Source organism: Pseudomonas sp. 4CAES_32.4 (assembly GCF_058136335.1).
The window spans coordinates 1,934,671-1,988,184 of the sequence record NZ_CM176882.1; the positions used below are offsets into that span (position 1 = coordinate 1,934,671).

At 53.0% G+C, this 53,514-nt stretch carries 63 protein-coding genes, 1 tRNA gene and 1 pseudogene (2 of these 65 cut by a window edge); 21 read left to right on the forward strand and 44 right to left on the reverse strand.

Going from position 1 to position 53,514, the window contains the following annotated elements; all coding sequences use genetic code 11:
* Window positions 1-345: the 3' portion of an amidotransferase gene (locus tag AC3Y64_RS08810; protein WP_489987132.1), read on the forward strand. It extends 378 nt beyond the left edge of the window; 345 of the gene's 723 nt are visible here — the last part of the coding sequence; the start codon falls outside the window, past its left edge; its stop codon occupies window positions 343-345.
* Between the two features lie 84 nt (window positions 346-429).
* Here the strand turns inward: AC3Y64_RS08810 and AC3Y64_RS08815 are convergent, their stop codons facing one another.
* From AC3Y64_RS08815 to AC3Y64_RS08825, 3 genes are all read right to left on the reverse strand, one after another.
* Window positions 430-1,401: a magnesium and cobalt transport protein CorA gene (locus tag AC3Y64_RS08815; protein ID WP_038366894.1), complete on the reverse strand. Its 972-nt coding sequence runs from the start codon at window positions 1,399-1,401 to the stop codon at window positions 430-432.
* Window positions 1,402-1,535: 134 nt separating this feature from the next.
* The gene (locus AC3Y64_RS08820; RefSeq protein ID WP_489987133.1) at window positions 1,536-2,258 is read right to left on the reverse strand and encodes a lysophospholipid acyltransferase family protein; all 723 of its coding nucleotides are present in this window, start codon (window positions 2,256-2,258) and stop codon (window positions 1,536-1,538) included.
* A 216-nt stretch (window positions 2,259-2,474) separates the two neighbouring features.
* Window positions 2,475-3,164: a crotonase/enoyl-CoA hydratase family protein gene (locus tag AC3Y64_RS08825; protein WP_489987134.1), complete on the reverse strand. Its 690-nt coding sequence runs from the start codon at window positions 3,162-3,164 to the stop codon at window positions 2,475-2,477.
* A 64-nt stretch (window positions 3,165-3,228) separates the two neighbouring features.
* Here AC3Y64_RS08825 and AC3Y64_RS08830 point away from each other — a divergent pair, with 64 nt between their 5' ends.
* The 5 genes from AC3Y64_RS08830 to AC3Y64_RS08850 all read left to right on the forward strand — a co-directional run bounded on the left by AC3Y64_RS08830 (window position 3,229) and on the right by AC3Y64_RS08850 (window position 7,488).
* Window positions 3,229-3,465 carry a hypothetical protein gene (locus AC3Y64_RS08830; RefSeq protein ID WP_489987135.1) on the forward strand — a complete coding sequence of 79 codons (237 nt, stop codon included), beginning with the start codon at window positions 3,229-3,231 and terminating at the stop codon, window positions 3,463-3,465.
* Window positions 3,461-3,550 (forward strand) — tRNA-Ser (locus AC3Y64_RS08835). The genes AC3Y64_RS08830 and AC3Y64_RS08835 overlap by 5 nt, the downstream gene beginning before the upstream one ends.
* 373 nt (window positions 3,551-3,923) lie before the next feature.
* Complete coding sequence (locus AC3Y64_RS08840; RefSeq protein WP_489987136.1) at window positions 3,924-5,033, forward strand: nucleoid-associated protein; 1,110 nt, start codon at window positions 3,924-3,926, stop codon at window positions 5,031-5,033.
* A complete protein-coding gene (locus AC3Y64_RS08845; RefSeq protein WP_489987137.1) occupies window positions 5,020-6,495 on the forward strand; it encodes a hypothetical protein in 1,476 nt (491 codons plus the stop codon). The genes AC3Y64_RS08840 and AC3Y64_RS08845 overlap by 14 nt, the downstream gene beginning before the upstream one ends.
* A gap of 348 nt (window positions 6,496-6,843) precedes the next feature.
* On the forward strand, window positions 6,844-7,488 hold the full coding sequence (locus AC3Y64_RS08850; protein ID WP_489987138.1) for a YagK/YfjJ domain-containing protein: 645 nt from the start codon (window positions 6,844-6,846) through the stop codon (window positions 7,486-7,488).
* Window positions 7,489-7,661: 173 nt separating this feature from the next.
* On the opposite strand, the gene AC3Y64_RS08855 is transcribed toward AC3Y64_RS08850, so the two are convergent.
* Both AC3Y64_RS08855 and AC3Y64_RS08860 read right to left on the reverse strand, forming a co-directional pair.
* Window positions 7,662-8,516 (reverse strand): TonB family protein, encoded by an 855-nt coding sequence (locus AC3Y64_RS08855; RefSeq protein ID WP_489987139.1) that lies wholly within the window; start codon window positions 8,514-8,516, stop codon window positions 7,662-7,664.
* Window positions 8,517-8,518: 2 nt separating this feature from the next.
* A complete protein-coding gene (locus tag AC3Y64_RS08860) occupies window positions 8,519-8,755 on the reverse strand; it encodes a hypothetical protein (protein WP_197889978.1) in 237 nt (78 codons plus the stop codon).
* A gap of 126 nt (window positions 8,756-8,881) precedes the next feature.
* On the opposite strand from AC3Y64_RS08860, the gene AC3Y64_RS08865 reads away from it, so the two are divergent.
* The 3 genes from AC3Y64_RS08865 (at window position 8,882) to AC3Y64_RS08875 (ending at window position 10,380) form a co-directional block, all read left to right on the forward strand.
* On the forward strand, window positions 8,882-9,133 hold the full coding sequence (locus AC3Y64_RS08865; protein WP_258711273.1) for a helix-turn-helix domain-containing protein: 252 nt from the start codon (window positions 8,882-8,884) through the stop codon (window positions 9,131-9,133).
* Window positions 9,134-9,161: 28 nt separating this feature from the next.
* On the forward strand, window positions 9,162-9,371 hold the full coding sequence (locus AC3Y64_RS08870) for a hypothetical protein (RefSeq protein WP_258711274.1): 210 nt from the start codon (window positions 9,162-9,164) through the stop codon (window positions 9,369-9,371).
* A 391-nt stretch (window positions 9,372-9,762) separates the two neighbouring features.
* Window positions 9,763-10,380: a recombinase family protein gene (locus AC3Y64_RS08875; RefSeq protein WP_258711275.1), complete on the forward strand. Its 618-nt coding sequence runs from the start codon at window positions 9,763-9,765 to the stop codon at window positions 10,378-10,380.
* A 134-nt stretch (window positions 10,381-10,514) separates the two neighbouring features.
* On the opposite strand, the gene AC3Y64_RS08880 is transcribed toward AC3Y64_RS08875, so the two are convergent.
* Entirely contained in the window at window positions 10,515-12,653 is a 2,139-nt protein-coding gene (locus AC3Y64_RS08880) for an SEC-C metal-binding domain-containing protein (protein WP_489987140.1), read from the reverse strand.
* A gap of 108 nt (window positions 12,654-12,761) precedes the next feature.
* Window positions 12,762-14,222 (reverse strand): tyrosine-type recombinase/integrase, encoded by a 1,461-nt coding sequence (locus AC3Y64_RS08885; RefSeq protein ID WP_489987141.1) that lies wholly within the window; start codon window positions 14,220-14,222, stop codon window positions 12,762-12,764.
* A 380-nt stretch (window positions 14,223-14,602) separates the two neighbouring features.
* Here AC3Y64_RS08885 and AC3Y64_RS08890 point away from each other — a divergent pair, with 380 nt between their 5' ends.
* Window positions 14,603-15,898, forward strand: a complete 1,296-nt coding sequence (locus tag AC3Y64_RS08890) for a hypothetical protein (protein ID WP_489987142.1) — start codon at window positions 14,603-14,605, stop codon at window positions 15,896-15,898.
* A gap of 101 nt (window positions 15,899-15,999) precedes the next feature.
* Here the strand turns inward: AC3Y64_RS08890 and AC3Y64_RS08895 are convergent, their stop codons facing one another.
* The 6 genes from AC3Y64_RS08895 to AC3Y64_RS08920 form a co-directional block, all read right to left on the reverse strand.
* Entirely contained in the window at window positions 16,000-17,166 is a 1,167-nt protein-coding gene (locus tag AC3Y64_RS08895) for an Arm DNA-binding domain-containing protein (RefSeq protein ID WP_489987143.1), read from the reverse strand.
* A gap of 398 nt (window positions 17,167-17,564) precedes the next feature.
* On the reverse strand, window positions 17,565-20,255 hold the full coding sequence (locus tag AC3Y64_RS08900; protein ID WP_489987144.1) for a toprim domain-containing protein: 2,691 nt from the start codon (window positions 20,253-20,255) through the stop codon (window positions 17,565-17,567).
* A gap of 29 nt (window positions 20,256-20,284) precedes the next feature.
* The gene (locus AC3Y64_RS08905) at window positions 20,285-20,524 is read right to left on the reverse strand and encodes a hypothetical protein (RefSeq protein WP_489987145.1); all 240 of its coding nucleotides are present in this window, start codon (window positions 20,522-20,524) and stop codon (window positions 20,285-20,287) included.
* A 76-nt stretch (window positions 20,525-20,600) separates the two neighbouring features.
* A complete protein-coding gene (locus AC3Y64_RS08910; RefSeq protein ID WP_489987146.1) occupies window positions 20,601-20,849 on the reverse strand; it encodes a hypothetical protein in 249 nt (82 codons plus the stop codon).
* A complete protein-coding gene (locus AC3Y64_RS08915) occupies window positions 20,846-21,136 on the reverse strand; it encodes an Ogr/Delta-like zinc finger protein (RefSeq protein WP_489987147.1) in 291 nt (96 codons plus the stop codon). The genes AC3Y64_RS08910 and AC3Y64_RS08915 overlap by 4 nt, the downstream gene beginning before the upstream one ends.
* A 36-nt stretch (window positions 21,137-21,172) precedes the next feature.
* Window positions 21,173-21,379, reverse strand: a complete 207-nt coding sequence (locus tag AC3Y64_RS08920; protein WP_024012248.1) for a DNA-binding protein — start codon at window positions 21,377-21,379, stop codon at window positions 21,173-21,175.
* A gap of 114 nt (window positions 21,380-21,493) precedes the next feature.
* Here AC3Y64_RS08920 and AC3Y64_RS08925 point away from each other — a divergent pair, with 114 nt between their 5' ends.
* Window positions 21,494-21,829 (forward strand): helix-turn-helix domain-containing protein, encoded by a 336-nt coding sequence (locus AC3Y64_RS08925; protein WP_489987148.1) that lies wholly within the window; start codon window positions 21,494-21,496, stop codon window positions 21,827-21,829.
* Window positions 21,830-22,269: 440 nt separating this feature from the next.
* Here the strand turns inward: AC3Y64_RS08925 and AC3Y64_RS08930 are convergent, their stop codons facing one another.
* Entirely contained in the window at window positions 22,270-22,560 is a 291-nt protein-coding gene (locus AC3Y64_RS08930) for a DUF3077 domain-containing protein (RefSeq protein ID WP_489987149.1), read from the reverse strand.
* Window positions 22,561-23,090: 530 nt separating this feature from the next.
* Here AC3Y64_RS08930 and AC3Y64_RS08935 point away from each other — a divergent pair.
* Window positions 23,091-23,294 (forward strand): annotated as a pseudogene (locus AC3Y64_RS08935) (type II toxin-antitoxin system HicB family antitoxin); the annotation flags it as partial.
* A gap of 403 nt (window positions 23,295-23,697) precedes the next feature.
* Here AC3Y64_RS08935 and AC3Y64_RS08940 read toward each other — a convergent pair.
* Complete coding sequence (locus AC3Y64_RS08940; RefSeq protein ID WP_489987150.1) at window positions 23,698-23,988, reverse strand: hypothetical protein; 291 nt, start codon at window positions 23,986-23,988, stop codon at window positions 23,698-23,700.
* 113 nt (window positions 23,989-24,101) lie between these two features.
* Between AC3Y64_RS08940 and AC3Y64_RS08945 the strand changes: the two genes are divergently transcribed.
* Genes AC3Y64_RS08945 through AC3Y64_RS08955 form a run of 3 tightly spaced genes read left to right on the forward strand, consistent with a single transcriptional unit; the run spans window position 24,102 to window position 26,105 of the window.
* Window positions 24,102-24,353: a hypothetical protein gene (locus AC3Y64_RS08945; protein ID WP_489987151.1), complete on the forward strand. Its 252-nt coding sequence runs from the start codon at window positions 24,102-24,104 to the stop codon at window positions 24,351-24,353.
* A 53-nt stretch (window positions 24,354-24,406) separates the two neighbouring features.
* Window positions 24,407-24,838 carry a LexA family protein gene (locus tag AC3Y64_RS08950; RefSeq protein WP_225138110.1) on the forward strand — a complete coding sequence of 144 codons (432 nt, stop codon included), beginning with the start codon at window positions 24,407-24,409 and terminating at the stop codon, window positions 24,836-24,838.
* Entirely contained in the window at window positions 24,825-26,105 is a 1,281-nt protein-coding gene (locus AC3Y64_RS08955; RefSeq protein ID WP_489987152.1) for a Y-family DNA polymerase, read from the forward strand. The genes AC3Y64_RS08950 and AC3Y64_RS08955 overlap by 14 nt, the downstream gene beginning before the upstream one ends.
* Window positions 26,106-26,108: 3 nt before the next feature.
* Here the strand turns inward: AC3Y64_RS08955 and AC3Y64_RS08960 are convergent, their stop codons facing one another.
* Together AC3Y64_RS08960 and AC3Y64_RS08965 are read right to left on the reverse strand one after the other, a co-directional pair.
* Window positions 26,109-26,528 carry a hypothetical protein gene (locus tag AC3Y64_RS08960; RefSeq protein ID WP_489987153.1) on the reverse strand — a complete coding sequence of 140 codons (420 nt, stop codon included), beginning with the start codon at window positions 26,526-26,528 and terminating at the stop codon, window positions 26,109-26,111.
* Window positions 26,515-27,684, reverse strand: coding sequence for a polymorphic toxin type 44 domain-containing protein (locus AC3Y64_RS08965; protein ID WP_489987154.1), 1,170 nt, complete (start codon window positions 27,682-27,684; stop codon window positions 26,515-26,517). The genes AC3Y64_RS08960 and AC3Y64_RS08965 overlap by 14 nt, the downstream gene beginning before the upstream one ends.
* 358 nt (window positions 27,685-28,042) lie before the next feature.
* Here AC3Y64_RS08965 and AC3Y64_RS08970 point away from each other — a divergent pair, with 358 nt between their 5' ends.
* Both AC3Y64_RS08970 and AC3Y64_RS08975 read left to right on the forward strand, forming a co-directional pair.
* Window positions 28,043-28,372, forward strand: coding sequence for a type II toxin-antitoxin system RelE/ParE family toxin (locus tag AC3Y64_RS08970; protein WP_310048940.1), 330 nt, complete (start codon window positions 28,043-28,045; stop codon window positions 28,370-28,372).
* Between the two features lie 139 nt (window positions 28,373-28,511).
* On the forward strand, window positions 28,512-28,796 hold the full coding sequence (locus AC3Y64_RS08975) for a helix-turn-helix domain-containing protein (RefSeq protein ID WP_160768108.1): 285 nt from the start codon (window positions 28,512-28,514) through the stop codon (window positions 28,794-28,796).
* Window positions 28,797-28,888: 92 nt separating this feature from the next.
* On the opposite strand, the gene AC3Y64_RS08980 is transcribed toward AC3Y64_RS08975, so the two are convergent.
* The 26 genes from AC3Y64_RS08980 to AC3Y64_RS09105 all read right to left on the reverse strand — a co-directional run bounded on the left by AC3Y64_RS08980 (window position 28,889) and on the right by AC3Y64_RS09105 (window position 48,181).
* The gene (locus tag AC3Y64_RS08980; protein ID WP_489987155.1) at window positions 28,889-29,239 is read right to left on the reverse strand and encodes a hypothetical protein; all 351 of its coding nucleotides are present in this window, start codon (window positions 29,237-29,239) and stop codon (window positions 28,889-28,891) included.
* A 102-nt stretch (window positions 29,240-29,341) separates the two neighbouring features.
* Window positions 29,342-30,193: a DNA cytosine methyltransferase gene (locus AC3Y64_RS08985; RefSeq protein ID WP_489987156.1), complete on the reverse strand. Its 852-nt coding sequence runs from the start codon at window positions 30,191-30,193 to the stop codon at window positions 29,342-29,344.
* The gene (locus AC3Y64_RS08990; protein ID WP_489987157.1) at window positions 30,154-30,354 is read right to left on the reverse strand and encodes a Com family DNA-binding transcriptional regulator; all 201 of its coding nucleotides are present in this window, start codon (window positions 30,352-30,354) and stop codon (window positions 30,154-30,156) included. Before AC3Y64_RS08990 ends, AC3Y64_RS08985 begins: the two co-directional genes overlap by 40 nt.
* Window positions 30,355-30,372: 18 nt before the next feature.
* Window positions 30,373-31,641 (reverse strand): phage late control D family protein, encoded by a 1,269-nt coding sequence (locus AC3Y64_RS08995; RefSeq protein ID WP_489987158.1) that lies wholly within the window; start codon window positions 31,639-31,641, stop codon window positions 30,373-30,375.
* Window positions 31,638-32,078 carry a phage tail protein gene (locus AC3Y64_RS09000; RefSeq protein WP_489987159.1) on the reverse strand — a complete coding sequence of 147 codons (441 nt, stop codon included), beginning with the start codon at window positions 32,076-32,078 and terminating at the stop codon, window positions 31,638-31,640. The genes AC3Y64_RS08995 and AC3Y64_RS09000 overlap by 4 nt, the downstream gene beginning before the upstream one ends.
* A gap of 5 nt (window positions 32,079-32,083) precedes the next feature.
* Complete coding sequence (locus tag AC3Y64_RS09005; RefSeq protein ID WP_489987160.1) at window positions 32,084-34,642, reverse strand: phage tail tape measure protein; 2,559 nt, start codon at window positions 34,640-34,642, stop codon at window positions 32,084-32,086.
* Window positions 34,632-34,751 (reverse strand): GpE family phage tail protein, encoded by a 120-nt coding sequence (locus tag AC3Y64_RS09010; protein ID WP_489987161.1) that lies wholly within the window; start codon window positions 34,749-34,751, stop codon window positions 34,632-34,634. Before AC3Y64_RS09010 ends, AC3Y64_RS09005 begins: the two co-directional genes overlap by 11 nt.
* An 8-nt stretch (window positions 34,752-34,759) precedes the next feature.
* A complete protein-coding gene (locus tag AC3Y64_RS09015; RefSeq protein WP_489987162.1) occupies window positions 34,760-35,089 on the reverse strand; it encodes a phage tail assembly protein in 330 nt (109 codons plus the stop codon).
* A gap of 27 nt (window positions 35,090-35,116) precedes the next feature.
* Entirely contained in the window at window positions 35,117-35,632 is a 516-nt protein-coding gene (locus tag AC3Y64_RS09020) for a phage major tail tube protein (protein ID WP_489987163.1), read from the reverse strand.
* Window positions 35,633-35,647: 15 nt separating this feature from the next.
* Window positions 35,648-36,817 carry a phage tail sheath protein gene (locus AC3Y64_RS09025; RefSeq protein ID WP_489987164.1) on the reverse strand — a complete coding sequence of 390 codons (1,170 nt, stop codon included), beginning with the start codon at window positions 36,815-36,817 and terminating at the stop codon, window positions 35,648-35,650.
* A 106-nt stretch (window positions 36,818-36,923) separates the two neighbouring features.
* Window positions 36,924-37,490, reverse strand: coding sequence for a tail fiber assembly protein (locus AC3Y64_RS09030; protein ID WP_489987165.1), 567 nt, complete (start codon window positions 37,488-37,490; stop codon window positions 36,924-36,926).
* A gap of 7 nt (window positions 37,491-37,497) precedes the next feature.
* Complete coding sequence (locus AC3Y64_RS09035; RefSeq protein ID WP_489987166.1) at window positions 37,498-39,000, reverse strand: phage tail protein; 1,503 nt, start codon at window positions 38,998-39,000, stop codon at window positions 37,498-37,500.
* Window positions 38,993-39,616, reverse strand: coding sequence for a phage tail protein I (locus tag AC3Y64_RS09040; protein ID WP_489987167.1), 624 nt, complete (start codon window positions 39,614-39,616; stop codon window positions 38,993-38,995). The genes AC3Y64_RS09035 and AC3Y64_RS09040 overlap by 8 nt, the downstream gene beginning before the upstream one ends.
* Window positions 39,616-40,527 carry a baseplate J/gp47 family protein gene (locus AC3Y64_RS09045; RefSeq protein ID WP_489987168.1) on the reverse strand — a complete coding sequence of 304 codons (912 nt, stop codon included), beginning with the start codon at window positions 40,525-40,527 and terminating at the stop codon, window positions 39,616-39,618. Before AC3Y64_RS09045 ends, AC3Y64_RS09040 begins: the two co-directional genes overlap by 1 nt.
* Window positions 40,524-40,868, reverse strand: a complete 345-nt coding sequence (locus AC3Y64_RS09050) for a GPW/gp25 family protein (protein ID WP_115989328.1) — start codon at window positions 40,866-40,868, stop codon at window positions 40,524-40,526. Before AC3Y64_RS09050 ends, AC3Y64_RS09045 begins: the two co-directional genes overlap by 4 nt.
* Entirely contained in the window at window positions 40,865-41,437 is a 573-nt protein-coding gene (locus AC3Y64_RS09055; protein ID WP_489987169.1) for a phage baseplate assembly protein V, read from the reverse strand. The genes AC3Y64_RS09050 and AC3Y64_RS09055 overlap by 4 nt, the downstream gene beginning before the upstream one ends.
* A gap of 77 nt (window positions 41,438-41,514) precedes the next feature.
* Entirely contained in the window at window positions 41,515-42,060 is a 546-nt protein-coding gene (locus AC3Y64_RS09060) for a hypothetical protein (RefSeq protein WP_489987170.1), read from the reverse strand.
* 480 nt (window positions 42,061-42,540) lie between these two features.
* Complete coding sequence (locus AC3Y64_RS09065) at window positions 42,541-43,416, reverse strand: hypothetical protein (protein WP_489987171.1); 876 nt, start codon at window positions 43,414-43,416, stop codon at window positions 42,541-42,543.
* Window positions 43,417-43,486: 70 nt separating this feature from the next.
* Complete coding sequence (locus AC3Y64_RS09070; RefSeq protein WP_489987938.1) at window positions 43,487-43,948, reverse strand: phage virion morphogenesis protein; 462 nt, start codon at window positions 43,946-43,948, stop codon at window positions 43,487-43,489.
* Complete coding sequence (locus tag AC3Y64_RS09075; RefSeq protein ID WP_489987172.1) at window positions 43,945-44,421, reverse strand: phage tail protein; 477 nt, start codon at window positions 44,419-44,421, stop codon at window positions 43,945-43,947. The genes AC3Y64_RS09070 and AC3Y64_RS09075 overlap by 4 nt, the downstream gene beginning before the upstream one ends.
* Before the next feature lie 25 nt (window positions 44,422-44,446).
* Window positions 44,447-44,770 carry a phage holin, lambda family gene (locus AC3Y64_RS09080; RefSeq protein WP_489987173.1) on the reverse strand — a complete coding sequence of 108 codons (324 nt, stop codon included), beginning with the start codon at window positions 44,768-44,770 and terminating at the stop codon, window positions 44,447-44,449.
* A gap of 45 nt (window positions 44,771-44,815) precedes the next feature.
* Window positions 44,816-45,028 (reverse strand): tail protein X, encoded by a 213-nt coding sequence (locus tag AC3Y64_RS09085; protein WP_489987174.1) that lies wholly within the window; start codon window positions 45,026-45,028, stop codon window positions 44,816-44,818.
* Window positions 45,028-45,498, reverse strand: coding sequence for a head completion/stabilization protein (locus AC3Y64_RS09090; RefSeq protein WP_489987175.1), 471 nt, complete (start codon window positions 45,496-45,498; stop codon window positions 45,028-45,030). The genes AC3Y64_RS09085 and AC3Y64_RS09090 overlap by 1 nt, the downstream gene beginning before the upstream one ends.
* Window positions 45,499-45,601: 103 nt before the next feature.
* Complete coding sequence (locus AC3Y64_RS09095; protein WP_489987176.1) at window positions 45,602-46,300, reverse strand: phage terminase small subunit; 699 nt, start codon at window positions 46,298-46,300, stop codon at window positions 45,602-45,604.
* Between the two features lie 10 nt (window positions 46,301-46,310).
* On the reverse strand, window positions 46,311-47,318 hold the full coding sequence (locus AC3Y64_RS09100) for a phage major capsid protein, P2 family (protein WP_489987177.1): 1,008 nt from the start codon (window positions 47,316-47,318) through the stop codon (window positions 46,311-46,313).
* Between the two features lie 32 nt (window positions 47,319-47,350).
* Window positions 47,351-48,181, reverse strand: coding sequence for a GPO family capsid scaffolding protein (locus AC3Y64_RS09105; RefSeq protein WP_489987178.1), 831 nt, complete (start codon window positions 48,179-48,181; stop codon window positions 47,351-47,353).
* A 154-nt stretch (window positions 48,182-48,335) separates the two neighbouring features.
* Here AC3Y64_RS09105 and AC3Y64_RS09110 point away from each other — a divergent pair, with 154 nt between their 5' ends.
* Together AC3Y64_RS09110 and AC3Y64_RS09115 are read left to right on the forward strand one after the other, a co-directional pair.
* Window positions 48,336-50,093, forward strand: a complete 1,758-nt coding sequence (locus AC3Y64_RS09110) for a terminase ATPase subunit family protein (protein WP_489987939.1) — start codon at window positions 48,336-48,338, stop codon at window positions 50,091-50,093.
* An 11-nt stretch (window positions 50,094-50,104) separates the two neighbouring features.
* The gene (locus AC3Y64_RS09115) at window positions 50,105-51,115 is read left to right on the forward strand and encodes a phage portal protein (protein WP_489987940.1); all 1,011 of its coding nucleotides are present in this window, start codon (window positions 50,105-50,107) and stop codon (window positions 51,113-51,115) included.
* 96 nt (window positions 51,116-51,211) lie between these two features.
* Here the strand turns inward: AC3Y64_RS09115 and AC3Y64_RS09120 are convergent, their stop codons facing one another.
* Window positions 51,212-51,577 (reverse strand): hypothetical protein, encoded by a 366-nt coding sequence (locus AC3Y64_RS09120; protein ID WP_489987179.1) that lies wholly within the window; start codon window positions 51,575-51,577, stop codon window positions 51,212-51,214.
* A 513-nt stretch (window positions 51,578-52,090) separates the two neighbouring features.
* Between AC3Y64_RS09120 and AC3Y64_RS09125 the strand changes: the two genes are divergently transcribed.
* Both AC3Y64_RS09125 and AC3Y64_RS09130 read left to right on the forward strand, forming a co-directional pair.
* Window positions 52,091-53,182 (forward strand): DUF262 domain-containing protein, encoded by a 1,092-nt coding sequence (locus AC3Y64_RS09125; protein WP_489987180.1) that lies wholly within the window; start codon window positions 52,091-52,093, stop codon window positions 53,180-53,182.
* 14 nt (window positions 53,183-53,196) lie between these two features.
* Window positions 53,197-53,514: the 5' portion of an MAE_28990/MAE_18760 family HEPN-like nuclease gene (locus AC3Y64_RS09130; protein WP_489987941.1), read on the forward strand. It continues 288 nt past the right edge of the window; the window shows 318 of its 606 coding nt (coding positions 1-318); the start codon lies at window positions 53,197-53,199; its stop codon lies beyond the right edge, outside the window.

Below are 53,514 nucleotides of genomic sequence, written 5' to 3' on the forward strand. Positions count from 1 at the left end.
AAACTGGCTGCGAAGGCGCCGTGGATGAGCCCGGTGCGTGAAGAACTGACGCTGTTGATCAGCCATCAGGATCAGGTCACCGCGCTGCCGGAAAACGCGACGGTCATCGCGTCCAGTGATTTCTGCCCATTTGCCGCGTACCACATCAACGATCAGGTGCTGTGCTTCCAGGGGCACCCGGAATTCATCCACGATTACTCGCGGGCCTTGCTGGATTTGCGTCAGGAAGCGTTGGGGACGCAGATCTACAGCACAGGCGTGGCCAGCCTCGAGCAGGAACATCATGGCGCCACGGTTGCGGAGTGGATGATGCGTTTTGTGGCGCATAAGCCAGAAACCGCTTAATAGCAGATCAAAAGATCGCAGCCTTCGGCAGCTCCTACACTGAAACCCTGTAGGAGCTGCCGAAGGCTGCGATCTTTTGCTTTTCTACAACCACCCCGACTTCTTGAAGCTGGCCCACAAACTCACACACCCCACCGTAATAAACCCCAGCACGCCAAAATAGCCGTAATGCCAGCTCAACTCCGGCATGTTCTGGAAGTTCATCCCGTAAATTCCTGCCACCGCTGTCGGAAACGCCAGAATCGCCGCCCAGGCAGCAAACTTGCGCTGCACCACGCTCTGCCGTGACGCCTCAAGCAACACACCAATCTCGATGGTCTGGCTGGCAATATCAGCCAGGGTGCTGAGGTCTTCCATCTGCCGTGTCACATGGATCTGCACATCGCGAAAGTACGGGCGCATGTTCTTGTCGATAAACGGGAAGCTCAGCTTCTGCAATTCCTCGCCAATCTCCACCATCGGTGCCGCGTACCGGCGCAGGCGCACGACGTCGCGACGCAAGCCGTGCAGCTTCTGAATATCACGCTCGTTCAACGCGCTACACAGCACGTTGCGCTCGAGTTCATCGATCTCGGCATGGATCGCTTCACCGACCGGTTGATAGTTCTCGATGACGAAATCGAGCAGGGCATAGAGGACGAAATCTTCCCCGTGCTCCAGCAGCAGCGGGCGTGCCTCACAGCGTTGGCGGACATGGGCGTAGGACGCGGAGTGACCATTGCGCGCGGTAATGATGTAGCCCTTGCCGGCGAAGATGTGCGTTTCAATGAACTGCAGGACGCCGTTTTCGCGGATGGGCGAGTAGGTGACGATAAACAAAGCATCACCAAAGGTTTCCAGCTTTGGCCGACTGTGTTTTTCCAGCGCATCTTCGATGGCCAGTTCGTGCAGGTTGAACTGACGTTGCAGGTTGGACAGCTCTTGCGCGTCGGGCTCTTCCAGGCCGATCCAGACAAAGTGGCCGGTTTTCGCGGCCCAGGCCGCGCCTTCATCAAGGGAAATATTGGTGACTTTCTTACCTGCGCTGTACACCGCAGCAGCAACAACTCGACCCATGGTGGTGATTCACTTTTTCTTGGCAGATGGCAGGGAATGCAAGGTTTCAGCTTAGCCGTGTCGCTGCTTGAGAGTCAGTGAAATCTGCACAGTTCAGCGGGCAAAAGAAAACCCGCGCAGGGCGGGTTTCATTTTCAGGCGGCTTGCAGCTGCCTATCCATCGATTCGATGCACTCACGCATCTGCTCGCGGCACTGATCGATGAGCATGGGCATGTCGTCCATGGTCAATCCGGCGGTAGGAATGGCCGGCAGCGAGCGTATGAGAATTTTCCCACTGCGCCAGCGATTCAGGCGCATGTGTTTGATGTAGCTGCTGACACACACTGGAACGATCGGCACGCCGGCAGCAATCGCCATCTGGAACGCGCCCTTCTTGAATGGCAGCAGTTCTTCACCGAGATTGCGCGTGCCTTCCGGGAACACCCAGATCGACGTGTCCTCATTTTGCAAAGTATGGGTGGTGGTGAGCATCGACTGACGCGCCTTGTGCGCATTACCTCGGTCGATCAACACATTGCCCGCCAGCCAGAACAGTTGGCCGAACAGTGGCACCCATTTCAGGCTTTTCTTGCCGATGCATACGGTGCGGCGTGGCACGACGTTGCCGAATACGAACAGATCGTAGTTGGATTGGTGGTTGGCGATGATCACGCAGCTGTCGGGCTTGTTCATCAAGCCGCTGACGTCGGAATTCACGCGCAAACGCAAAATACACATCGCCGGCAAAGCGTAGAGGCGGGCGCATAAACGGCTGTTGTCCGGATTGAACGGACGGCAGATCCCGAGGATCACCCCCAGCACGCCTGCCAGAATAAAGTGCAGGCCCATCAATAACATACGAAACACGAACAGCATTTGCAGGCCCCACCGGGACAAAAGGTGGCGCAGTGTACGGATGTGCACTGTTTTCGGCAATTGCCGCTATAGAGTGCGGAGATAGGCGATGTTTAAGCGCATGTTTCAGGGTTGCTTGTCAGACCCGTCCTAGAGCCGCCACGGGTTTTTCAACCGAACGCGCAAGAAAAAGCCCGACTCGATGGTCGGGCTGTTCTTCGCCGCAGAGTTTGCGGATTAACCCAGATGTTCCTGATCCTGAACGATCGCATTGTCCAGGGTTTCCAGCAGCGCTTTGCGCACCTTCAGCTTGGTGTTCTTGTGCGCGAGCATGTTGATCTTCTTCAACTGACGTGCGGCCGCCAGAGCGGCGCCTTGCAGCTCCTCGGCAGATACCACTTTGTCGAGGAAGCCAGCGTCTACAGCGCTTTTCGGGTCGAACATCTCGCCATTGATCACCGAGCGGTGAAACGCCGAGCGACGCAGACGATCACGGGCCAACTCGATACCGGCGTGGTGCATGGTCATGCCGATCTGTACTTCGTTCAGACCGATGCTAAACGGGCCGTCGACGCCGATGCGATAGTCGGCGGACAACAGAAGAAAGGCACCCTTGGCCACGGCATGGCCCGGGCAAGCGACAATTACCGGGAACGGGTGAGAGAGCAGGCGACGCGCCAGAGTTGAACCGGCGGTAACCAGAGCCACGGCTTCTTTAGGGCCGGCCGTCATCACTTTCAGGTCATAGCCGCCGGACAGAATCCCTGGCTGACCAGTAATGATCACGATGGCACGATCAGTCACCGCCTGATCCAGCGCCGCGTTAAACGCCGCAATCACATCAGGAGAAATGGCATTGACCTTGCCATTGCTCAGGGTCAGGGTCGCGATACCGTCTTCGAGGTGGTAGGAAATCAACTCACTCATGACGCCATTCCTTGTAAGAAAGATGAGCAGACGTTACCCACCGCCGCAGGCCAGGTAAAGCGCCGTGACTGACTCGCCGGTCACCGTTTCCCCGCGTATCCGGCATGGCGCGCCGTTCTCCTTCTATATAGAAGGGCGGGCGTCCACCGAAGATTGGCCGGTTTGCCATGTCCCGTCAGCGGGCCAAACCACTTTTTCTCTTAACCGCATGAAAATTCTGAAAAAAAGTTTGCCATCGGAAAAGCTTTCGACTACATTAGCGCGCCTCGACAGACAGAACATGTTTGAAGAGATACGGTGAAGTGTCCGAGTGGCTTAAGGAGCACGCCTGGAAAGTGTGTATACAGGAAACTGTATCGAGAGTTCGAATCTCTCCTTCACCGCCACATTCCGAAAAGCCCCGCAATTCAATGAGTTGCGGGGCTTTTTCGTTTTGGGTTGTACTACTGTATTGTACCACTCGAAGGTGATTGATATCTCGGCGCTGGTGCGTCCCGCAATTTACCAATACGGTTGGGGTGGAGAGCGACAGGTTGGGGGGCATCTGATGGTCTGGCGATTGCAGCGTCGTTGCCGGTGTCCTGCTAGCACTGACTAGCACTGACTAGCACTGAGATGCGATGACCCCAATCGTTGCAGCGTGGCCTTGTCCAGTTTTTGATTCGGCTAGCGATGGAGTATCGGCGTCAAAACTTGTGGTGTGGCAAAACGAATCCGATCTAATATGGATTCAAATAGCCATTACAAGGATCTGTATTCGTGAGCTCAATTCCTGTCCTGCCTGCAACGCCACCTAATGATGGTTCTGGTGTCCCGGCAACTGCCACTCCCCCGGCACCTCTCACAATTTTCAATGCCGTAATACAAAAAGTTGACTGTAAAGGCAATGTGTTGGGAACGCCCTACTATCAGACAAGCGAAGAAGATATCCGGGTCTATCTCACCGGTCTGATTCGGGACTTGGTTAAAAATACTCGCAGCCAAAGCTTCAAATTCGCTGATGAAACTTGCGAGGTTAAAGAGCTTGTGAGTTTGTTGGCAACTGACGGCTTTCAATTGGCAGCGATGGAATTGAGTCAGCGGCTTCTTAACTGTGAAGTCGTAGTTCAGCAAAAAATGACAAACTTTACGAGTCTTCGAGAGGGTAGCTTGTTGTGTGCCCACTTTCAGCTTTCGGACAAAGAGTTCGTTATACTCGTAAAAATTGATCATGCTGGTTTTTTGAATGAAACTACCTTGCGTAAAACTTCGGGATTGCCAGAGAGGCAGCGAGCACAAAAGTGTGCAACTTTCTCCGTTGTGGATGGCGAGTTAGATGCCTCCGTTGTAATCAGTGATAGCAGTCCGGCAATTACAGAGTACTGGTGGAATGCTTATTTGTTGTTGGTTGCATTGTCCTCGCCGGAACGAAATACTCAGGCTGCGTTTAATGCTGTTGAAAAGCTTTTGAAGACTAAAGTTCAAACGAAGTCACCAAGCGATTACTGGACTTTACGGAATGCCGTCGTAAGCTACTTCACCACTCGCCCACAATGCATATTTCCAGATATGATTGATGAGGTGATAGGGGGTTACGTGCCTGATAGTGATGAGATTGTAATCTCTGATCTTGTTGAGGCTGCAAAGCTGTTACCGCAGAAAGACAAAGGATTTGACACGCATTTTGTTATAGTTCCAAAAATAATTTCTGCCAAAATAAAGAAACAGATTAAGCTTGCAGAAAACGTCGATTTGAGAATTATGGGTAAAGTTAATAACTTCAAGGATCTATTTGATACGGGTAATGACGGTCGGAAATATCTAAAGATATATTCGGATGAAGGTTACGACGCATTCCATCGGAAGGATGATGTCGATGATACTCAGTGAGATTGTTGAAGCTATAACAACTTCACGTGTCCATTTGGATACTAAAGAGACTGACAGGGAGGCAGTGTTAAGGTACAGAGTAAATGGTGTCGCGATTAACTGTGCAGAAGTTTTTTCAAGACTTCAAATGATTCACGCACGAGACAACTATTCTATATCAATAGCGCACGAAGGCACTGATCAAAACACCGTGTTAAGCGAAAAGGGCATGGACGCACTTCTCGAGTTTAATGAGCGGCTACAGTTGTGGTCGGAAACGGATGATGGAGTTGTAGGGGTATTAACTCTACGAATCACCAAGGCTGCAATAAAGAAATCTGTCACTATATATTCATTGGATTATTTTTCAATCTATCTGAAAGAAGGGGCAGTCGGCGAAGTACTGGGAAAGATTAATTCAATTAGTAACGCAGCGTACATTATCGAGTGTCAGGAAATTTCAGAAACTTACAGGACGGGGTTGTTTGTTTTCAAGCCTCTCTCACTGGAGACCTCGGTACCAGTTACCAATCCAGAGGTTGCATCAAAGGCCAGGCGAATAGAGCAGCGAGATAAAGTTTGCTCGATTTACGGTGGTGCACGTGATTTATATCTGCCGAATGACTTCAAATTTGATAGGGTTTTTTGTCATAAAGTGATTCAGGATGTTTTCCAAAAGCTGGAACTGCTTTATTCTTTGATAAGCCTCTCCGATATTTCAAAGTTTGAAGTGGACGGTACGCTTTCGATTGTGATGAAAGGTTACAGTAATGTTAAGCTTGAAATAAAGACCCTCGCAGATATTGATGTGTCCTCTGCAACTGACTTCTTCGAAATATTCGAGTGGGCGTATACTGATGGTAATATTGTTGACAAGATTGGTATAAGCAGAAATATCATTTCGATACATGCTGTAGATGACAACCTGTTTAGGTTGAAGGCAGGTTGTATTGAGTCTATAACTTCAAATTACATCATCTACTTGAAAGATAATTTGAAGCAGTATGTAGAAGTTAAGAACAAGCTTTCCGATCAGATTCAAAAGACCTCCGAGAAGGCCGCTGAAGTTGTAAAGTCGATTAATACATACCTGCGTGCGTCGATTTTCTCTGTGTATTCGTTTGTGTTTACTGTTTTTTTGGTGCGGACAATCGGTAAATCAGATGTTGGGCCGGTTTTTTCTAATGCTACATATTCTATTTTCATTCTGTTTGTTTTGGTTTCAATTTTGATTCTGATTTATGCGCTGTCGGAAACGAATGCAGAAATTCGAAGATTCAAAAATATGTATAGTTCGTTTCGTGAGCGCTATACGGATCTGATAACTAAAGAAGACCTTAATCGAATCTTCTCTAACGATAAGGACTTTGATCGGGATTTGAAATATATTCGCAAGTCGCGAAAAAAAGTTGTTTGTTTGTGGGTTATGTCGTTGTTGGTTATATTCGTGATTATCACTTTTGTAAAAATAAAATCTTACTGACTCTATCCTCTGTCGATTCTTCGTTTTTCAAGTCGATACCTTGGTCATGCTCATCCCCAGATATGGTGCAATGCTGTGCTGTCGGATGATGCCTGATTTTTATTTCGTTTGAATGTTTATCCTGTGATGGTCAAGCATTATCATTCATGGACAAACGCAGCAAAGCCCTCTTTTGTCAGACTGCAATCCCACCTGAAGCCCGCCAACAGCAATGCTTGGAATGCATACGGCTGCGTGTACCGTTGTAATATCAATCAGTGACACCCACAAAGCAGTGGGTAACATTTTATATATTATGATCATCATAATAATAATCAAGACAGACAGGAATCAAAACGAAAGATGAGAATGAAAGTAAGCTTTAACGATACGTTCAAAGGCATGAAGGTAAACGCTAATAAAAGCAAGGGTTACGGGGTGTATCCAGTAATTCTGGATAGAATGCTTGAACAACTTATCAACCTGCAAGAGTACCATTCTCGCGTTACGGTGGTGCGGTTGGATCTTCATTTCCCGGAAGGGCACGTAACCAACAATAAGCTGGAAAATACAACGCTCAGTCGATACATCAAAAGGTGTAAAGCTGATCTTGGTTCAAGTACTTGGGGCACCCATAAACGATTTGTTCATGGTTGGGTCAAGGAAGTGGGTGAGTCCGGTAAGTCGCATTACCATTTATTCTTCGCCTTCCAGACCCTGCAACTCAATTTGGGGCTGCTGTCGGGTCACGGGCATACCGGCGTATGGAAATTACTTGAAGATCGCTGGAGCGAGCTTGCAGGCGGCACTGTCCACTTCTCCAGGCAGCATCGTCTGACTCGGGGTAACCCTGAAGCTCTCGCGAACTGCTTCTACCACTTGAGTTATCTGGCAAAAGTCCGTGACAAACACTTTGGCACGGGTGACCCCCATCGTCGATTCGGTTTTTCGAAGTTACCACCCAAAGTTAAAGATAAAAAACCCACAATTTTGGAAGATCTAATGGCGGCCTAATGTTTTTGGTGCCTGCAAAGCCGCCTGTAAGCGCGCTGGGCAACTTTAAACTCACCGCCAATACGGACATGGCGGCTGCAACTGCGGTGCGCCTGTAATGGCTTGTAGGGGCTTTCGCTGATAGTGGTATTTGGCAGGGTAGTTTACTTTAGGCTAAAGTACCATAATTGCAACTACAAAGCCAAGTCATCCGGTGTGAACGTCATTTTGAATGAACGATATTTTTCCAATTCCTTTGGATTCATATCTTCCACCTCTGACAACGCTCCAATGTTTTGGATTGCAGACACTACAGAATTGTCGTAGTTCTTATCGCCACTTGATTTAGCAATATTGATTGACGTAAAAACTCCGTCAACACTCAACTTGATTTGCAATGTTACTGCAATGTTATTTGGTATAGAAGCAGGTCGTGCCCAGCCTTCAGAGGCCCTAGCCTTGATCAAGTCTTCAAAGTGTTCGGCTGCATCAATGCTGTTGTTCAGTTCTGGGGCGAGCTTGATTGATGCTATCGCTGACGGAAAGGCCAGACAATTCGTCAAATATACTCCCAGTCCAAACTCTGCCCTGCGACACTGGAAATACATTTGTTGATTTGTATTGAAATTCGCCGCGAATTCTAAGGCCGATTGAACTCCACCGACTTCAGCTTTGGCATTAACATTTTTCCACGGCCAAGCTTGGTACTTGTCCAAAAGAACTGTCACTGTGGTGTCTAGGCCTTGGTCAACGATAAAATATGTGCCACGGCCATCAACCACGACCTTGCTGATCCGTCCGTGGTAAATGCCCGGTTTACTGAATTGAATCTGTGCCTTTGCTTGATTTAGCCGAAATTCTTTGACGATCTGCTTGGTGTCTACAGCGGATCCAAAATGCCATCCAGTGGTATCTAGCATTTCTTGTAGGCGTTCACTGTAGAGGCTGGATGCCGCCGAATTCGCATCGTTTGGTTGAGCGGCCATCACCGGGTTCGATGCGCTTGTTATGGCGGCCACCAACAGCATGAGCTTTAAAGATCTGTTCATGTTCATCCCCGGCTCTGGTTGTCGGTGCACGTCGCGCTACGCAAACGTTGCATTGTGGAGGGGATGCTTAGCGCGAAGATGATTATGGCGAGGATGATGATCACGCTTCCGACAAGCACGCCGACACCAATCGCTTGGCGGAAGCTCAAGACGTATCCAAGCTCCATGGAAAAGATTCCGGCAAGACTGGCGATTGGCATACAGAGTGTTGCGAGAAACATTGAGAGGTATAGCTTCATATCTATTCCCTTGGTCAATAAGCGCCGACACTAGGCGAGTCGAGGCGTGCATTATCAGGATATCTGAAATTCAGATATCCGAAAATCAGATATACGTTTCTGGGCTGCTCAGACTGGACAGCCCTCATGCCAAAGGCCATTTATCGAAGTGAATACGAGGTGTTCTTGTCCTTGTTGCGGAGCCGGCGGACTGCTGCGGGGTTGACGCAAGTCGAGTGTTCGAAGGCAATGGGGCGCCCTCAATCGTTTATGAGTGATGTCGAAAGAGGGACGCGACGTCTGGACATCATTCAGATGCACGACCTTTGTAAGGTGCTGGGATGCGATCTTGTTGAGCTGGTTCAAGACTTCGTTTCCGGCATTCGTACCTCAGAATGACCGAGTACCGACCATCAAGGAGGATTACATGTCAGATCGTGATGAAGCTGTAGCCAACGCCATCGAGCTGTTGATGATGAATCAGAACGGGATCGGTGCTGCCGTTGAAGAGCTCGCCAAATGGGTCGCCGAACGAGGCTCGGTAGACGTTGCCGATAACGCTGTGACAGCGCTGCAAGCACTCGATTTGAATGCTGAAGGGATAGCAAGCGCAATCAGGGTACTGCGTCGGGAATAGCTAGAATGAAACGTCCTTCGATTAATGCCAACCTAGCAACTGGTAGAATCGGCAGTCTCTCGTCCACGCCAGAGTTTGTGCTGGATGACCGTTTATTGGTGTGGGCGAGATACCAGCCTCTGATAACCGGAATATTTCTGAATGTCACTATCTCAGTCATCACAATTTCGTCCAAGCACTTGAATCAAACGTCCATGACTCCCGTCTTGCCTTGATCCATACATCACTCTTTCACTGCAACGCACCTATCAGCTTCTATCGCTATCAAAAGAGTCTACTTTTCTGGTAGTTCGATAACGTTCGATTTCTATCTATCAAAAATCTATTGCAGATAGATATATGATCAAATTATCATATGTCTATCAAATTTTACTTTAAAGGATAATGAAAATTGAAAGCACATTTGTACCTTCGGGCTAGTACCAAGGACCAAGACGCACTAAGAGCTAAAGCTAGCTTGGATGCGTTCGTAACCAGCAAAGGCCTTGTCATTGCTGACGTGTACTCCGAAAACATCAGCGGAACAAGGCTAGACCGCCCAGAATTAATGCGATTGCTGGAAGCCGCCCAACCCGGTGAATGCGTCGTGTGTGAAAGTGTTGACCGCTTGAGCCGTCTATCACAATTCGATTGGGAAACACTGAAAGCCAAGATCAAAGCAAAGGGCTTACGCCTTGTGATCGCAGATTTACCTACCACTCACATGTTGATCGAAGACAAGGGCATGACCGGTCAGATCATGGAAGTAATCAACAGCATGCTGTTGGACCTCATGGCGACGATGGCTCGCCTTGACCAAGAAAAGCGAGTTGAACGGATCAAACAAGGATTGGAAAACAAGCGTCTAGCGGACCCGCATTGGGCACCAAAAGGAAAGGGGAGAAATGTCGAAAAGTGGGCAAAAGTACAAATGCTAATGTCTAAACACCCAACAATGTCAGCGGAAGATATTGCGAAACTCGCAGGAGTTGGCGTTGCAACAGTCTACCGAATCAAACGTGGAACCTAACCCCCCCCCATGCCGGGGGAGGTTGAATTCAGGCGGTACCATTTATCACTGGTAGCTGCTAGTGGGTACAAGTACCTTTTACTTTTCTACAGGACGCCTGAAATTTGTTCTCGATGGATAATAACTCACCTATCTCAGCGCCCCCATGTATCAATACAACAGTTTTTGAACTTTTTCCGACTGCCGCAGGGGCAAGATTCATTGCGTCCAATCTTCTTTAAATCGAATTTGAAATCACCAATTCTGCCCGTCCTCGTACCTTTTTTCAGGGGGATAGGATTCGATTCCATTAAGGAGGAATACTCCCATGCAAAATTAAATGTCAGAAAGAAACGCACTGTCAAACCATCAGGGGCGAAACAAATGCCGAACCATTTTTTTGCACGCTGCTGATACTTCCGGCGCAGACAGAAGTATTCAAGTTTTTTACGCGCACTATCATCTGATTCTTCGTTGCAGTGAATAGTGACGCCACCTCCTCGATATGCCATTACAGCATCGTGATGCATGCGATCCTGCCTAGATGCCTTGCATACTTCTTTAACTGCACTATTGAAATGAACAATAATGTCATGCCCCATATCAAGAAGCATGCAGCCAAGGTCTAATCCATCAACTGTTCCGTCTGATTCTATGGAGGAAATAAGATTGCCCCACGTGGTGTCTTTAAAATGCGTCATAACCCCAGGGGGTGTTGCCGTTCCCGGTAACCCTTCACGGCGAGTTAAAATTGCGCTTTCCAAATCTGCTGATACATCGTCCCCAAGTTGTAAAAGGTCAGCCTTGTCATCCACAAAAAGATTGTTCGTAAGATGATATGAAAGCACTGTTAATTCATGAGTCGCCATTATCCTGTTGTTGATCTTTGCTCTGCGTTCTAAATAGTCCATGAACCGCAGGGGCGTCTGAAGCATTTCACATAGCACATCCAAAAGAAACACATCCATCACAAAAGGGTGATCGATGATTTCTGTAGTCTTATACTTCAAAAAGTCGCGAGTTTGGTATGCCAAAGCGGGATAGTTTTCAGCCAGCAGGGTGCATATATGGATCTTCGAAATACTACCCCGAAGGGTCAGTTTTTTTCGATCCGCTCCTTGTAAATGGCAAGATGCGTCAAGCAATGCTTTCGCACACAGTTCGCCTTGGTCATATGCATCTTGGATAGCTGCTTTAAAATCACTTCGTAGGCGATTGTCATTACCTTTGCGAGCATCTATGGTTAATTTTTTTGCTTTGGCTTGAATTATAATAACTCTATCGGCATACACCACCAAAACGTCAATTTCCCCAATTAAGGTAGTGCCACGAAATACGTTAACGTTGAGGTGGACCTTATCGGTACCAAAAACTAGAGCCAGCCTTTCAGCAGCGAAATTCTCTGTAAAATCCCCTCTGTTTTTGTCGGCAATCTTTTTGTATTTTTGATCTTCAAGAAACCAGAAAAAAGGAGACTCATAGAAAGATTCATACACTGAGTACAGCATGAAGACGAGATATTTTTCGTCATCAACTTTTAATATTGGTTTGGCATTAAATGCATTGAAGTCACCCACGGCTTTAAAAGCTAAGTTGGTAGGGAAACTTTCTGATGCAAATGCTGAAAAAACAGATTGTATGACGCTAACAGGTATCGATGCGAATTTAGATAAATCCAAAAGTTCAACCATAAAGCATGGCAGGGCTGTCAACTCATCAGGGTCGGTATTTTCAAGTCCATCCATCCACTTTGCAATTTTATGGTTTTGGAATTCCGAAATTGCGGTAAAAACACTAACTGCTTCTTTTACGGTAAAACCTTTATTGTCATAAATCCATGAATTGTCAGCGGCATACCTCTTTCCCCCTAGATCACGGTATTGAGAAGCATATGCTGACTCCCCTCCATAAAAAATCGGTTCCCGCCAAGCAATGCCCAATCGTTCCGGTTTCTTCGACAAGCTAATGTTGTCGCGCCCCATTGTCATGTCTTTTATCATGAATTCATGAAGTTCGTTTAACAGAGTTTCTGTTTTGTCGATCATCAACTGCATAGCGTCGGGGCTTGGAAGCTTGCACGTGATTTCAGACTTTATCATCAGTCCGATCAAAGTCGACATTTCCGTTCTGATCAACCGCTCGGCTGTATGTAACTTCAATACATCTTCTAATAGAAGCGAATCATCAAAACTTATCGTGTTGTCGCGCCAGCAGAAATATGCAATAACGTGAACATACCCTGGTGAGCCACACAAGATTTGAAGGTCTTGAAAAACATGTTGTTCCGTTCTCATTGTTCTATTTCCTTTGTCTGTTACGCATAAAAGCACTCAACACCTTGTATAAGCTTTTCATGGAGGGGGCGCAGGTATTTCTCAGGGTTACTTCATGTGCTGGAGTGGTTATTTGTCAAGTGCCGTAAGTTTGGATATTGCGGCTAGCTTCTGTGCCGTACTCGAACCTTTCGAATAAACATCGTGCATTACTGACCCCGTTTCATGTCCTACCAACTCTTTCGCCAGATGCTCTGGTACGTCCCCCCGAATCAACTCGGTGATGACGGTATGGCGGAAGCTGTGGAATACGTGGAGCTTGCTAAATCCTGCTGCTGTACGCAGTCTGCCGAATGCCTTTGAGATTGCGTGTGAACGTTTGTCGTACTTGTCGCTTGATTCTGTGGGGATTAGGAAGTTGTCGATGCTGTCTTTGCAGAGGCGATCAACGATGGGCAACAAATTCGAATGAATTGGCACCACACGCTTGCTTGCCTTGCTCTTGCTCTTTGGGAAATCGAAGCACCGGATTCCATCAACGGTAATTACGCTGTTTTTGCTGAGGCGACATAACTCTTCGATTCTGGCCCCGGTGTACCAGCCGAACATGATGAGGTCCGAAAGTGGCTGATCTTTGTTGGCCAATGCTGCTTGTCGCAGCTTCAGAGCGTCATCGCGTGTGTAGATTTCTCGATCCTGCCCGGCTGTTTCAGAGCCCCCACCCTGTGGGAGATCGTGCCCCGTGAAGGGGTTGATCTTGTCCTTGTACTCTTCTCGCCACACGGCATCGTATTTCATTGCCCAATTCCAGAGCGCAGTGCCTGCCATGAGATGCTGACCTAACGTGGCTGGCGACCGATTCATTGATTTCAGCCATTCATCCACTGCGTCGAAGTTGAGCGGCAGTCCTTTTTCGTTGAGAAATTTGGATAGCCGCTCCATCCGGCTAACTTGCTGATCGATGTGTTTTGTGTTCGTGCTGCGCGCCTCCCTGAACTCGCGGAAGGCTTTCATTCGTGCTGTGGTGATGGGCGACCTAATTTTATGATTCGAAGGGTCCAAAAGCAGCTTGGTTACTTCTTCGAGTTGGGCATCAGGTAGGTTGAATTGGCGGCCAAGTATTTGTGGGATCATCGATTGAAATGTCTTGCTCATGTCATCCAACAATCGAACCTTGCCTGCCAGTCCCTCTTTTAGATGTTCTCGCACGTAAGACTCAAAGGCTGACACGAATTTCGGACTGCTTTTCATACGTGCTTCGATAGTTTGATTTAGTGGAGGCAGCGCTGAATCGGCAGCTCCGACTAGCGCAAGCTTTTGGTTCTTGAAAATCTGTCCAAGATTGGTGTCAAGCAATCTGATCTCGTCCTGCCAGCCCTCGGGTAGTGGTATACCGTCACGTGCCATCTTAATGCGAGCCTTCCACCCTGCAAGGATTGGTAGGCGGGCATCCATGGCCTCCTTACGGAGCCCCGTTTTCAGCGATTGGATCAACACTTTGACACCCAGCTTATGCTGGACATCAACCGGGACAGCCATCCGGACGTACCAAGTGGATTCACCTTTCTTCTGGATAAGATTGTCGGGCATGTGACTACCGTTGGAGGGAGATTTGGTGTAAATTGTACCACTTGATTGTACTACTATTCCGTCTGCATCCCTTGAAGTACGGGATTTTGTGAAGTTGGTGGTCGTTTGAATCGAATCTCTCCTTCACCGCCACATTTAGTAAACACGAACCCCTGATTTTCCTAGAGAAAGTCGGGGGTTTGTGGTTTTTGGTGTCTGGAAAATGGTGATATGGGAATGCCTAGGGAATTTTCCGGTGAGAGCGGTGCATGCCGCTTCGATTTCCTCAGGCTATGATGTGTGGTTTGTGATAGGGCATTTTTGTGCGGCGGTATCGTCAGCGCGAGACCATGTCAGGCGTGTGACGCACTAGGTCAATTTTGAACAAGGAAGAGCGCTGCATGAAGATGCTTGACGATATATGGGCTTCGATTTCTGGAAATGCTAAGACGAAGATAGATGATCCCTTTATTGGTGCGTTTATAGGGTCTTGGATTGTTTGTAATTGGAGTGGTTTAGCCACCTTGATATGGGGGGAAGGCAGCGCCTCTGAACGTATAGCCTTCTTTCATGACTATCTAACAAAAAGCCCGTGGTTAGCGCTTAACTCGATTGTAGTTTTGCCTGTGGTGTTTGCGGCATTTTATCTTTTCGTATTTCCTTGGGTGTCGCTGTTCTTCAAGCATTTGCAAAAAACTGTTAATGATCGGTTGCATCAGCAGGCAGTAAATGTTGAGTTGGATAAGGTTAAGCAGCAGGAGGATTTAAATAAGGCGAGGTTGAGGTCGAATCCAGATAAGCAGTTTTTAGAACAAATTGTCCAGTATGATATAGATAAGTCTAAAGAAGAGTTGGAGCTCCTGAAGCTGCAAACTGTCTTGACCCAAAAAAATGCCGAAGAGGCGACTGCCAATGCTCTTGCTGCAACTAGTAAAGCTAGTGTTATTCAGTTAGAGGAAGAGAGCAAGCAGCGGCAGGCGGATCTTGAAAGAGAGAAGTTTAATGTGGCGACTGCAAAGTTGCGATCTACTTTGGCGTCGCAGCAGTTTCCATCGGCCTTTGCGTTCATGTTATTGGTAGAGGAGAGCTTAAATGAGGATGGTATAAGAATCTCGCTTGATGCTAATGGCCGGATTGTGGCGACGATTTTTGGGTATGATAATTTTCTAGAATTGCTGGAAGACGAAAAATTCAATAATAAAACACTTTCAGAGGTAAAGTACGTTTTTTATAAGCCAGAGGAACTTGCTCAGAATCTCGAAAAAGTTGTTGTAAGTGAGCAGTCTGAAAATCCAGATTTTACTACCGAGTTGCTGTTTGATCACCTTCAGTCGATTTTTGATAAGCTTCCTTATAGGCTTTTAAGGGTAAATGATTTGGGAGAGGTCTGGGAAGAGTTTTTTGAAGAACATCAATATTCTATACTGCAGATGGAGGAGCTGTCTGGCACAATGGCTGAGTCAGACACTATATTTGATGAGATCGAGTTCGAAGGTATTTCAAATATAAAATCTGATGGTGATATTTCTGCGGAGATTGATATGTCCGCTAGCGGAAGTCACAGAACAGATCATGAAATTCCAGGGCAAGGTATGTCGATTTCGATGAGAGTTGTAAGCACTCCTCAAGTTGGAACTAAAGCTTTCGGAGCGTTTGAGATTATTTCTGTCGATAGTAGCCTCGATCAGTTTGATTGATGGTGTACCGTGTAAGCGCCTTCTCCTCCGTCTTTGGAAAGGCGCAGACACTCATGAATCAAAAATTTGGGAGCGAATTCAGTAGTCGTCTTCCTTGATGGCTAAAGCTTTAAAGCAATCTCCAAAATCCCCACAACATCCGGCCCATCCTCATTAATCCAAGTCCCATAATGCTGCCGAATCATATTCCCATTCGTATGCCCCATCTGCTCCGCGATCCAGTCAATTGAAGCCACCCCCGTCGTCAGTAACTGACTGGCATACGTATGCCGACACTGCCCCGGCCCCCGATACCGCACCCCAGCCGCATTCAGATGCGCCTTAAAAAACCGATCTCGCACCACAAAATCACTCACGTGCGGCAACCCACTTTTGCTGTTCACAAAAACAAAGCGCAGCGTGTGCTTGCGAACCGTCTTGTTATCCCGCTCAACAATTTCGACCGTCTCGGCTCTTTTCACTTTGTTGATCGCATCAATCCTGCGCAGCGCATCCCAAGCCGGCGCCAACAGCCGGACCCGCCGCGTTGACCGTCGAGTCTTCGTCACCCGATAAGCCCCGCGCACCTTCGATCGGCGGAACGTCACCGTCCCTTGCTCTAGATCGACATCCTCCCATGCCAGCGCTATCGTTTCTGAAACCCGCGGCCCTGCCCAAATCATGAACTGCACCATCAACACCTCTTGAGTGCGTGACGTTGGCGTTTCCAGGATCTGCTTGATCTCCGCTCGGGTGAACGGATCTGGCGCCTCAGGATCCGGCAGGCGCACGAACAAACCCTCAGTAGGATCGTGCGCGACCTTTTTCCGGGTGCGATACAGCCGAAACACCTGCCGCACATTGCAGATGATGTCGCGAATGGTCTTGTTCTTGAGTCGTTTCGAAAGCGTGTCCTGTACCCACTCCTGCAGGTCCAGATGATCGATCTGGTCGATCTGAACCTTGCCCCAGCGCGGTCGCACATGTACCTCAGCCTTGTTGGAGTAACCTCGGTAAGACGTTGCGGCAACGCTGTTGCTTTTGATCTTTAGCCACAGATCCAGGTAATGGCCGAAAGTGTTTTCTACCAGCTTGCCTGAGTCGGGAAAGTGCCGGCTGTAATCGAACGTTCCAGCCAGGATCTCGTATTCGATGATGTTCACCAGGCGCGCTGCATGCTCCCGGTTGGCCGCTGTGTTGCCTCCCGGGATGCGCTCCCGGCAGAGCTCGCCATTGAAACGAAAGTAGACCCGCACGGAATTCCCTCGGGCCTCTACGCCATCTGCCATATGCACCTCCTATGCTGTGTGTGCTGATCTCAGTCCTGACGCAACAACCAAAACAACCCAGCGCTCCGTCTCCGAGTCGAGGGTTTTCCTGTCCGGGCCTCCTCAACTCGACGCTGTGCCGCCGCCAACTGCCGCGTCTTGCTGCACTGCTGATGGTCACCATGCGCCCGTGACTTTCCGCACTGATCACAAACACCGTTCAAATCCAGACTCCAAGGGAACGCTTTTTTCCTCTTCATAACCCCCTCCCAACAACGTCGAAAGAGCAGGTGTGTAAGCTGAAATGTCGCTTCACCATTGAGGCGGGCGAGAGCCATAAATCCATTGTCTGCATTGTGTTTCTCCATTGAGCGCATCCCAGCGCTGTCGCACCGGGTGATCCTTTGATTGCAGGGGGGTTAGGCGCGCTGAAAAATCCAGCAGCGCACCGTCGTGGTCTTCTTGGGCGTGGCATGGCTGACGGCTTGCGCAGCACGCACCGCGCTATAAATCGGCTTGTTGGTTTCCTGCCATTTACGGCTGCGACTATTCACCAACAGCCCGCGCAATGTCTTGAGGTCGCCCAGGTTCTGTCGATGCACGCTGGCCATCTCGGCGAACTCGTTGAGATTGATGGCGATCAGTTTCGGGTCGATGCTGTGATTGACCTGCGGGCCTTCGCCGAGACTTTCGAGGTATTCGAATACCTCCCAAAACTCGGCAACCAGCGGGTGGTCAGCGCTGATCGCGGCTTGTCGCTCCAGCGCCATGCTCATCAGCGCTCCTTGTGTCGTGGCAACCTGGTTTTCATCGAGCGGGCACACCAGGCACAGGCAATCCACCAGTGCCATCAACTGGCTGTGGTTCTTGATAATCCGTTCAACGCGAATGTCTTTGAGTTCGCGTAACTGCCGTTCATGAACAAGCACGCGCTCGGCGAACCGAGTCATCACTTGGGTCTCTGCACGCACAGCCAGCAGCAAAAAATGACTCAACTGCTCAACCGGGATCAGGTTCAAATTGTCAGCGGCCGCGCGGCTCTCAGTGGTGAGTGCGGGGCGCGCAAAATGCGATTTGATAATCCGCGTCAGGATCGCTTCCGAGGCACTGACATCGGCGTTTTGACTGATAGCGATCGCACCGCGAAACGGCGGCTCATAGGTCTCGTTTCCGCTAGTTTTCATGCCCTTGGTGCCAAGCGTGCCGCCGCCGTAATAGTCCTTCAGCTCGTCCCAATCGAAACCTTTGGCGTGGGCTTTGTCTGGTTCATTCCGATCGCCCTCTATCAGCACCACCGGCATATTGGAAACTTGACCCATCGCCCGCTGACGTCCGGCCCGGGTCGATTTTGAAGGATCAAAACCCTCATGCTCGCGGCCGAGCAGCTTCCACAAAAAAGTCAGCAGCGTGGTTTTGCCTGCGCCGGCCTCACCGGTGACCTCAAGGAACGGAAACGACTTGTACTTCGCTCGGATCTGCTCGGCGAAGAGCGAGCCAAACCAGAAGGCGAGGGCGACAATGCCCTTGGCACCAAAGCACAACCACAACATCGGCAACCAGTCAGTGCGGTACTGCTTCCCATCGCGCTGAATGTGCATGGTGATCGACTTCTGCAGTGTCTTGAGTCGCAGCTTGCCGAACTCGAAAAAGTCTTCCTTATTCACCAGGCTGACGATGCCGCTGCGCACTGCGAGATCGCCGAACACGTAGCAACTGTGCTGCTTGCTGTAGCCGACGAAGTCGATCGTTTCGACGGTCTTCAAACCGAACAACTGATCCTTCATGATCTTGTCGAGCTGCTTGCTACTACCGGTGAACACCGCGCCGGCAGCCATCCCTAGCAAACGTTTTTTGAACTCACTGGCGGCGGCGACCTGACCACCGGTGAAAGTGTTTTTGACACTGCCACTGTCGTGGGGGAAGTCGACACGAAAGTAGTACCAGGATTCGTCGGTCACTTCGTTGCGCTGAAAATACAGGGCCTGTGGGTAGCAGTTGGCAATCTCGACAACACCGCCACACTGACGCAGTGCTTTTTGCCGGCGCTGACCTTCGCTGAGTAGCTGGTCTTCGTGAAGGTCAGAAGTTTCCAGCGCATGCATCGCCCGGCTGAACTTCTCCAGATCCATCCTGAACCAGTACAAACGGCTGTCGAAACCGAAGTGAAATTCATGGCGCTCACGCCAGTCGTACATCAAAACGCCTTTCTCTGATGCGCTTTCCGCGATCAGTAAGGCGCCGTGATAGCGGGCGATGGCCACGTCTTTTTTGATCTGCTCGGCGCGCTGGTTTTCGTCATCGATGAAAGCCCAGCGCTGATGCAGATCGTTCCAGTCGACCTTGCGGCTGTCCGTCTGCGGGATCTGCGCTGCCTCGCATTCGTAACCTAAGGCTCGAGCCTGGCGCACCCAGCGCTTGGTGTACTTGTGCGCGCCCGATTCGTTGTCTAGTGCCCACACCAGCTTGGGCAGCTTGCCGCCGCGCAGGCGTGAGAGTTCCTTTAATGAGTCCTCAGGGAAAGCGTTGGACGACATCGCGGACGCTGCCGCAATGCCGTTATGCACCAGAGCGATCGCGTCGAAAATACCCTCGACAATCCACAGCTCTTTGACCTCCAGCAGCTCGATAGAGGGCGGGCACCACCAGACACCACGCGGACTGTCACCGGGCTTAAAGCGCGCTTTCATCTTGCCGAAGCGATGCGGTCGATCGATCAGGCGCTCCCAGTAACCTCCCTTTTCCAGCGTGAACCGCACCGTGGCGCTGCCGGCGTTTAACGCCTCAGAGAAATACGTTTCCTGAGAGAACCACCCCTGAATCAGTTCAAACCGAAAGCCTCGGGCAAACTCAAGGTAAGCCCGAGCGGTCGCCATGGGAAATTGCTCAGAGGAGGGCGCACGCTTGCTCCAATCATCGAACAGGTCTTCGTAGATATCCTTGAGGTGCCACCGCTGCGCGCATTTGCTTTCTCGTCCGCAGATGAGCAGCCAAGGCTCTGAATAGCGCGTGTAGAGTTCCTTTTTTCCACACGCGGGACATTTGCCGCCTCGCAGATAATCGGTGCTCAAGCGGCGCTGGAGCCCATAGTCATCCTTGAGACGCAGCAACACGTCAGCATGCAGGTTGCTGGCAAACGCGCTCACCGGTGAAACTTCCTCCCGAGCCCGTGGGAGAGCGCCACAATCAAATGTCGCAGACCCGACATCATCGGGATTGCCGCAAGCAACGCATCGTGGCGCAGGTCAATCGGGATCGAACTGAAACGCTCTTCGTACCAGTGTGTCTGGAACTGCTCGGCGTATTGGGAGCGTATGGCGTCGAGCAGGAGTTCTGTTTCAACGCGAGTCAGGTTGCAGTTGATGCTGACGTTATCTTCCATGAAAACCTCGAATTTTAGGCAAGCGCATCCGTCATCCCTCAGAGCGGGAATGCCGTTTGTTTAAAAGGGTGGGTGCTTAGAGCGTATTGCCGACGCCGACTGTGCTAACTGAATGCTTGGTGCATTGCATGTCAGTCCAGGCCAAATGCACCAGCTTCGCGGCAAGACTGGCGGGTACTTCCAGGCCAACGATCAAATGGCGCTCAGCGCTACTGAACAAACGATCTGAATCAGCCAAGTATTCCGCGCGATGCCGCAACAGGTAAGCGTGAGCCGCGTCCTGCATGCAGGTGCGATAGTCGGGGGCAAAATGGATGGCGTTCATTGTGCGGCCTCCATTCCTTGAGGCGGAATCAACGACATCTGATGGTCATCGGGCTGCATGGCTGCTCGACGCAATGCCACACATGCCAAGGGGAGTTGCACGGCAGGGTTCGCCATGCCACTCGGGCTCATCTCATGCGTCATCTCAAATTCAGCCCGTACGGACCAGCCGCAGGCTTCGTTGAGGCATTGCAGATAAGCGACGCGCAGAAAGATATGAGTGCCTTCACTGGTGCGTATTCGCATCCGGGAATGACAATGGGGGCAAACGAGTTTGTAAGTGCTCAATGGCGGCATCCTTGCGTTAATGAACGATGAAGTAGCTCAGTCTCCGGCGCTGATCGTGCCGAGTTTGATACCCAGCAACACCGCGGCGTTGTGTGCTTTGCCGCGAAGCCCTTTCTTGCGGCCGTTGAGCAAGTCACTGACCAAATTGCTGTTGAGATCATTGCGGCGGCAAAACTCAGCGAGACTGATGCCCCTTCGATCCAGTTCCGCTCGGGCTTGCTCGGTTGTGAGTGGGGCGGGCATAGTGTCCATTCGTGTGCATTCGTGTTGGTTTGATTTCATTATGCCCAAATAGTTGGGCCTGTAAAGGGTGAAAGCTTGAAAAGTTGTGCATCTCCGGAAAACTTGGATGTTGGAGTGGGTGAGCGTTTGCGCGAGGAAAGGACGCGCTTAGGCCTCAACCAGGATGCCTTTGCACAGCAGGGCGGCATCACGCGTAATACTCAAGGCAGCTATGAAAAGGGGGAGCGCAACCCTGATTCCGCCTATCTCACAGCGGTGGCCAAGGCAGGCGTAGACGTGCTTTATGTCCTGACCGGGGGACGTATGCCGGCTTCCGCCCGTGGCCTCAATGCTACTGAGGATCAGATGCTTCAGCAGTTCCGGAGCCTGTCCGATTATGACCAAAAAGCTGTGCATCGCATCATAGGTGCCATGGCCGAAGTCACCCATCCTTCTGGTGCCAAGAAATAACTCGTCGACATTTAGGACATTCGTTACGACGGATTTCGGTTTTGATTTTCCACACTCATGAGTAACGTTGCGCCTGCAATGCACTTAATGGAGTAGTGGGCATTTGGATCAAGATGAAAAAGAGAACGTACGCACGCAAAAAACCAAGTGCGAAATGTCCGAATTAACTCAGGAAGAGCGCAATCTTCTCGCATGGTATAGAACGATGACCGAGGCGGATCGTGGGTACATAAGTCGCATATCGCAGGCGCTGATCCAAAAGCCGTGACCTCAAAGGCCAGTACGAGCGACCTGATTTCGACGATCGATGGTATTGAGATGAAATCACCAAAGGAAACCCGGCGCTGCGTCGGGTTTTTTCATGGCTTTGGGGAGGGGGCGCCAATACTCAGCGCCCCTAACCACCATTCACCTACCCAAAACCGCTGAAGATTCGGACGCTATTTTGCTCGCAAAATCATTGGTTTAGATCTGGGTGAGACGGCTTTTATTACATCATCGATCACTGCCTTTGCCATCTCCGTTAGGAAATGCGCAGCCCAAGCATATCGGTCAGTGTCTTTCGCGAACGCCGCGTCTTCGCTGAGCGATTTAACCAGGCACAGCAGATCAGAGGCTCGAGACAACGCGTCCTTGACCGGAACGCCTGCACAAATTTGAAACAGCGGTTTGTCACCGCAGTAGATGAAGGGGGTGAAACCGCGGGTTTTTTCTTCGACTTCTTCGATCATTGGTCACCTCCATAGATGGAAAGGCATTGAAAGAAGAAAGAAGCATTACATTGAGGATAAAGCGGGATTTGTAGCGGACTTACAGGATGCATTGTCTAGCTCCTTGACATAGGGAGCTGCCGATTTCGTTACCAAGCGAAATGGGTGGCAGCTATGCGCAGGTTGGTAAACCGGGAGTCAAGGAGACCGGCACGCCCGAGGGCGTCCCACGCACAGCCGCCATAACAAACTACGGGCTAGATTAAGCCTGCAATTGTGAAGGGGCGCTGTTGCGCAACTCGTCGGGTTACCAAGCCCGATCGCTGATATGCAGCGACGTCTGGAGAATATTCCGGCGAATCGAAGGCTAGCAAGTCGCTTGCCTGCGAAAAGCACCTAAGTCGTGCTTACTTACGCAACTCGCGGATTTTGCCTACAACTTCGATTCGAGTCACTCGATATTCTGATCGCCATGTCAAACAAGCTGCGGACTCACTTGCCTGTGAAGCGCAGGCTTTGCATGAGAGATCAGGAGTCGCCCCGTGAGCAAAATGAGATACAACGGCTATGTGAGCCGAATTGAATACAGTGATGAAGATGGCCTTTTTGTCGGCCAAATAACAGAAATCAAAGATCTCGTTGGATTTCACGGAACGTCAGTCGCGGAGCTGCGAGGAGCGTTTCGAGAGGCTGTAGTTGATTATCTCGAAACCTGTGCCCGGCTTGATCGCGTACCTCAAAAGCCGTATTCGGGAAATCGCTGACACCGTACCTGCAAACGGCAGGCGAAAAAAAACCGCCTTTGCAGGGCGGTTCTTTTGTAAGCCTTCGCTTGCGGCTCGGGCTAAGTACGTCTCACAGACAATACTGGCGTGCGGTCATGTTATTAGTCTTCGCTCATCCTCGCAAGGCGATTTTTGAGCCACACGACCAAATCGCCGAAAAGTGCTTTTTGGCCGATAGCCCGAAGGGATGATGCTGGCAGAAATACCGATTTACAAAACCCCCTTATCCTTTTGCCAGAGAACCCCTATGGATCAGGTTAAGATGCCGTCGCTCGTATGCCAGTGCGGCGGTGAGGTTTGGCTGGTGGCATAACAGATTTATGCCCTCTGACACGGTTATGCACCCGTGCCGGAACGATGCCTCGGAGGGGTCTCAACCGGCCGCCTCACAGGCAATACTGGCGTATTTGCTGAAGGCACGCGTGATCCGGTAAGTGTGCTGGAGGTTTGGCCCCCAACCTGGAGGCCAAAACGTATGAAGCTTTTGCTGCGTACGCTGAGCCTCGTATGGAGATTGTTTAAAGCGTTTCGCTTTTACGAGTTCCTGCGAGACCACTTTGACGACCTGAAGTAACGGTAGTTGTTGTGGGGAAGAACCCGTTTCAGTTTCGGCTGGAACGGGTTTTTTTTGCCTATAAAAACTGTCAAAAATACCATTTTCCATCAGTCGTTTCTTTAAGGCTCGTAGGGCATTTCGTCGGCATTTGTAGGTATCATTCGTAGACTGTGAATATACTGGTTATGCGTACAGTATTATTCGCATGGGAAACCGAACCGATGAAATCCTCAATTACCGCCACATCTGCCAAACCGTCAAAAGACCTGACGCACTGGCAGGCGATGCTCGCCGACAGATCCGCGCTTTTCGCTCGACCAGGCGCTCACCACAAAGCACTCCTGTCCGGAGCCCGCACGCTGTACACAAACAAGGTGATTGATAGCGATGACCTCTGCGATTTGCTTGAGCTGGCGGATGGGGCGCTAGCTTTTGCGGTGGAATCGATGCTCGACATCAATAGCGATGAGTAGGCAGTGACGGGTCACCTCGTCTCTACAGTCCATTTCTCATCCAGGTTCGAATCATGAGTGTCACCATCCTTGGCCCGTTGTCGGCGGGCGGCGAAACGCTCCCCCTTTACTCGTTCCGTATACCGGCGGGTTTTCCGTCCCCAGCCGCCGACCACATCGAAAAGCATATTTCCCTGGACGAGCTGTTCGATATCCGAGCGCCGCACGTCTACCTAGCGAAGATCGAGGGCGACAGCATGCAAGGCGCGGGAATATTTTGCGGCGATCTGGTCATCGTTAATCGCAGCCTCAATGCCGAACACGGCGATATCGTCATTGCCGGTCTCAACGCCGAACCCATCTGCAAGCGCCTGCACCGCCGCGACAACGTCGTCATGCTGCTATCGGCAAACAGCAAGTACCCGCCGCGCTATGTAATGGAGGGTGATGAATTGGTGATTTGGGGCGTAGTGACCTATAGCGTGCGCGACCATGGCAGGTCGTGAGCAGGTCTTTGCCCTCATTGACTGCAACAGCTTCTACGCAAGCTGCGAGCGAGTTTTTCGCCCTGATCTAGCCAAGACTCCCATCGTCGTTCTGAGCAACAACGATGGGTGCGTCATTGCCCGCAGCTACGACGCCAAACCCTTCGTGAAGATGGGCGCGCCGTACTTTCAAATCAAAGACGTGTTGCGCCAACACGGCGTGCAGGTTTTCAGCAGCAACTACGCGTTGTATGGCGACATGAGCGAACGCGTGATGACAATCATCGAGTCCATGGTTCCGGCGGTGGAGGTGTACAGCATTGATGAGGCTTTCGCCGATCTCACTGGCATTCCGGGTGACCTGACTGCCTTCGGCCGAACCATTCGCGCCGCCGTCTACAAAGGAACAGGCATCCCTGTTGGCGTCGGTATTGCGCCCACCAAGACCCTAGCCAAACTCGCCAACCACACAGCAAAGCGCCTGCAAGCGCATACCGGCGGAGTAGTGGATATCTGCGACCCCGTTAAGCGCGACTGGGTGTTGCGAAATACAGATGTCGGGGAGGTGTGGGGAGTGGGACGGCGAATGAAAGCCCATTTCGAAAGCATGCAGATCAGAACAGCAATGGACCTGGCGAAAGCCGACCCTTGGACGCTAAGGCAGAAGTTCAGCGTAGTGATCGAGAAGACTGCTCGTGAACTGACCGGGACGTCTTGCCTGGAGCTCACCGAAGCCGAGGCCGCCAAGCAGGAGATCTGCAGCAGCCGAATGTTCGGGAAGAGACTAACCACCATAGAGCCAATCAAGGAAGCGGTGGCCACCTACGTACACCGGGCTGCGGAAAAATTGAGAGCGCAGAATTCGTTGTGCAAGAAGATCCGCGTCAGCATTCGAACCGGTATGTTCAGTCCGGAGGAAGCCAAGTACGCCAACGGGGCGCTGGTCGAACTGCCTTACCCTACGAATGATGTGCGGCTGCTGACCAAGGCCGCGACTGATGCAATCAACCGTCTGTTTCGGCCGGGCTTCAGATACAGCAAAGCTGAAGTTTTGCTGATGGACCTGCGACAGCCCGGAGAGTTTACGGATGATCTATTCGCGCAATCACAACCGCTCGCCGCCGAAAAAGTTATGGGGGTTTTAGACGAGATCAATCAACGGTGGGGTAGCGGAACGCTGCGCGCCGGCAGTGTGCCGGCAGCGCCTGGTTGGGGGATGCGAAGGGATATGATGAGTCAGAGCTTTACGACGAATCTGGACCAATTGTGGACGGTTAAATGTAATTGAATCTCAGGGCCGAAAAGGGTCAGGCTCGCCGGTGCATTGTTTTAATCGAGCAATAACGTCCGGGCCGGTTTTAGGGATATCGATCCTTCCTGTTTCATCCAGATAGATGTCAATGGTTCGGCCCCATTTGGGGGTGATGTCGATGCACCTCTGAAAACCTTTATCAGTCCACCAATCGAACATCATGAAAAAGTCGTCATCAGGGAATAGGTAGCCGAACTCAACGGCCGAGCCACCGTGCTTGATATCGCCTCTATGAATTCTGTCTTGGGTGTTCCAAACGTAGTGAAATTCTCCCTCGCTCTTCGGGGAAAAATTCACCGCTACGACTGGGGAGCCGAAATACCAAAAAGCTATTGGAAGGGCGACGAGTATCAGAAGGATCCACCGCGCATAACGGCGACCGGTTTTATTTGCATTCATGTAGTTTGATTCCTTTTCCCCATTCCTTAGGTGGTACTGCAAGGACTTGATCCATGATCATTTTGGCTGTGATGCCCCCATTGGGATGGTGGCGATAGAGATTCACGCCGATGCTTATGGATATTCGATCGGGCGCATCATCCCACGCCCTCAGACCGTCGACATTGGCTGAGCGGTTTGGGCCGGGTAATTCCCATTGCTCTTTAGGCTTTGTTACGACTTCTTGGGCTTTGCGTAGGGCATCTGAAATGATTTGCTCACCACCGGCACCATCCAGCAGCGCACTCTCGGATAGACCTCCAGCCCTACCCACATAGCCGTAATGGACGTTCGACCAAATGTCATAGAAATACTCGTACTTTCCTTGCTTGTGCCAAACGCCCCCGATGGTCTTTCGGATGATCGGCTTGTGGTCCCAAGGGCGATTTTGACCGACTCGCTCAGTCCAAATAGCAAGAGCCTTAGCTTTCATCCCCAGCGCCATGCTATAGAAATCCGGTTTCGGCCCAAGCTGAAGGTAAAAGGGCAGCGCCATGTATTCCATGGTCTTGGCATGGGGGTCGTAGCTGTTCAATTCTTTCATCTGGCGAACGGCTGGGCTATTGATGTTGGTGTTCATCTCGGCCGCGATATAGCTCGCCAGCTTCTCCATCATGTCCGGGTCTTTACAGGCAGCGGGCTCGGCTTTTGGCTCGGGGTTCTGTTCGGGTTTTTTATCAGGTTGCTCGGCAGTCTTCGGCGCTACCAGAGCATTAGCAGCTGTGGCTTTTTCAATAAGCTTGGGATCGGCTAACAAGGTCGCCATCTTCTCATCGTCCACGGAGCCATCGGTGCGGAAGGCCCCGAGCGCCATGAAGTTGATGATTGTTGCACCACCAGCATTTCCCATGACAAAGCCACCACCGACATCTCCTGATCCGGTGATGATTGTCCCGCCATGGCTGGTGGGACTGCCCAAGTGGGCCATCGGGCGGCCATTCACCTGGATAGATGGAAAACCTGTCGTGATGACGGCGCCACATCCACAGGTATCGCCGACACGGGCAGAACCCATCGAGTTGATGTTTACGTCACCGCTAGCGGAGGCAATTGGGGTGGTGCCGTGACTTGGCAATGGGCAGACGTGCTTGTCACCCAGGCGGGCAGAAGAAATCATTCGTCATCCTTGTGTCGTTCATCCGTGTTGATAAGACAGGCTTAGCTGAGCTTTGGAAGGCTACCGGAGGTGCCAATGGTAAGTCTGTAAGAAAAAGCTTAATCCCTAAGTGGAGAGGCTTCTTCGTACTGGTCCTCGCGCATTGATTGGAGCGCATCTTCGGTAGCAATCATGGCAATCACTCTTCGCTTGATTTTATATCAATTTCGATATAGAGTTCATTTCGCTGGTGTGAGAGAGGCTGCATATATCCATATTTTCGGACGCGGCACACCCCAGCATCAATCTTAATCCGAAGGGAAAATCATGATGAAAACCAACAAATTTAGAGATCGCCGTCGGCGTGTAGGGAGCTTGAATGAACATTGTTGCATTGAAGAAAATCGAGTGGGTCGGTAGTAGCCTGGAAGACCTCCGGGACTTCCCTGAACCAGCAATGAAGCGAGCAGGCTACCAGTTGCAAGGGCTGCAGGAGGGTGAAGAGCCCGATGACTGGAAACCGATGAAATCCGTTGGGCCGGGTGTGCAAGAGATCCGGATAGCATGCGAAGAAGGGGCTTTTCGCGTGTTTTATGTGGTTAACCGGCCGGAGGCAATCTATGTATTGCATGCCTTCCGAAAGACCACTCAAAAGACGGAAAAGCGCGATATTGATTTGGCTAAAACCAGATACAAATCGCTGGGTTGATCGCAGAACGGGGCCGGCCCCCTTCACCTCAGGTGAAGGGGTAAACGGCTACCTGTACCAGCTGTCTACCATGCTCGATGAAACGAAATGCAAAGCGTCTAATCAAAAGTTAGTAATATTCCTAATGAGGAAAAATTGTATGGCAAACGAACGCGCGACCAGTGTCTGGGAAGCGTTGGTTGACACGCCAGAAGAAGCCGAAAACCTGCGCATCCGCTCTCAGTTGATGCGAGCAATCATCCGAGTCGTGAAGGCTTGGGATGTATCGCAAACCGAAGCAGCCAAGCGGCTGCATGTAACACAGCCTAGGCTTAATGACCTGCTGAAGGGGAAAGTCGACAAATTTTCTCTGGATGCCTTGGTAAATCTTTTGGCCGGTGCAGATCTTCGACTTGAAGTCAGTGTAAGTAGTAAGGCCGCCTGATCGCGGCAGTGTCAATCAAACAAAGGGCTACCGTTGAGTCGGTCAGCCCTTTTTTTTTGGCCTTTTATAACACGACCCGTGCTTAGGCCTCTTCACTGAGGACGAGTGAGATTGGATGTCAGCCACATTTTGAACGTTTCGATGTCCCACCTAGGGCTACCACCAATGCGAATGTCGGGCGGAGGAAATGTCGTGGATGACTCTTTGTCTGCCGGGAAAAGGGTATTTTTTGGGAACAAGGGATTTTTTCGAGCGACGATTTTCGCAGCCTCAACCATCGAGCTTTTTCCGTTGACGAAATCTTCCACAACGCTGCTGTTTCTAACCCATCGATCAAAGGTCGAGCGTGAAATAGAAAGCTTTTCACAAATCTCGTCCGCGCTGAGGAGGCGAGTACTCCCGTTGGCGATTCGCTCAACTAAATCGATCTCTTTCTTTGTCATTCAATTAGCCTCCAATTATGCTCAAATGCCTTCAAAGCCATCCGAAGTGATTTGAGCATAAATGAATGTCTTTGAACATGAAAGGGTAGAAATGCATTTATTTTATCGTCGAGGCATCAGCTTCCTCCCAACCCATTCCGCCACCTGCGTAACAACGGCATTTCCGGCACCGAAAGCCTCTGCAAGGTTGGCCGCATCCAGCCCGAGGCAAAACCCATCATCTTCAGCCGCTCGCTGCCGCTCAACCATCTGATCCCATCCGTTCGCGTGAGCGACGAGAGTGGTACAGCCCAGAGCGATTCGTGAGGTGGTGCTGTCTGCGAGTAGAGTATTGGCAGCCCAGGCATCCGCTGGGCGTGGCCATTGCTGCGATTGAGACGCTGGAGATATTGCGTCCACTGGCGCGGCGTCAGCCAGGAACTCGAAGGGGGGCATGCGTCGATAACCGGCGACCAGGAATATTCGACGACGTTGCTGGGGGACTCCGAAATATTGAGCATTAAGCACTCGCCAGAATCCCACATACCCGCAGTCCGCAAGGGCCCGGATGACTGTTTCAAAGTCGTGGCTATCGTTGACAGCGAGCAGGTTAACGACGTTCTCAAGCACCACCCACCGAGGTTGTACTTCTTTGAGGATTCGTATGACTTCCCAAAACAATCCGCTGCGCTCGCCTCGTAGTCCTCGGGTGTCTCGGTTGCTTTCTCGGGCGCCGGCGATGCTGATGTCCTGACAGGGGAAGCCGGCGGTGAGGACGTCGACCGAGCAAAGGTTGTGGGCGCCGCACTGGCGTACGTCTTCAAATTGCTGTGCGTGGGGAAATCGATCGGCAAGCACAGCCCGGTTGATGGGGTTGAGTTCGACTTGCCAGGCGCTGCGGTATCCCGCGTTTTCAAATCCGACATCAAAGCCTCCTATGCCTGCGAACAGGCTGCCAAGGGTGGGTTGCGGCATTCATGAACTCGTTGTTCTGGATGCTCGCGGCACACTGGGGGGAGGCTCGGGGCCTTCAGGTGGTTGAGTGTCCGGCAGCGCGGGCACTTGATTTGTAATTCAGTGAAGCTTTTAACGGCGGCGAGTTTGCGGCAGCAATGGCCGCAACGTATGTCCTGCATGAAATCGTCCTTGATGGGTCATGTAATGTCTCGTTGGAGCTTTTTCCATTCACGATCCGCTGCACGCTTGGCAGCGTTCTCAGTGGCGTAGAGCCAACATAAGCGTTTTGGCTTGCGCTGATCTGCGGCGGTCACAGGGTTCTGCACACCGGTTTTCTTTTCTCGGTAGTACGCGATGACGCCTGTGAATTGGTCTTTGTTCTTTTCAGTCAATTCCTCGACTGTGTCATCCGGTAATTTGCTTTCAAGCTCCAGGCTGACGATGTAGCCGCTGTCCGCGCTGAGGGAGTGCTGCACGTTGCCGCCGTACCAGATGATCTCGTCGATTTCGGGCTTCACGCCTTCGAGCGAGTAGGTCAGCTCCGGGATGAGCTCCGGTCGGCCTACCGCCAGCGTATAACTGAGCGTGGCGCTGCCTCGTTGCAACCGGTTGAACGCCGCGCGGGCCGCACGCAAGGCTGACTGCCGATCGCTGTACGTGTGGCGCAGATCCTTGAGGTTTTCGCCACCACCCGCGATGGCATGCTGTTTCTCGGCGCTGTTCACGTCGTAGAAGTAGGCGCGCACGCCGTCGTAACTATCCCGGTCGGCTTGCAGGTAGTGGTGTTGGTCTCCGTCGGTGCGAGTCAGTGTGATGTGGGGCAGGTCGGCGCCGCTGGCGGTCTTGCCGCCGCCGGCTGGCAGGCACAATAGACAACCAGCCTTGACGGTGACGACGGCATCGAATTCTTCGCCGATACGGCTGATCAGATTGGCGTCAGATTCGTTGGCTTGGTCGAGCTGCAGAATGGGTAAGCCGTCAAGAATGCCGGCGATGGTAGCGGTGAGGCCGTTGCCCAGTGCGATGTCGCCGATCACCTCGCTGAGGGTGGTGTTGCTCCAGCTGCGTTCGCGTTTTGTTTTAAAGCTCTTGCGCAAGTCGGCTGATCGAGCGCGGATGGTCAGCACATCGGGGGTGCCGGTGTGTCCGGTTTCGTCGACGGTGTAGGTGCCTTTGTCGACTAAACCTGTATCGCTCCAGCCCAACCACAGCCGAATCAGTGCGCCTGTGGGCGGGATGGCGACCAGGCTGTCGTGGTCGCTGAGGGTGATGCTAAGCTGGTCGGCTTCAATGCCGCGATTGTCGATGAGGTCCAGGCTCATCAGGCGCAGGCTGATCACCGGAGCAATGTCGCTGCCGTCCACGGTGATGCGGAACGCCGGCACTGGGTAAGCCGCTTCCCGCTGGAAGCGTGAAAGCGCCTTGTCCAGATAGCCGGTGACGCGGGAGAGTGCGACGTCGATCACAGCAGTGCCCTCATGATGCTGATGCCCACGCTGGTCCCGGCGCCGATCAGGTCGATGCGGTCATCATCGATGCGCTTGAGGCTCAACGTGAATTCAATCCGCCGGGGTTTGCCGTCACGGAAAAACAGGGTCTTGGTTTCGCTCAGGCTTTCGATGATCCACAAGCCGTAGATCCGACCGGTGCCTTCGACCATCGGCCAAGCTTTACCGGTGTTGGCCATCAGCCGCAATGCATCGAGGCTGAGCGCACTGCCGGCCAGTTCCGGCAGGATGACGCCGGGCAGGGTGATCGAGTCGTCACCTCGACCCAAAAACTGCCGAGCCGGTGCCGAGCCGACACGATTGCTGCTCGCGTGGCGCCATTCGGTTTGCCGTTGCAGGGCTTGGTATGCAGCGGTGGAGAGGCTGAAGACGAACATGCCCAAGGCAAGCATCATGGGCGTTACTCCAGATCGGCCAAACGGCTGCGTTGACGGGCATCTTTCTCATGTTGGATTCGGGTTATCTCCGCGCGTACCGCACGACCAATCGCCAATGGATCCATGCCTGGGGCAGGGTGGATGTTGATCTCGTAAGTGTCGTGGCTGTCGTGAGTTGAAAGTGTAGAAGGTTTGAGCGGAGATCGCTTGTCGACGGTCAGCGAATGGCTTCTCGCGCCCGGCATAACACTGATGGCTTTGCCTGCATCGTTGAGTTGGCGAGCCAAACCACTGAGCACGCCGATAGGTTGACGCTGATGACGCTCCAATCCTTGAGTGAGGCCGGCCATGGTGAATCCGCCCAACTCGGCAAAGACGCGGGAAGGGCTGTTGATACCGAGCTTTTCCTTGAACCAACCAATGGTGGAGTCGCCGATATCGCCGATGACATTTTTCAGCTCGCCGATCCCGGCCTTCAGCCCTTTAACCAGCCCGTCGATAATCATCCCACCGAACTCGGTAAACCGGCCGGGCAGTTCAATGCCGAGGTATTTCATGACGGCAGCGAAGGCCTGGTAAAGCGAACCCACGGGGCTGAAGTTGATCAGGGTCTTGAGGATACCGGTCGTGCCACCGTCGAAACCTGCTTTGATCTCTTTCCATGCATCGGTGAAGTAGAGCTTCACGGCGTCCCAATTTCGGTAGAGCAAGTAGGCGGCGCCAGCAATGGCCGTGATGGCCAGGCCGATGGGATTCAACATCAGCGCGCGCCCCAAGAGCAGCAGCGCTTTACCCACGAACGGCAACACCTTGCGACCAAGACTCCACAACAGGCTGATCAGGCTGGGCAGGCGAATCCCCAAGCTCAGGAACATGAGGCGCAACGCCACAAATGGCAGCATGACACCGGCAATTGTAATCATCAGGCTGCCGAGTACCACCGCTAACCCCGCGATGATTGCCACGGTTTTTACAATAGCGGCTGCCAGTTCTGGATGCTCGGCGGCCCAGCTTTTTACACCGCGAATAACTTCCGTGAGGGATTGGATCAGCGATCGTAGAGGCCCGTCCTGCTGATCCTGCAATTCAATGCCCAGATCCTGCCAGGCACTCCCTAATGTCGTCAGGTCGCCTTTCAAATTGTCGGCCATGACTCTGGCGGTGCGGGCCGCTTCGCCTTGGCTTTCCCGCAGGCTGGCAATTAGCTTTTGCAACTCGCCATTGCCGGCTTGATCCACTAATTGAGCCATGCCTTTGACGGCTTCTTCACCGGCAATGGCCTTGAACAGCCCACCTTTTTTCGCAGTGCCCAAATCTTTGGTTTTGTCGTGAATCTCTTTGAGGATGTCCGGCATTTTCCGCAAGTTGCCTTGAGCATCAGCAGTGCGGATCTGCAATTGTGCGAGTGCTTTTTCTGCGGCTTTGGGCGGCGCTGCCAAGCGGTTCATGATCGAACTCAGCGCAGTGCCGCCCATGCTTCCTTGCAAGCCAGCATCCCCCAGTTTGCCGGCCATCGCGGCTGCGGTTTCCAGCTCGACGCCGTAGGTCTTGGCCATTGGCGCGGCGTATTTCATGGTTTCGCCGAGCATCTGCAAATTGGTGTTGGAGCGGGTAAACGTGCCGACGAGTACGTCGCCCAGTTTGCTCATGTGCTCGGCATCCATGCCGAGTCCGGAGAGAATGTTTGAAGCGATATCAGCGGTCTGGGCCAATTCAGTTCCGCCGGCAGACGCGAGGTCGAGCATGCCGGGCATGGCGGCTTTGATCGCTTTCGGCTGGAAGCCAGCCATGCCCAGAAAACCTTGGGCATCGGCGGCTTGGCCGGCGGTGAATTGTGTGGAACTGCCCAGCCCTCGCGCCTGCTTGCGTAGATCCGAAAGCTCGACAGCGTTTTGATCGAGACGGGTGATCGCTTGCACCTTGCTCATGCTGGCGTCGAATTCGATGCCGGGCATGATCATCTTGGTGCCGGTATACAACGTAGCGCCGCCGCTGGCGGCTATTGCTGTGCCTTTTCCAGCCATCGTGCTGGCGATGTCTCGCTGAATGTTTAGAGCGGCGCGTGTCTCTGACAGCTTTCGCTGTTGAGCCGCCAATGCCGCCAAGCGTCGGGTCTGCTCGGCGATGCTTCGATTTGCAGCATCTGTCTGCTCACGCAGGCGTCGTTCATGCTGGCTGAGGTTTTGCGTGCTGATGCCCGCTCCGTGTAGCCGAGTACGAAGGTGTTGTAGTTTCTCGCTGTTTTGTTGGTGTTGCTGCTTGAGCTTCTGCGCCTCACGGATGGCGTTGCGCAAATCTTGCGTCATCGCCTTGCTCGGCGCACCCGTGGCGGCCATTTGTTGACTGAGGTGTCTGACTTTTTCGCGTGCGACGTTGAGCGCCTGCGCCGTGGTCTCAGCAGCCGAGCGCTGCAAACGCCACGCGCTCACATCTTTTTGCTGTGAGTTGAGTCCCTTGAGCTTTTCACGGGCGTCCTTCAAGGCACGGGCGGCGCCGATGCTGCTGTTGTTGATTGCCCTCAGTGGCCGAGAGGCCTGATCGATGGCACTCAGCAATACCCGCAGTTTCAAATCATTCGCCATCGATGACACTCCGCCGCCTGGCGCGTTCGCGCCATTCCATCAGCTCTTGCAGGCCCAGCGAATCCATATCCGTTGGCGCCCAATGAAAGACCACCGCCAAGTCAGCCATGGCGTCCTCTACGCAACGAGGCAGACATCCGTCTTCACCGACTTCTGCAACAAAAAAGAGGAAATCTTGCTGCCACAGGCCAGCAAATCTGCCGGGTCCATGCCGGCGGCTTCCGGCGCGGTAATGTTGGGTGAAGTGATGCGCGGCAGGATCTTGATCAGGGTTGCCACGTCCATGTTCAGCAACTCGATCAACTGAACGCCGCGCAGTTCGCCTGATTGGGGTTTGCGCAGATTGAGTGTGTAGATCGTGGTTTTTCCGCGACAGATGGGCGTATCGAGGGTGACGCTGTTGTCATCGATAGACGTGTCGGTTTCGTGTGTTTCGATGCTTTGCATGAGGAGTGTCCAACGGTTGAGAGAGGGTCAGAGACCGATCGCGGCACGCTGCTTTTCAAGCATGTCGACGCCGTTCACTTTCTCGATGAAATTGAGCAAATCGATCTCGATGATCTCTTCGTTATCGACGATGAGCTTGTAGTAGGAGCAGGTGGTGGTGATGCTGTGTTCGGTGTCTTCGCCAGGTTGGTTGTCGCCCATTTCGATGGTCTCGTGACGGCCGCGCATGACCACCTCAACGGCGCTGACGTCACCGGTATCGTCTTGCTGAAAGGCGCCGGCAAAACGCAGGGCGATACCCGAAGCGTTCACGGCGCCGAACTGGCGCAGCGCGATTAGATCCAGCCCGCCGGTCCTCCACTCGAACTGGATACCATCGTCGGAGAAGCCAAGGTCTGCTTTGACCGGGCCGTTCATGCCACCGCCGCGATAGCTCTCCATTTTGCGGCCGAGCGGCGGCAGGGTGACGGACTTGACCACGCCGACGTAGCTGTTGGCATCGTTGAACAGGTTGAGGTTTTTCAGTTTGCGCGGCAGGGCCATGGCGCCGTTCTCCGGTTAGCGGTTGATCTGGCTGGCGAAGTTGATCAGGTAGCGGTCGGTGATGCGTTGACGCAGGGTCAGGTCTTCCAGCGGCGGGATCGGTGTGTAGTCGTAATCCAGCCAGAGCTTGCCGGCCTTGAGCGTGTCTTTTGTGTTGATGTCTTCGGGATACCAGCAGCCGCCGCCGACCAGATAACCCGCCGCGACCTTGGTACGAAACTCGGCGTTGACCGCCTCGATCATGTCCCGCACCAATGAGGCATGCATGGGCTTGTCCATCGCCCACATCTGCGCGCCGGCCATGGTGTCGGCCAAGACTTGCGCGGTACGGGTGTAGTTCTCGAAAGCGAACTGCGGATCGTCGCTGCAGGTGCGGCTGCCCCAAAAACGAAAACCGCCCTCGTTGATCAGCGTGGTGACTTCGTGGCTGTTGAGGTAGTTGGCATCGGTCACCGGGTTTTGCAGATCCCAGAACACGTCGGCATTGATGCCGGTGACGCCATTGACGGCAACGTTGGATAAGGTTTTGTGCCAGCCGGTTTGCTGATCGATCTTGGCGCGCAGGCCTAGCGCATTGGCCACCGCGCTCGCGTTCGCAGTCTTGTTGGTGGCGGTGTTCCAGTTGAGGAAGTCAGGCCAGACAACCATGGCTTCCCGCGCCCCGAAGTTGCGACGGTAACTAACGGCCTCTTCTTTTGTCAGGCAGTCCCAGGCGCTGATGTAGGCGAATGCGCGCAGTTGTTGAGCAAGTGCCGTGAGGGCAGTGGCCACGGGCAACGAGTCGAGGCCTGGCACGCCCAGAATGCGCGGCACCAATCCCAATCGGGATTTAGCGGCAAGCAGCGCTTTCATGCCGGTGTATTTGCCGGTTTCAGTGGTGGTGCCGATCAATGCGCTGGCTGTTTCCGCTTCGTCTTGGCCTTCCTTTACGCGCACGACGATGACATAAGGTTTGGTCTGGTTTGCGATAGCTTGCAGGCTGACCGCCAACGTGCCTTTTTCACCAGCCTTGCCGATGGCGCTCTGTACGCTGCTGATCAGTACCGGAGTATCCAGTGGAAAGGTCGTTGCATCGGCATCATCAGCGGTGCAAACCATGCCGATGACGGCGGTCGGGATCGTGCGGATCGGGCGTGAGCCATCGTTAAGTTCGATGACCCGGACACCGTGAAGATAATCAGACATGGTAGCGGCCTGTGCGTTGAGCGTGGAGTCGATGCACAGGTTGCCGCTGGAAGATGATTTCGTCGCGCAGTGGGCGTTGTAGTCAGGTTAGATACAGCACGTTGCTCTACCGACGTCGATGCTGATCAGGCGGTATTGGCCAATCGATGGCGTAGGGGAACTGTTCCTTCTGTTCGATTCGGTTGAGCTCAACGCTGTAGCGCTTCCACGTTCCCAACCATTCCGTTTCGGATTCCGTCGCGGTACCGAGTTGTTCTGCGTATTGCAGCGGGGCAATGCGCAACTGTGCTTCGCGTAATAACTCGTCTCGACGATCAAGAGCCTGCATGGATTGAGTCGCGCGTTGAGCCGTTTCATCGAGAGCCCACTTGCCGCTTTTCCAGATGAAATGTTCGCCGGGCCTAGGTTGGCGAGTGAAACCTTCGGGCAAATCCCCAAGCCTGTGCCAGGTGTGTTCACTGCCGTCGTCAGTCGTGAAGATTGATCCGCGCAGGTCTCGAATCTGCTGAGGTTTTCCATCAATCATGGCCCAGACGTGTTCGAGCTTCGCAGGTGCAAGCGCCTTCGGTAGTTGCACAGCATTACCTGGCACTTGCAGGCCGAAACCGGGAATGGGAGGAAATGTGACGGGGCCGGATAGTGCGCCGGCGTCGTCTATCAAATAGGTAATCATTGGAACCTCAGATCATCTTGATACAGCCGGGGTAGGCGATGTTTCGTGGACGGGTTTCGGCATTGCCGATATGGCCGATGTAGGGGGGCGAAAAGCTGTGAGAAACGATGTGCTGCAAACGTGCGCTCCCTCGTGCAACAGATGAAGGAACCAAGGAGAGAAGGTTACCGGTACCTTCGCCGAGCGAAACAGAATGGGTGTGTTGTTCAAACGCGTCAGAAGTCCATGAGCCCGGTACTCTTCCCGCGACTTTCCAGGTACCGGGGCCCTCTGATTCAGATTTGGATGAAACGACAATTTCCCAGTCTTTCACCGCAATTATTTTGGTCCCGCGTGCAAAGGTGCCACCTTCAAAAGGCATCCCGGGTATGAGTGCTGTTTGCGTTCTTACATCTGTGATGATGGGGCTGCCTATTTTGGCGGTACCGGTAAGTGTGGTTTGTTCGACGTAGCGACCTTGATCGAGCACCCTAAGAAATTCCCCTCGCGCCTCCGGTGAGCGAAACGTTGTTTCTTCATCTCCACTGCTCCATGCGCCCTCCATGCGTCGCTCTTTGTCCGGATAAAGCATTCCCGAGCGCTGAGCGTGATCCCATAGCCACGGCCATTGATCTCGTTTGAGCAACTGACCGTTTAAAGCGCCATAGCCACCAGGGTTGAACACCGTGGTGGTTTCAAAAACCGGACGACCCAATGGTGTGCTGTCGAAGCGGCCTACGGGCCACCAACTGCCGGCGCCGTCGCTGCGCAAATGCCACCAATCGCCTGCTCCCATCAAAACCAGAAACGGATAACCCGAGGCCTTGAGATGAGTGTGAAATTTCAGGTTGTCTTTCTCGGAGGCTTTCACCGTTAACCGGTGGATGCTGTTGTCTATGCGATGGACGATAACGTCACGGGTGCCCAAGGCCGCGTTGGCGGATGGAAGCTCAACGGTCAGCGGGGCAGTGCTGGCATCAATCAAAACGATGCCCAGGTCTTTGGGCTTCAGGCGTCGGGAAGACGACACGGGTGTAAATATAGGCCCGGCGCGTACCGAGCGATCAACATAGTCACGGGTAGCCATCACCACCGACGTATCAACCTTCAGCTGAATATTTGACGTACCGCTGGTGATGATGTGCATCCGCACCACCTGGTTACGACCGGAGCCTTGAACGAGCAGCGGCTTGTAGCTGGGCGCCACGTTGGCAACGGCCGAGAAAACGCCATCACCGTCCTCGAGCGCCAGTTCGCGAATCCACCAGCCACCCACGTCAGGAGGAAGCACCAACTCAGCGATGAGGACGTTTTCATCGGTCGGTGAAACGTACAAATGGTTGAGTTGGGCGCGGTATCGCTGATTGATCAGCCTAGTTTGCGTCGTACTGGGCACAGGGTCGGCGCCGTTGGCATCGCCGATCAGCATGTAACGCGGCTCCCAGGGAATGCCGCGGGCGTCGCAGTTGGTTTTCTTGGCGGCGCCCAGCGTCGTCAGCATGCCGCCGAAAATAGAGTTCTGATTAACCATGGGGGTACACATCCAGTTCGTCGAGGGTGTAGAGGCTCACGCCGCTGTAGCCCCGGACAGAAACGTTGATGTCCGAGTTGTTCCACGGGTACACGTTGATATCGTCACCGTCGTAAACGGTGACACCAACGAACGTGTTGAGTCGGGTTTCAAGAATCATGTCGAGGCCGGTCAGGTGTCGGGTCAATGGCTTGGCGTCGTCGATGAGCCAAACCAGTTCCTGGTACATCGCTTCGGTGATGCCAGAGTCGAGGACGCCGATGCGTAAGGTGAAGGTGCCGGGTGTGCCGTGTGGGATGGTCTGCCACCATTCAGCGATTTCAATCAGGTATCCCAGCGGTTCGACCACTCGGCGTAAGGCGCCGATCGTGCCCTTGTGCGAGTGGACGTAATACGCGGCGCGGCAGGCTGCGCGCTTGGCGGACTCTGGCCATTTGCCGTCCCAGCGATCCACCGAAAATGCCCAGGCCAGGTACGGCAGTAAGGGCAGGGGGCATCGATCAGGGTTATAGAGTGTGCGCAACGGAATCGGCACGCGCTGGATTTCTGCCAAAGCCTGCGCGGCTTGGCGCTCCAGTGGTGTTGAGTTACCCGGCAGCAGGGGTTGGTAGGTCATCACTCAATCCCCAATGTCAGTTCTACGCTCGTGCAATACGGCGCCTGGTACTTGGTGGCGACGATGTCTTCCCAGTCTTCCAGCACGACTTTACGCACGCCCTCGACGTGCAGCGCGGCGTGGACGATTGATTCGGAAACCTCCAGTGCTAAACGCCGCCGTTGATGTATGAATTTGAGTAGCTGAGCTTCGGCAGCGGCCAGCACTAGTTCGGTTTCGGGGCCGTTGCTCAACGGGTAGATCCTGGCTTTGATCTGGTAGTTGATGATCTCCGCGCTTTGGACCGTGAGACGATCCGCGACGGGGCGGCGGTCGTCGTCGCTGAGGTACGTTTTGACTTTGTCGAGCAGTGCCGGCGAGGCAGTACCATCGCCCAACACCGACTGTACGGTGACCACGGCTTCGGCCGGCGCCGGGCTTTCGGCAGTGGCGTCGGCGACCTGTCCGTCAGCGGATCGGGCGTGAAAGATGTAACTGTTGCGCGGGCCGGCGGTGCTGAGACCTTCCCAGGCCATTTGTGCACGTTCGCGCAGGCTGTCGTCGCTTTCCATCAGCTTGGAGAGGGGCGGTACGGCTGTTGGGTTTGCGGCTTGAATGACAAGCCGCTTCACGTTGGAGTTGGCGGCAAGCTGTTCGAGGTCAGTGCCTTTGGCCAAGGCGAGCATATTGGCAACGGATGCCTCATTGACCCTCTGACGCCAGACGGTTTCGCGGTAGGCGTTTTCCTCGAGTAATTTGGTCAGCGGCTCCGACTCCATGTTGAGGCGTGCAGCGATCTCGGCTTGTTCTTCCACAGGCCAGAGGCTGACGGCGTAAGCCTTGCGTTCGGCGAGGATCTGTTCGTAATCGATCTGCTCGACGATTTGCGGCGCCGGTAGTTGGCCAAGGTCGATGGCGACAAAAGTATTCATACGCTGCCGCCCAGTTGCAGAGGCACGCTCAGGCTAAGCGGCTGATTGTTATCGACGATGGTGCCTTCGAACTCCAGCGACGCTTGGCCCTGAAGGTTCGCGCCGATGAACTGGATACGGCTCAGGCTGATGCGCGTTTCCCAGCGCATTAGGGCCATGACGGTGGCGGCGTACACCTGCAATCTGGTGAAGTCGTTGAACGGTTGATCCACCAGCTCGGGGAGCAGGCTGCCGTATTCGCGGCGCATGACGCGGGTGCCGATGCGGGTGGTCAGGATATCGGTGATGGACTGGGCGATGTGTTCGACCAGGCCGAGGGCCGCGCCGGTTTCTCGGTTCATTCCGGTCTCCCTGTTTTCGCGCTGCCAGGCATGACACCACCGTGCAGATGCTTCACCAGACTGATGCCGGCAGCGACGACGTCTTCGGACACGGTGGCCGTACCGGTGATGCTCTGGTTACCGGTCTGGATGTAGTCGCCTTCGTGGTTGATTGGGCCGACGATGTGGATGCCGCCCGTGCTGATCAGGTTGGTGGTGCCGCCTTCGGCCAGCGTGGCGTTGAGGTGGTGAGCGACGCTGTCGTACTCGATTACGGTGCCATCGCGGTAAGTGCAGCGGTGCAGGCCTTCGCGGTCGCCGTTGGCCGGGATGTTGTCGCTGAACAGACCGGTCAGGACGATGCCGTTGCCGAGTTGGCCCGATGGGCTGAAAAGGATGATCTGCTCGCCCTCGGTGGGCGGGTTCCATTCGCGGTCGGCGCCGGCCCGAGCGGCGACCCATGGGAGCCAGCCGGTGGTGAGGTTTCCGGTTTTGATCTGGACACGCGGTGGCTTCATTTGGACGTCGGCAATGGTGCCGAGGCGGATGAGGTTTTCGATCAGGCGGGCGAGGGTGGCTAAGTCGTTCATGGCGCCGATGTTGGCGCCATGAACTGGTAAGTGCAGCTTCAGATGGTTGTAAAGGTGCTTCTTACACTTATTGCTTGTTATTTAAAAACCCAAAACAACAGAATGATTAGCGCTGTCGCGAGAGTTAGAGAGAAAAAAGTCAATATGAGATTTAATTTTTTATCGAGTTTGATTGTTGATGCTATCAACGCATTTATTTTTTGCGTGTTGTCATTTAGGTTTTGAGTTGCAGGCTGTATATGGTAATCCGTCGTATTAGTGTCTGCGTAAGCAGCTACGATGCTGCCGCCTGCACCAGCGCAAGCTAGAGAAATGAGCTGAGTGTATAGGCTGAGTTGAATCTTCAAGTCGTTGTAAAGTTGAGTTTCTTTTTCTATGAACAGAAAATAGTATTCAGTGTACATTATTTGGAACAAGACGCCGAATCCAACAAGGCACATTCCTTTTGCGAAGCGGCTTATCCTTAATTCAAGGAGTAATATGAGGCCGATAAAGCCTGTCACTGCTCCGCCATATATTGCAAGCTCCGGATGGTTGCTTTCTATTAGAAGAGGAGTGCCTGCAATCCCTGCAATAGCTACGATAACGGCGATAATAGCAATTACTGCATCTTTAACTTTCATAATTCTGAGTCCCTTCTAGGTTTTCTGATACATTTTTTGCGGCGTATTATGCACAAAATCTGTTTGAAGAGATGGAAAATTGGAAGGTGAATTTTCGGGCGCTGACAGTTGATCCAGTTTCCCCCTTTTTCTACTGCCACGCGTAACGTTCCCGGTTGGGTTGTTGACTAGGCCACCTCCAAGGAAACGGTGACCTTGACGGTGACGTTAATTGCTGTGCAATCTGAATCGGCAGTTCGATTCGCGGCGGGCTCCGACTGTGGGCGATCCGTGCTAACTTGACGGTTTGAGCGATACGATCAACGCGGTGGCATTTTCGGGTCGGCGGCGATGGATCCCATGCGGATGAGATTCACGATTTGGTGAGCGCTACGTCGTTCATGGCGCCGATGTTGGCGCCATGAGATTTAGAGCAAAACATCACCATATTACAGCGGGTGACGCTTATGTGAACTTGACCTACAACCAAATCACTGGAAGTCACTGATCTAGTGGTGGCTCAAGTAGTTTTGACCTGGCGGACTCAAGCGTTTCTGGTACATGTGCAGCGATATAGATCAAAAATGAGAACGCCTTTAGGCTGTTAAGCTCTGTTCCATAATTTGATACTTCGCCGTGCATCACTTGATGGCGATTCAGCGCGTTAAATATTTTTCCGCTTGCGGTACTAGCTTTTTCTCGATCGGCTTTGCTCTTTAATAGACTCGTGCTGCCGAGGTTTATTATTTGATGTAGTAAATCTTTAGCGTCTTGATTATCACCTATTTGTGCACTAACGTAGGTGCTACCCTGTATTTTTCCATCACGTCCAGCCATCGGTTGGCTTATGCCAGTTATTTCTGAAAGGATGCCATCAGCCTGTGCCAAAAAGACTGGGATGCTTAAATAGTATTCTTCTGGTCCACCACGTTTATGTGCATTTGCTGCCGCCTGAATTGCATTTTTTCTGGCGGGATACATATCGATGATCAATTTTGTATACCAGTCAAAATCGGTAGTGAAATGCCTTTTAAGTATTTCATCAGTTTCCTCCGCACTAGCATTTCCAAGATTTTCGATTAACTCAACGGTATCTTGAAGCGAATTTTGCCAGTTAAAAAACCAACCCTGTTCTGAGGCAGTAGCAACGGCTTCTCGAGCACGGGCGGGCAAATTCTCTAAGCGCTTTTGTACAGCGGCCCAATCAATTTGTAAGGCCTTTAGGATTGGAGAGAAGTCGAATTTTAACTGTTCGAGCCAAAGACCGAATTTTTGTATGTTTTCTTGAATGGCGGGAAGGTGGGGCTCTAGGTATTCAATCAGTTTTTTCGCTAAGGCCTCATTTTGCTCTTCGATTTTTTTATCTTGCTCTTCCATAAGGTATCTCCAGAGATTATTTTCGTTAGGTTAGAACCTGCTAAAGTTCTACCATTAATCGGTCGTGGAATCACTGTTGCAGCAGGTGAGCAAGTAGAGTGTCGCGGATCAGTTCGAGATCAAAATCAGTGAAACCCAGTATTTCTCGTTGTTCGTACTGAACATCTGGAGCGCCAGGATTGGCCCGATCCTTCAAACCGTACTCATGCACGCGTGCAATTCTGGAAGTCCGCCCACTGAAACCGATACTGATAGAGTTATCATCGCCTTGCAATTTTAGAAATCTAGCCGTGCGTAGCTTCTGAAACATCTTTGCTCTGCGCTTCACCCGACCCTGTTTTCCACGCAGCTTACGTTGTTTGCGCGGCGCATACTTGCTGCGATCGGGGTTCTGCTGAGCAATGATTCGTTGCTGCTGGCTACGCCGCAAAGTATCCCCTATCTTGCGGGCGAGCTTGACGCGCGTGCCTGGCTCAAGCTTCCTCAGCAATCCCGCAGCCCAGTCTTCCCATGCCTCTAGGCGGTTGGTCAATTCGGTAAAACCCACTCGCTTGTCGTACCTTGGGCATCCGGTATCCAGTGCGGATCGAGGAAGTCGGCAGCTCGTCGGGGTTCGCCGGGATGGCGGACGGTAGTGTTGCCGTGAGAGTTTCTGCCTACCACCACGCGTTCGGTCAGGGGCAACGTCAGACTCATATCAACTTTGCTGTTGTCCAGAATGTCAGCTTCGAACTGGATGCCGTCTGCGGCCTTGCTCAGATTCTCCAGCAGCTCGGACTGGTGAACGCTTAGCCAACCGAGCAGCGGCAACATAACGCTGTCGGGATGGCCTGCGAAGTCGGTGAGGATGACTTGCAGGTCGAAGCTGTACTCGAACGACAACGTCTGTGCGGCCGTGCAGCGGATCTTGCCGTTGTCGATGAAGATCAACAGGCGGTCGGGGTTGTGCTTAAGTTCGGCCACGGTGGCGAGCAGATGTGCTTTCAGGCTATCGGGCTTGTTCATGGTCGAACCTGCAGGTGTTGGCAAATCATGTCCGCTCACCCTTGTCGACGAAAAATTTCCTGGCTGCAGCACGGGTGCCTTCAACGCCCAGAAGGCCGATCACACCACCGAAAAAAGGTGCGGCAGAAATGGGTATACCCAGTAAGGGCAGCCCATGGCTGGCAGAAAGCGCAAGTGCGCCGCACAGGGGCGCCTCGATCACCACCCGGCGCACGGTGCCGCCGCCATAGATCACGCGAAGGCTTGCGATGACCACGGCCAGCAGGCCGGTGTAGATGGCGGGCCAGTTCTGTTCGAGCCAAGCGGCGAGCCAGGCCCAGGTGTCGGGACGGTCAGGCATGCGTTTCATTCCATGATCCAGAGTGGTTGGGTTTAATGGCACGGTGCGGGCGGTTCAATCCCATAGGTTCACCATCTGCCGTTGAGGGGCGGCGGCTTGGGCTTCGGGCATTTGCACCAGAAGGCCGTGCGGCAAGGTCGGGCCGTGGTCTGCTAGTCCAGGGTTGGCTTCGAGTACTGCTTCGGTCACGCCTGCGGTGCGACCGTAGTGACGCCAGCACAGGGCATCGACGGTGTCGCTCTGTTGGGCGCGGATGCTGACGGCCATCAGATCAATTCCACGGTGGTGCGGCCGAGGCCGAGAAAGTCACGCACCGCCCAGCGCTGGTCGCGGCGCAATTCGTCGATGCTCGGGGTCAGTTCTTCAGCGTTTTGGTTGCCGCTGTTGGTGCTGTCGTAGGAGCGGTATCGCTCGCAGATCTCCGCGCCGGTCGCGGCGTAGATCGCTCGCTGGTAGAGGTGAACGAGTTCAGATTTGTCCTCGATTTGTTCGGCTGGTACGTCCGTGAGGGTGGCATAGCCTTCGGTCTGTTTGGCGCGGCGCCATTTGGCGAACTCGCGGTTCACGCTGATGGCGGCGGCGATTGTCGCGGTTTCCAGTCGGATCGGCGTAACGCTGGAGTCGATGCGCAAAGTGCCGCGCACGTCGTCGAGGTCGATCGACGGCCAGAAGGGGTCGGTGTTGATGTGGCCACTGGGGGCCGGAGTAGTGCTGCCGCCCGCTACGAATCCGCTCATGAATCTGCGCTCTGTTGTGGGAGCCGGTGGTCGAGGCTTCACGTACAGGACGAGTGTCCTGGCCGATCCGCCCCGAGCCGGCGGGGTGCGTGGGGACGCTCGGTTAGCTGCCGGTGGCAGCGAGTTTGTTGAGCAGGCGTTCGGCCCGCTCCAGATCTTTTTTGCCACCGCAGGCGTCGTGCAGGTCGATGGCCTTTTTCAGCAGATCAATGCCGGCCTGTACCTGACCGGGTTGCCCGAGCTTCTCATCGGTGATGCCTTCGAGCGTCACGCGCCCCATGGAGAGAAACAGCTTGGCGCGGGCCTGATCGGGCATGTCCTCGGCGTCGGTAAGTTCAGCGGTGCGTTGCAGAGTCGCCAGTTCAAACGATTCGCCGACTTTCAGCGCCTTGAGTGCGACGGTGGCGATTTCTTCCGCAACTAGGCAGCCGGTGGTGCGTTCGAACCGGTCAGGCATGATCAATTTGTGTTTGAGCACGTAGTCGGCAATATCGAGGGCGCCGCTGAAGTCTTCCGCGTCGATGCGCCACACCATAATGGTGGTCAGCACTTCATCTTGTGCGCCTTTGCCGCCCTCGAGCACGCCTAGCACGTAGGGGATGTAATCCGGCAGCAACTGACGCTTGAGTTCGGCTTTGCCCTGATTGGATTGCACTTGTTTTAGGCGCAGACGGTCTTGCAGCAGTTGATTGAGCTGATGTTCGTATGCCGTGGCGCCGGCCATGGTTTGAGTGGGGTTGGCCGCTGCCGCTTCGATGGCGGCACTGACACGAACAAAATGGCGACGGCAGGGATTGGTCATGGTGTCCGCCTCAGCTCAGAGTGATGTTTTCGGCCATGGCCGCACAGCCCAGGTCTTCGATCACATAACTTTCGTTGACCGATTCGAAGTTCTCGATGCGGTCGCGTTTGGCGTTATCGACGACGGTGCGGCGGCGGGTGCCTTCCTGCCAGTAGATTGACAGGTTGTCGAGACGAGTCACCAGCAGGCCGTTGGCCGGGAAGTGCGGTACGCGCACAGCCGGCAGATTGCCCAGGCGCTTTTGGCTGGTGACGATGTCAGCAGCGAGCATTTCGGTCGGCGCTTGGGTTTTGTTGATGATCGGGAAGTATTTGTCGGCCAACAGCTGACGGCCGCAGATGACCACCAGATCGGTGTCTTCCTGGTACCAGGGGTCGATGAACTCGTTGACCATGCTGACAACCAGGGCGTCGATGTTTTCGAAGTCCTTGCCGGCGCCGATCTCGATCTTGCCACTGCCTGCCACTACTTCGGCCATGACGCGGGCTTCGTTTTCGGTGCGCATTTTTTGTAGCCAGCCGATGTTGACGTCCTGCAACAGCGGGTTGGTGGCCGGGTTTGAGGTGGCGGCGCGGCTAGTGCCGTTCCAGCCGATCATGATCCGGTTGAGCGCCTGAACTTTGATGATCGCGTCACGGATGCGCGCCTGAAAATCTTTGAATTTCGCCCACTGATCCAGCTTTTGGTAACGCAGGCCAGTGTCGAAGTTGGTTTGCGTGCAGGTGTATCCGTGATCGTCCAAGCTGCTCGGGTCACGGGGTTCGCGATCCTTGACGGTGGTGTCGGTGGTGCTGGCAATGGTGCCGTCGATACCGATGCCGATCTTCTCGCCGGACTGTTCGGATACGCCGTAGATGTTGATCGAGCTAAGGAACGAACTGGATTCCTGAATGCGGGTTTCCAGCGTCTGGGCAACGCTCGGTGCCGCGGTGAATTTAGTGGTGACGTCGCTCACGCCGTGCAGTTGTGCGAGCTGTTGCAGGTACGCATTAAAGAGAACGCGTGTGTCGTTGCGCATAATGGTCTTCCTTGGTTAAACGGGGCTGACTTTCAGCAGTCAGTCACTACCGAGTTGTCGCCGCCGGTTACCGGAGGGCGCGTCTTCTGGTTGGGATCCTGGGTGGTGGAAAGTTGGGTCTTCAGTTCGGTGAAGTCTTTGCTCAGTTGATCCAGGCGAGTCTGCAGGCTTGTCGAAAACTTCTTCCCGGCTGCCATTTGCGCGGGCAAATCCTTGACGTGTTCGGCGACGGTTTCGACTGCTTGGCTGATTTGAGCGAACTCGTTGTCATCCTTGCTTTGCTTGCCGCCGAGCAGGTTTTTCACCGTACTGAGTAGGTGAGCGCCGATGCTCGGTTTTTCTTCGAATTCCTCGAACGTCAGCTCTGTTTCCAGCGCCTCGGTGAACATCGAAGTCGCGGAGTAGTGGCGATCCTTGAACGGGTTGACGTCCGGTTTCTGGGCCGAGAACGACAAGACGTCAGTGCCAAGGCTAGCCGGCGAATCGGTCACGCCGAGACCCACGATGTAGGCCTCACCGGTATCGGCGAAGCTGTCGTCGATTTCGATTGAGGTGTAGATCTTCTGTTTTGCTTTGTTCATGGCGATCAGGTCAGCCGTTGGCTCGACTTGGGCGAACAGGGCCAGTTTCTTTTGGCCGTTGATGTCCACTTCTTCGGTTCTCACCGCCAGAACATCGCCGTAGGCCTTGAATGGGCTGTCGGGTAGCAAGCTGCGGAAATGCTCAAGCCAGATCCGCGCGCCGTAAGTGGATGGGTTGAAGTTCTTCGCCGCCTGTTCCAGCCAGTTGCGTTTGATGGTGCGCTTGTCTGAGGTGGCGCCCTCGACGGCGACGCGGAACCAGTTGCTGCGGAATTTCTTCATGGCGGGAAACCTCATTTGCTTGGGCGCTGAAAGCCTGCGATGAGGGGCATGGTCGTGACGCGCGCGAGTTGCGGCAATGAGACGGGACTGTAGGGAAGGGCGGTACAAGAGGCGGCGCTATTGAGTCGTCGGCATGGGCGGCAGCATCGCGGCCATGACTACGACCACACTGTTGCCCATCGATCCGCGCCGCCAATCCAAGTTTCTGTACTGGATGGGGTGGCGCGTCTGCGAGATCGCCGAGGCTACGGGCGAAAAGGAAAAAACGCTACACAGCTGGAAGGCTCGCGATGAGTGGGATCGGGCTGACAACGTCGAACGCATCGGCGGGGCGCTGGAAGCGCGGTTGGTGCAACTGATCCTCAAGGAGGGGAAAAGCGGCGGCGATTTCAAAGAGATTGATCTCCTGCACCGCCAACTGGAGCGACAGGCGCGAATTCAGCGCTTTCAGGGTGGCGGTACCGAAACAGACCTCAACCCGAATCTGGCCAAGCGCAACGCCGAGCCGAAGAAGAAGGCCGTCAAAAACGAGATTGATGAAGACCAGATCGAGCTACTGCGCGAGGCGTTTGTCGATGGCTGTTTTGACTATCAGAAGGACTGGTATCGGGCCGGCAATCAGCGCACACGCGTCATCCTCAAAAGCCGGCAGATCGGTGCGACTTACTACTTCGCCCGTGAGGCGTTCATAGATGCGCTTGACAGCGGTCGCAACCAGATTTTCTTGTCGGCTTCGAAGAACCAGGCCTATTTGTTCCGGGGCTACATTCAGGCGTTCTGCCGCGAAATTATCGGCGTCGAGCTGACTGGCGATCCCATCGTTTTGCCTAATGGTGCCGAGCTGTTTTTTCTCGGTACTAACGCACGTACCGCCCAAGGCTATCACGGCAATTTCTACTTCGATGAGTTCTTCTGGACGTTCAAGTTCGAGGAGCTGAACAAGGTCGCCTCGGGCATGGCGATGCACAAGAAGTGGCGCAAGACCTACTTTTCCACGCCGTCGAGCATGGCCCATGAGGCATACACCTTTTGGACAGGTGAACGCTTTAACAAGGGCAAGCCTGCGGCACAGCATACGAAGGTGGATGTCTCCCACGGCGCGCTTCAGCAGGGCCGGTTCTGTGAGGATCGACTATGGCGGCAGATCGTCACGATTCTGGACGCGGAGCGGGGAGGGTGCGATCTGTTCGACATCGAAGAGCTGCGCCGCGAATACAGCCCCGAGGCGTTCGCCAACCTGCTGATGTGCCAATTCGTGGACGACGGCGCGAGCATCTTCCCGCTGACCCTGTTGCAGTCCTGCATGGTGGATAGCTGGGTCGAGTGGGCCGAGGACTACAAACCTTTCGCCATGCGCCCGTTCGGCGACCGACAGGTGTGGATCGGTTACGACCCCGCCGAGACGGGCGACTGTTCCGGCATGGTCGTGGTCGCGCCGCCGCTGGTGCCGGGAGGGAAGTTCCGCATCCTCGAACGCCACCAGTTCCGGGGGATGGACTTCGCCGCGCAGGCCGCTTTCATCAAGAGCGTCTGCGATCGCTACTGGGTGACCTACATCGGGATCGACGTGACAGGTCTGGGCAGCGGCGTGGCCCAGCTGGTGCGCCAGTTCTTCCCGGCGGTGACCACCTTCAGCTACTCGCCCGAAGTCAAAACCCGCCTAGTACTCAAGGCCTACGACGTGATCCACAAGGGCCGGCTCGAATTCGACGCCGGCTGGACAGATATGGCCCAGTCGCTTATGGCGATCCGCAAAACCGTAACCGCTGGCGGACGCCAGTACACCTACACCGCCGGCCGCAACGACAACACCGGCCACGCCGATCTGGCCTGGGCGCTATTTCACGCATTGCACCACGAACCGCTTGAGGGGCAGACCACTGCCAACACTGGGCGTATGGAGATTTACTGATGACTGAACAAATGGCCAACCAGGCATTGCCCGCGACCTTACCCGCCACCGGCGCCGGAACTCAGGTGTTTTCCTTCGGCGAGCCGACGCCGGTGTTGGGTGGTAGGGAGGTTTTCGATTACCTGGAGTGTTGGTTCAACGGGAGGTGGTATGAGCCGCCGCTTTCGCTGGATGGGCTGGCCCGGTCGGTGGGGGCGAGCGTGCATCTGCATTCGGGGTTGATGTTTAAGCGTAACCTGTTGAGCAAGACGTTTATCCCGCATCCGCTGCTGTCGCGGGCTTCGTTTGAGCAGTTTGCGTTGGATTTTTTGTGCTTGGGTAATGGGTATCTGGAGGCGAGGCGTTCGCGGTTGGGCGGGGTGCTTAAGCTGGAAGCGCCGTTGGCGAAGTACATGCGCGCGGGGCCGGTTGGGCAGTTCTATCAGGTGCGGGGATGGAAGGATGTGCATGCGTTTGAGCCAGACAGCATTTTTCATCTGCGCGAGGCGGATCTGCATCAGGAGATTTATGGGCTGCCGGAGTGGATAAGTGCGTTGCAGTCTGCGTTGCTCAACGAGTCCGCAACCCTGTTCCGGCGTAAGTATTACGAGAACGGGAGCCATGCCGGATTCATCCTTTACATGACGGATGCTGCGCAGACCGAAGCGGACATTGATGCGTTGCGTAAAGCATTAAAGGAATCGAAGGGGCCGGGCAATTTCCGGAATTTATTCGTTTACTCGCCGACCGGCAAGAAGGACGGGATCCAACTGATCCCCGTCAGCGAGGTGGCTGCAAAGGATGAATTCAACTCAATAAAGAATCAGACGCGGGATGACGTGCTGGCCAGCTTGCGCATTCCGCCGCAGTTGATGGGTATTGTTCCGCAGAACGTCGGGGGATTCGGCTCGATCAGGGAGGCTGCGCAGATCTATGCGGCCAATGAACTGGAGCCGATTCAGACTCGTATGGCTCAGTTGAATAACTGGCAAGGTGAACAGATTATAAAATTCAAACCGTACGGGGCTGCTGGGGAGGCGTAATGGCCTCCGCAGTGAATAAGGACGCTAATCGTTGCGCTGCCGGCTCCTACCTAACTCTCACGTCTGTGCTTAGGTAAGAGGCAGCGCAATAATCCTTTATAAAAGTGGCTGTGGCAGAAACTGCCCCCACTCTGAAATGCGCTTGGCTGTCAGAATTCCCGACATGATCAATGTTAGAAAAATCAAACAAAGCACTACGAGAGGGAGTTTTGTTATTGCAAATCGAATAGCGCCCAAGAAACCCGAATATTGCTTCAAGTAAGCTCTTGCGATACGCCGATAACCAACGCCAGATAGGTAGCCCCATAGGAAAAAAAGCGCGGTAACGATCATCGCGAAAGGGCGTGGATCGCTGAATTGCAGGCAAGTGAAACCGGCACTGATACCGAAGAGAGCACCAATATCTTGGGAGGATCGGAAGTATCGTTCGGCAATGAGTTCGTCGTCGTTTTTGAATAACATTTTTTCCCTCGAGGAGTTGTTTGCGATTCGCTTCGTATTCTATCTGGCAAAGGGCTGCGATCCTCAATTTGACCGACTTGCCCGCACAGATGACCACGATGGCCCTGCGAATGTAATGAGCTAGAACTCCACTGTCTTAGTATTTTGCTGGAAGATGGAGCGCTTGACACTAGCCGTACCCATCTTCATGAGGCGTGCTGCGGGAAAATTTGGGGCGGCGACATCGCTTTCGGATGGGGCAAGTCCGATGGTTTCTACCGAATCAAGTCGCGTCGGATGGCGCGCGTTCAAGCGTCATCAAAAAAGGAAAACGTTAGATAAGAAAACGGGGCATTGGTCAAAAGCAGTATTTACCAAGTGCTGTCGAGTCGTCGATGCCTGTGGGGCTGGCAGAGCAGAGCTGAGCTCGTATGATCCAAAAAAACGGTATGGTGATTTTTGTTAGCGAATGTGAAAGTTTGTTGTAAACTCAAATATATTGATCGTCCAACTCGGAATGCAATTGAGGATGCAATGGCTAAAAAAATAAAGGAAGTTATAACTGAGGCTAAGCGAGCAGCTGCGGAAGCTCAGATCAGAACAGAGCAGACTGTGGTTGATTATGAAACTAAAGAATATATTGTTGAGTTGTTGGTAAGTAAGTTTGTTTCTGGGTTAGAGACAGATGAGAATGAGCTGTTTGTTCCGGAGTATCAAAGAGATTTTGTTTGGGATAAGAGGCGACAAAGCAAGTTTATTGAGTCGGTAATGTTGGGGTTGCCCATTCCCTATATATTTACAGCCGTTACTCCTGTAGAAGACGAAGATGATGAAGGGCGGGTCGAAATCGTTGACGGCTCTCAAAGGATTAGAACATTAGCAAGGTTTTTGAGTGATGATTTAAGACTTGAGGGTCTGGAGAAACTCAATCTACTAAATGGATTCGTGTATTCTGACTTGGAAATGTCGAGGCGTAGAAAGTTTAATCGTCGACCAATTAGAATTATTGAGTTGTCTGAAAAAGCTGATGCTACCGTACGTAGAGATATTTTTGAGCGTATAAATACTGGCAGTGATGAGCTTAAAGATATGGAGAAGCGAAAAGGGATTTTTGTCGGCGCTTTCTATGATTTCATTAGAGAATGCGCATATGACGAAAAATTTGTAATTCTCTGCCCTGTTTCAGATAAAAAAGCCGTAAGGGAAGAGCGCGAGGAAATGATCTTGCGTTATTTTGCATATGCCGATGGTTATGAGACCTTTAAGCATGGCGTCGCGGAATTTTTAAATATATATATTCGCAAGCATCGTAACGAGTTTGATGAGAAAAGAATGCGCAGCGAGTTTAAAAAAATGTTGGAGTTCGTAGAGAAAAATTTCCCGTTAGGTTTTAAAAAATCTGAGAACAATACTTCAGTGCCGCGCGTTAGATTTGAAGCTATTTCAGTAGGTGTGACCCTCGCTCTACGCAGTAAACCGCGCCTTAAAGTATCTGATGATATTATCGAAGAGATGCTGGGCTCAAAAGAGTTCTACTCTTATACAAGCTCTGATGGTAGCAATTCAAGGCCCAAAGTAGTTGCGCGTATTGAGTATGTAAGGGACACACTGCTGGGGGAAATATGATCATACCGGCTAAAATGGATTTTAAAGACCGGTCTCGTCAAGTGTCCTCATACATACTTTGGTTGTCCAGACAGGAAAAAAGTAGGACTTTACCAGATGGTGTGTTGAATACTGCCAAAGCTTCGGCTCTTTTATTGCTTTATAACTTGATTGAGTCAACCTCGACAAATGCTATCCAGAATGTATTTGATTCGATGGCTAGTCAACAAGTTAGTTATGATCAGCTTACAATTGCGATGAAAAAAATAGCACTTGATAATTTGAAGCGAAGAAAGCCAGCTAAGATGGCAGAACTGATGTCTTCAATTAGTCTGGATATCTACAGGGTATCG

What these genes read in the sequence shown, in the direction of transcription:
- AC3Y64_RS08825 (WP_489987134.1), bottom strand. Translation starts at nt 3,164, where the DNA reads ATGAGTGAGTTGATTTCCTACCACCTCGAAGACGGTATCGCGACCCTG.
- AC3Y64_RS09030 (WP_489987165.1), bottom strand. Translation starts at nt 37,490, where the DNA reads ATGATTACCTATTTGATAGACGACGCCGGCGCACTATCCGGCCCCGTC.
- AC3Y64_RS08945 (WP_489987151.1), top strand. Translation starts at nt 24,102, where the DNA reads ATGAAATCCTCAATTACCGCCACATCTGCCAAACCGTCAAAAGACCTG.
- AC3Y64_RS08930 (WP_489987149.1), bottom strand. Translation starts at nt 22,560, where the DNA reads ATGATCGAAGAAGTCGAAGAAAAAACCCGCGGTTTCACCCCCTTCATC.
- AC3Y64_RS09020 (WP_489987163.1), bottom strand. Translation starts at nt 35,632, where the DNA reads ATGGCCCTGCCGCGCAAACTGAAAAACCTCAACCTGTTCAACGATGCC.
- AC3Y64_RS09015 (WP_489987162.1), bottom strand. Translation starts at nt 35,089, where the DNA reads ATGCAAAGCATCGAAACACACGAAACCGACACGTCTATCGATGACAAC.
- AC3Y64_RS08960 (WP_489987153.1), bottom strand. Translation starts at nt 26,528, where the DNA reads ATGAATGCAAATAAAACCGGTCGCCGTTATGCGCGGTGGATCCTTCTG.
- AC3Y64_RS08965 (WP_489987154.1), bottom strand. Translation starts at nt 27,684, where the DNA reads ATGATTTCTTCTGCCCGCCTGGGTGACAAGCACGTCTGCCCATTGCCA.
- AC3Y64_RS09005 (WP_489987160.1), bottom strand. Translation starts at nt 34,642, where the DNA reads ATGGCGAATGATTTGAAACTGCGGGTATTGCTGAGTGCCATCGATCAG.
- AC3Y64_RS08890 (WP_489987142.1), top strand. Translation starts at nt 14,603, where the DNA reads ATGAAGATGCTTGACGATATATGGGCTTCGATTTCTGGAAATGCTAAG.
- AC3Y64_RS08950 (WP_225138110.1), top strand. Translation starts at nt 24,407, where the DNA reads ATGAGTGTCACCATCCTTGGCCCGTTGTCGGCGGGCGGCGAAACGCTC.
- AC3Y64_RS09060 (WP_489987170.1), bottom strand. Translation starts at nt 42,060, where the DNA reads ATGAAAGTTAAAGATGCAGTAATTGCTATTATCGCCGTTATCGTAGCT.
- AC3Y64_RS08920 (WP_024012248.1), bottom strand. Translation starts at nt 21,379, where the DNA reads ATGCCCGCCCCACTCACAACCGAGCAAGCCCGAGCGGAACTGGATCGA.
- AC3Y64_RS09000 (WP_489987159.1), bottom strand. Translation starts at nt 32,078, where the DNA reads ATGATGCTTGCCTTGGGCATGTTCGTCTTCAGCCTCTCCACCGCTGCA.
- AC3Y64_RS08990 (WP_489987157.1), bottom strand. Translation starts at nt 30,354, where the DNA reads ATGCAGGACATACGTTGCGGCCATTGCTGCCGCAAACTCGCCGCCGTT.
- AC3Y64_RS09025 (WP_489987164.1), bottom strand. Translation starts at nt 36,817, where the DNA reads ATGTCTGATTATCTTCACGGTGTCCGGGTCATCGAACTTAACGATGGC.
- AC3Y64_RS09045 (WP_489987168.1), bottom strand. Translation starts at nt 40,527, where the DNA reads ATGAATACTTTTGTCGCCATCGACCTTGGCCAACTACCGGCGCCGCAA.
- AC3Y64_RS09100 (WP_489987177.1), bottom strand. Translation starts at nt 47,318, where the DNA reads ATGCGCAACGACACACGCGTTCTCTTTAATGCGTACCTGCAACAGCTC.
- AC3Y64_RS09125 (WP_489987180.1), top strand. Translation starts at nt 52,091, where the DNA reads ATGGCTAAAAAAATAAAGGAAGTTATAACTGAGGCTAAGCGAGCAGCT.
- AC3Y64_RS08985 (WP_489987156.1), bottom strand. Translation starts at nt 30,193, where the DNA reads ATGCCGCAACCCACCCTTGGCAGCCTGTTCGCAGGCATAGGAGGCTTT.
- AC3Y64_RS09115 (WP_489987940.1), top strand. Translation starts at nt 50,105, where the DNA reads ATGGCCAACCAGGCATTGCCCGCGACCTTACCCGCCACCGGCGCCGGA.
- AC3Y64_RS08865 (WP_258711273.1), top strand. Translation starts at nt 8,882, where the DNA reads ATGCCAAAGGCCATTTATCGAAGTGAATACGAGGTGTTCTTGTCCTTG.
- AC3Y64_RS08980 (WP_489987155.1), bottom strand. Translation starts at nt 29,239, where the DNA reads ATGACAAAGAAAGAGATCGATTTAGTTGAGCGAATCGCCAACGGGAGT.
- AC3Y64_RS09095 (WP_489987176.1), bottom strand. Translation starts at nt 46,300, where the DNA reads ATGACCAATCCCTGCCGTCGCCATTTTGTTCGTGTCAGTGCCGCCATC.
- AC3Y64_RS08975 (WP_160768108.1), top strand. Translation starts at nt 28,512, where the DNA reads ATGGCAAACGAACGCGCGACCAGTGTCTGGGAAGCGTTGGTTGACACG.
- AC3Y64_RS08870 (WP_258711274.1), top strand. Translation starts at nt 9,162, where the DNA reads ATGTCAGATCGTGATGAAGCTGTAGCCAACGCCATCGAGCTGTTGATG.
- AC3Y64_RS09010 (WP_489987161.1), bottom strand. Translation starts at nt 34,751, where the DNA reads ATGGCTGACTTGGCGGTGGTCTTTCATTGGGCGCCAACGGATATGGAT.
- AC3Y64_RS09065 (WP_489987171.1), bottom strand. Translation starts at nt 43,416, where the DNA reads ATGGAAGAGCAAGATAAAAAAATCGAAGAGCAAAATGAGGCCTTAGCG.
- AC3Y64_RS08880 (WP_489987140.1), bottom strand. Translation starts at nt 12,653, where the DNA reads ATGAGAACGGAACAACATGTTTTTCAAGACCTTCAAATCTTGTGTGGC.
- AC3Y64_RS08885 (WP_489987141.1), bottom strand. Translation starts at nt 14,222, where the DNA reads ATGCCCGACAATCTTATCCAGAAGAAAGGTGAATCCACTTGGTACGTC.
- AC3Y64_RS09080 (WP_489987173.1), bottom strand. Translation starts at nt 44,770, where the DNA reads ATGAAACGCATGCCTGACCGTCCCGACACCTGGGCCTGGCTCGCCGCT.
- AC3Y64_RS08850 (WP_489987138.1), top strand. Translation starts at nt 6,844, where the DNA reads ATGAAAGTAAGCTTTAACGATACGTTCAAAGGCATGAAGGTAAACGCT.
- AC3Y64_RS09050 (WP_115989328.1), bottom strand. Translation starts at nt 40,868, where the DNA reads ATGAACCGAGAAACCGGCGCGGCCCTCGGCCTGGTCGAACACATCGCC.
- AC3Y64_RS09085 (WP_489987174.1), bottom strand. Translation starts at nt 45,028, where the DNA reads ATGGCCGTCAGCATCCGCGCCCAACAGAGCGACACCGTCGATGCCCTG.
- AC3Y64_RS08815 (WP_038366894.1), bottom strand. Translation starts at nt 1,401, where the DNA reads ATGGGTCGAGTTGTTGCTGCTGCGGTGTACAGCGCAGGTAAGAAAGTC.
- AC3Y64_RS09105 (WP_489987178.1), bottom strand. Translation starts at nt 48,181, where the DNA reads ATGAAGAAATTCCGCAGCAACTGGTTCCGCGTCGCCGTCGAGGGCGCC.
- AC3Y64_RS09075 (WP_489987172.1), bottom strand. Translation starts at nt 44,421, where the DNA reads ATGAACAAGCCCGATAGCCTGAAAGCACATCTGCTCGCCACCGTGGCC.
- AC3Y64_RS08905 (WP_489987145.1), bottom strand. Translation starts at nt 20,524, where the DNA reads ATGGAAGATAACGTCAGCATCAACTGCAACCTGACTCGCGTTGAAACA.
- AC3Y64_RS09090 (WP_489987175.1), bottom strand. Translation starts at nt 45,498, where the DNA reads ATGAGCGGATTCGTAGCGGGCGGCAGCACTACTCCGGCCCCCAGTGGC.
- AC3Y64_RS09055 (WP_489987169.1), bottom strand. Translation starts at nt 41,437, where the DNA reads ATGAACGACTTAGCCACCCTCGCCCGCCTGATCGAAAACCTCATCCGC.
- AC3Y64_RS08955 (WP_489987152.1), top strand. Translation starts at nt 24,825, where the DNA reads ATGGCAGGTCGTGAGCAGGTCTTTGCCCTCATTGACTGCAACAGCTTC.
- AC3Y64_RS08845 (WP_489987137.1), top strand. Translation starts at nt 5,020, where the DNA reads ATGATACTCAGTGAGATTGTTGAAGCTATAACAACTTCACGTGTCCAT.
- AC3Y64_RS09035 (WP_489987166.1), bottom strand. Translation starts at nt 39,000, where the DNA reads ATGGTTAATCAGAACTCTATTTTCGGCGGCATGCTGACGACGCTGGGC.
- AC3Y64_RS08910 (WP_489987146.1), bottom strand. Translation starts at nt 20,849, where the DNA reads ATGAACGCCATCCATTTTGCCCCCGACTATCGCACCTGCATGCAGGAC.
- AC3Y64_RS08820 (WP_489987133.1), bottom strand. Translation starts at nt 2,258, where the DNA reads ATGCTGTTCGTGTTTCGTATGTTATTGATGGGCCTGCACTTTATTCTG.
- AC3Y64_RS09110 (WP_489987939.1), top strand. Translation starts at nt 48,336, where the DNA reads ATGACTACGACCACACTGTTGCCCATCGATCCGCGCCGCCAATCCAAG.
- AC3Y64_RS09040 (WP_489987167.1), bottom strand. Translation starts at nt 39,616, where the DNA reads ATGACCTACCAACCCCTGCTGCCGGGTAACTCAACACCACTGGAGCGC.
- AC3Y64_RS08860 (WP_197889978.1), bottom strand. Translation starts at nt 8,755, where the DNA reads ATGAAGCTATACCTCTCAATGTTTCTCGCAACACTCTGTATGCCAATC.
- AC3Y64_RS08970 (WP_310048940.1), top strand. Translation starts at nt 28,043, where the DNA reads ATGAACATTGTTGCATTGAAGAAAATCGAGTGGGTCGGTAGTAGCCTG.
- AC3Y64_RS08895 (WP_489987143.1), bottom strand. Translation starts at nt 17,166, where the DNA reads ATGGCAGATGGCGTAGAGGCCCGAGGGAATTCCGTGCGGGTCTACTTT.
- AC3Y64_RS09120 (WP_489987179.1), bottom strand. Translation starts at nt 51,577, where the DNA reads ATGTTATTCAAAAACGACGACGAACTCATTGCCGAACGATACTTCCGA.
- AC3Y64_RS08940 (WP_489987150.1), bottom strand. Translation starts at nt 23,988, where the DNA reads ATGGAAAATGGTATTTTTGACAGTTTTTATAGGCAAAAAAAACCCGTT.
- AC3Y64_RS08855 (WP_489987139.1), bottom strand. Translation starts at nt 8,516, where the DNA reads ATGAACAGATCTTTAAAGCTCATGCTGTTGGTGGCCGCCATAACAAGC.